Below are 57,671 nucleotides of genomic sequence, written 5' to 3'. Positions count from 1 at the left end.
TTGTGGTCAGCGAAGAGCCCGCCAAGGTATTGTTTACCGTAGTGTTGCTGTTCAACAGGCTCGGAAGGTTGACCGATGAGGTCACACCGTTTACGTTAGATGTCAGTTGACCGGAGGCTACGCTCAAAGTGTTGGTCGTAGCGGCAGCAAGCGCAGGCGCAAGGTCCAAAGATGCAGAGGTAACTCCGTTGATCGTTGTGGTCAACGAAGAGCCCGACAAGGTATTGTTTACCGTAGTGGCCACAGCATTGCCATTTATCTGTTTCAACACACCTGTGCTACCATCAACTACTACAAGCTTGTCAACAGACGAACCCTGTTGAAGACCAGCGATCGCCAATGTATTGTTGGCATCGGTGGTGATCGTTGTAGCGTTTGTTAGTGCACCACCCAATTGTATATTGCCAGCATTTTTAGTTAAACCATTGTTTGCAGTTATTTTACTATTTATTATATAGGGATCTGCTACTGTCCCCGTACCCGTAAGCAACATATCTGTTCCTGCTATGGAAACCCCTCCTTGTCCGGCGGCACCCACCAGGCTTACGCCTGCTGGCCATGTGCCACCAGCTTTAGGGCCATAGATGATATTTGCTGTAGGGTCAATATAGAAATCTCCATCAGTACCTGTTGCGGTCGTTGGCGCACCACTTCCGCTGAGTACCGTTTTTCCGTTGGCACCAGAAGGACCAACCAGGCTTACACCTGCTGGCCATGTACCACTAGCCTTAGGGCCGTAGATAATATTCGCTGTAGGGTCAATGTAAAAATCTCCATTAGTCCCGATTGCCGCTGTAGGCGCTCCGGTACCGTTGAGTATCGTCTTACCATTGGCACCAGCAGCACCAGTCAAGCTTATCCCGGCCGGCCATGTACCGTTAGTTTTGGGTCCATAAACAATACTAACGGTAGGGTCGATATAAAAATCTCCATCATTACCTATAGCTGTTGTTGGCGCTCCGGTACCGTTGAGAATTCCGTTACCTTTACTACCTTTAACAGCAACCCAACCATTTCCATCCCAATAATACAAGCCAGTCCCATCAGGCTGCATTGCTGGATATGCAGTGGAACCAGCGAATCCTGCGGTTGTAGTATTTATATTATATACTACCATACCTGCTACAGGCGTGCTGCCCGTAGCCAAGCCCCAAGTGGTGGTACTGGTAAGATTAACGCGTGGGAACAATAAACCTTTGTTACTACTCTCTAACTCTAGAATAGACGCCTTGTTGATTGTCGTAGGATTATCTCCTATTTTGACTTGAGCCTGTGCAAACTGTACACTGACCCCGAGCACTGAACACAGTGCGATGCGCTTGAAAATTTTCTTCATAAATTTCTGGTGCCAAAACAGACACGTCAGCCACGTAAAGCCAAAAGCTATGCCACCAGAAAAAAATTGGATTTATACGGAAATGCGGCTTTTTTGAACAGGAAGCAATAAAGCTATTTAATTTTCGTTGATGTAGCTTTTCCTCAATCTGAGAAAAACACACCGCTCAACCCACGAAAACAGCAAAAAATCAACTAAAAACACAGAAAATCCGCTACTTAAAATGTCTCTTTAAACAACTTATAGTTTTAAATCTATTTTTTTACCATTTTTTTTTTAACACAAAACTAATAGCTGTTCAAAAAAAATTAAGTAGCAAAGAATTTTTATCCAACTTGAACATATTTGCACGATAGACAGATTAAATTTTATTTCAAAATTGATTTAAACCAAAGATTTCAATCGTATGCAGATTTCACAATCAAAAAGTAAGCAGTTTTACAAACTTACAATCTCAAAGCTTAGATATGCCGTATCCCTAAAAAAACAATTCCATATTGATTTAAACAAAAAAGCTATATAAAAATTTAAGAAAAGTGTGGAAAAATTGGGGAATTTGACCTTGTAAGTCAAGCGATTCACATGATCTCTTTTAAAAGTTTTTAGCTAAGCGGTTATGGTTATTTCAACTAAAACCCACACCTAAACATTGCTTCACATTAATGCTATTAACGCAAGTTATTTGGATAAATTATGATGAATTCCAAAATACAATGTTCTTATTAAACTTAGTGATTTTTAATGCACGTTGGCTATAGCAACTTATTTTTGGTTTATCTCGACAAATAAGTATTCTCTTGAAAGTAAAAAAATTGATCTTATCGAGATTTAAATCGTTACTACTCGTCCAACAAATTCAAGATGGTACTTATTTGGGAATTGAATTTCCAAAGGCTTGAATAAAGGGAAGTGGAAATTGCGAACTTATAATCACCAACACATTAGTAATGCAAAAAAAAGCTGCCTCAAAAGTCCGGTCCTTATTTCATACTTGATATAGATTTTTTTTCTAAATAGCTAAACGCATATTTGTTTAGCTATGAGTATGAAATAAAGGATGACTTTCTAAGACAGCCTTTCTTGTAGGATTAAAAATCCTAAACTCCCAATAGCAGCTTATTGGGGATTATAAAATTTTATCAATAACAATACTGCTAATTAGTCCATTTATTATTAGCCGAGTTACTATCCGGCAATACTTGTTGAGGGTCTAGCACCACTTCAACAATTTCTTCGGTTGTTGGATAGGTTACCGTCCAACTTATGTTTTTCATCCAAACATCCGCAGCAATTTTCACGATATCGGTTTTACCGCTTTTTGTTTTAATTCCTAAAATAATCGGCATCGGCATTTGTTCCAAATTATCCACCTTAATGGTGTAAGCTACCAAGGCTCCATTATTTTTCACCTCTTTCACTTCGGCGATGCCTTGGTCCATTTTCCAATTATTCAAGAACCAACTTTTCCAAAACCAGCTCAAGTCCTCTCCTGCTGCATTTTCCATAGTACGGAAAAAATCGTAAGGCGTTGGATGCTTAAATGCCCAATTATTAATGTACTGCCTAAAAGCAAAATCAAAGCGATCCTGACCTAGGATTTGGTCTCTCAAGATATGCAATGCCCAACTTGGTTTATAATAAAGGTTGATGCCAATATTAGCTTCTGCCATTCCATCAGGCATTAACATCATGTTTTCATATTTAGGATTACCTATTATCGCTTTACCAACTGCATTCATATTCATTTGGCGTGTCTTGTACTCACCTTTATTGAATTCTGCACTTGAAATATCATTGATAAAAGTATTGAAACCTTCATCCATCCATCCAAATTTACGTTCGTTAGATCCTACAATCATAGGAAACCAAATATGGCCAAATTCGTGATCAATTACTCCCCATGCTTCCCCTTTCTTTGAGGTCCATCCGCAAAATACAATTCCAGGATATTCCATCCCTGCAATATTGGTAGCTACGTTAACTGCCATAGGGTAAGGATATTCGTACCACATTTTCGAGTAATGTTCTATGGAGCCTTTAACGTACTCTACCGCCCTTCCATAACTATCATTACCGTTGCTTTCAACAGGATGGGCTGAAACAGCTAGAGACTTTTTACCGCTAGGCAAGTTGATACGAGCGGCATCGAGTACAAATGCCTTTGATGATGACCAAGCTGCATCACGAGTGTTAGTAATTTTAAACTTCCAAGTTAATTTGTCTTTCGCTGGACGCGATTTTGGATCAGTAACTTCAGCCTCCGATCTAACATGAATTGTTTTGTCGCTGCTTTTGGCTTCATTCCAACGCTTCAATTGTTCCGCGGTAAAAACTTCTTGAGGGTTCAGTAATTCTCCGGACCCCATTACAATATGATTTCCTGGCACGGTTACATCGAATGTGATATCACCGTATTCGCAATAAAACTCGCCAGCACCCCAGTATGGCAAGGTATTCCATCCCAATACATCATCATAAACACACATACGAGGAAACCATTGTGCAACGGCAAAGATTTCGCCATTCTTAGTAGTTAAATGTCCGGTTCTATCAGAACCTAAAACTGGAATCTCATATACATAATCCATTTTAATCACCACCACGTCGCCATTGGCAGCCATTGGCTGATCAAGCCTAATCTGCATACGTGTATCTTCAACAATGGAACTAAATTTTACAGGTTTAGCTTTTTGAGATACCGACAAATTTGAAATGGCATAGCCGCCGTTAAACTTTTCGCCCTGTGCACCATATCTACTTACGGGTGGTGTAATAGCCAATCCACGAGAGTTTTGCTTGAACGAGTTTTGATCGAGCTGCAGCCAAAGGTAAGGCAGTTTTTCAGGACTATTGTTTTTGTAGGTGATGGTCACCGTTGCTTTTACAGTACTGGTTTTTTCATCCAAGCTTGCGCTGATATTATAATCTACCCTATTTTGCCAGTACTTATGTCCTGGAGCACCACTAGCAGACCGATACTCATTGCCATTTTGAGTGTAAAACAAAGGACCAAAAGCTTCTTCTGGAACATATTTACTAACAGGTTTATCTTGAGCATAGCCCAGTTGCCCGCACAAAAAAAGCGCAAAGGCAAAAGTTTTCAATACTATTTTTTGCATGTGTTGTTTTAATTTGAAATCAAAGTAAACCGAAAAAGCACAATTTTCAAAATTGCCGCATGATTATTATTTAGCTAGGGTTTAGCTTTTAGTTTTGGCAGGGAGGGAAGTTTGCGTTCGTTTTCAGGAAGTTTACGCCATTCGGTAAATGTGGTAGCAATATAATAGGTATAGTCGAAATCTTTATCTGCCCTGACTTGCGCCACCGTTGGCCGATAAAGACCGATGTAATCATCCAAATCTTTTGCTTTGTAGTTGACCAACTTTTGTATCACCTCTCGATTAAAATTTTTCGAAATTTCTTCGTTGATATCTGCAGCTTCTTCTAATTCCTGCTCTTTTGCTTGTTGTCTGCGATATTTCCCATAACCAAGATTAAGACGTAAGCCTCCCCTATTTTTTGAGTAATCTACTTGTTTTGCAGGCCGAGCTTCTGGATCCTTCGTATCTAAGAAAGGCGAGACTTTAGTAGTGGTTACGTTTACCGGATTTAACGTATTCACTGCTGCTCGCAGGTAACTATTTTTAGGAAATAAATTCACAAGGTAAACGGTATCTGTTTGGTAGCCCATCAATGCGTAAACAATAAGATCACCATTTTTTGCGGGAATTGCATAATGTCCATCCTTATCCGTTACTACAACTGCTTTTGTACTTAGGTTACGTACCGACACTCCCTGTAAAGCCAGATTTCGTTGTTCGTTATCAAAAACGTTTCCAGTCATATAGCTTTGTGCATAACCTAAAAAAGGCAGGCATAATAACACTGATAACAACAGCTTTTTTAACATATTCAAAAGTAAAATAGTTTTCAGCTTAATTTAAGCTTTTAACAAAGTTTAACAACACTTCTTACCTGCGGTGCAGTATTTCCAAATATTCATCTTCCTTAAAGCCTAATAACACAGCTTTTCCATCTACCTCGACAACAGGACGCTTAATAGCACTGGTATTTTCAAGTAGATAGCTAATCACTTTTTCTGGCGAGTTAATTTCCTGTTGCTGATCTTTGGTCAGTTTTTTAAAAGTTAACCCATTTTTATTAATAACCTTCTCCCAACCAAATGCTTCAAACCATTCACCTAGTTTTTCGGTCGTTATCCCTTTCTTTTTGAAATCATGGAATTCAAAGTTATGTCCATGTTGTGTTAGCCAATCCTGTGCCTTTTTTACTGTATTACAATTTGGGATACCGTATAGTTTCATTTTTATATTTTAAGTTCACAAAGTTAACAAAAACAAGTTTTTACAATTACGCCTCTAATGTATTAAATTTCTATAGATACAATTATTCCTATATTAGCTATCTTAGCCCAGTTTTCAACCTTAAATAGCGTTTCTATATGCTCAAACTTTCTTTTAAGCAACAGCTACTTACGGGCTTTACCGCGTCATTAATTTTTGTATTGATTTCGGCTGTGGCTTCTTATCTAAGTATTCATTCACTTAACGATAGTTACAAATGGGTGGCGCACACGCAAACAGTTGCTAAAACAGCAGAGCGACTGGAGATTAAATTACTGCATAGCGAAGCATCATTGAGAGGTTTTCTATTGAGCGAAAAGAACGATTATCGAGGACCTTACGACGAAAACATAAATACGATACTACCATTGGCAGAAGAACTTAGCCAATTGGTAAGCGATAATGCGATACAGCAAAAAAAGGCGGACAGTATCAAGTTTTACGCAGTTTGGAAAGTTTCAGACATGAAACAAATTGCCGCCAAAGCCAACATTGGTGACTTTGATGGAGCCAAAAAGCAATTTTTGAATGAAAAAGGCCGCATCAATAAAATTAGGTTTTTAGCATTTGCTGATGAGCTCATTGCGCTTGAATATAAGTTATTAAAAGAAAGACAAGAGGTTTCGGCAGATAGAAGTACAAGAACCATTGTTGTAATTATCATCAGTTCGCTAATTATTTTCGGATTGATTTTATTCATGCTCAAATATATACGTGCAACCTTCGACCAACAGAAAGATACCGAAAGAGAGATTTTGCGCACAAATAAAGAATTGGCAGATTTATCAGCCAAGAACGAGCACCATAATTGGCTACTAAGTAGTGAAGCAAAGATTAATGAAGTGATGCGAGGTGAATACACCATGGATCAATTGGCCGATAATATCATCTCTGCGGTTTGCAATTTGCTTAATTTCCCGATAGGCGTTTTTTATCTTATCAATCGTTCCCAAAAAACAATGAGAGTGAGAGGAACTTTTGCAATTCACGAAAACCTTAGCGACAGGGCGTTTCATTTTGGTGAGGGTTTAGCAGGTCAAGCGGCATTAGAGAAAAAAACGAAAGTTTTTAGTCCTGTGCCGGCCGGATACCTAAAAATAAGTTCAGCTTTAGGCAATGCCAGTCCAAACTATATCATTTGTGTGCCTGTATTATTTGAAGATACTGCCATCTCGGTATTAGAAATTGGATTAACCAGCGAGCCTCAGCCTAACGATATTGCGTTTTTAGAGCTAGTAGCTAAAGATATCGGCATTGCCGTAAATAGCATGGTAGCTAAAGTAAAATTGCAGGAGTTATTTGAAAAAACCCAGCAGCAAGCAGAAGAGTTGATTAGTCAGCAAGAAGAACTGCGGGTAACTAATGAAGATTTAATGCACAAAACCGAAGAGCTACAAGCTTCGGAAGAGGAATTAAGAGTACAACAAGAAGAACTACAACAGGCAAACGCAGAACTCGAAGAAAAAGCGCAATTGCTGGAAGAGAGAAATGCTTCTATCAATCAAGCGAAGGAAGCAATCAGCTTAAAAGCCGAAGAATTGTCGTTAAGCAGCAGGTATAAATCGGAATTTTTGGCCAATATGAGCCACGAGCTACGAACGCCACTAAATAGCATATTGATACTTGCTCGCATTCTAAAAGAGAATAAACTTAACAACCTTTCAGAGGAACAAATTAAATATGCTGGAGTGATTCACAACGCGGGCTCGGATTTACTTGCTCTTATAAATGACATCCTAGATTTATCAAAAATAGAATCGGGAAAAGTGGATTTAATAATTGAGGAAGTAAAACCATTGGCTATAAAATCTCAGATAGACTCACTCTTTTCCGAACTTACTAAGCAAAAGGAAATCAACTATCAATTTAGCCTAAAAAGTGATCTTCCGTCTTCTATTACTACCGATCAGGCTAGAATTGAACAGATCCTTAAAAACCTCCTTTCTAATGCGATAAAATTTACTCGAAAAGGCGGGGCGGTTACTGTAGAAGTAGGCGTTGCCAACCAACAACAGGCAAAGTACAATCCAACCTTAAAACAACAAGAAAAACTGATTTATTTCGCCGTTAACGATACTGGTATTGGCATTCCGCAAGATAAACAGCAAATTATTTTTGAAGCTTTCCAGCAGGAAGATGGATCTACAAGTAGGAAATACGGAGGAACAGGTTTGGGTCTATCTATCAGCAGAGAGTTAGCTAATTTGTTAGGCGGTGAAATACAACTTAGCAGCGAAGTTGGCGTAGGCAGCACCTTCACTTTGATCATTCCGCAAAGCTTGGTTACTAGTGTAGAACCTTCAGAAAACACCCTCCATAGAGTTGTAGAAACAATACAACCACAAATTGTTGAATCTCCGTTGAACATAATTCCAAGTGCTACTAAAAAATCAGCAGGGAACAAACTGCTAATTGTGGAAGACGACGAAAACTTCGCAGAAATATTAAAAGCTTATGCCATTGAAAAAGGCTTTGAGCCTATCTTGGCTCACAGTGGCGACGAAGGCTTGGCTTTAGCGATAGAAGAGCTTCCAGACGCCATTGTGCTTGACGTAATGCTGCCCGTTATGGACGGCTGGACTATCCTAAAAAAACTAAAAGCTAACCCGGCTACACAACATATCCCAATCCACATGATGTCGGCTGGAGATGAAAAAACTAGCAAAGCAAAGAAAGAAGGCGCAATTGGCTTCCTTAAAAAACCTGTAGATAAAGAAAAACTAGATCAAGCTTTTGAACTGTTATCTAATCAATACACTTATCACTTTAACAACGTATTAGTAATTGAAGATCAAATTCTGCAGAGCAACGATTTAAATGAGCAACTGATAAAGAAAGGAGCAAAAGTATCACAAGCTTATACGGGAAAAGAAGCCTTACAAATGCTTGAAGAAAGCACTTTCGACTGCATTATCTTAGACTTGAAGCTTCCTGATATTTCTGGATTTGATCTATTAGATGAGATAAAATCAAACCCCGACACCAAACAAATACCAGTTATTATCAATACGGCCATGGAGCTGGACCGCGATAAAATGGCCCAAATTATGCGCTATTCGCAGGCCATGGTGTTGAAAAGCAACAAGTCAAATGATAGGCTGCTAGATGAAGTGAGCCTATTCATGAATAAATTACAAGGAGACACACCTAAAGAAGAAAATATAAAGACAGTTGCGGCTCCGAAAAACTACGCCACTACCATTGAAAAGGCGCTGGAAAATAAAACAATTTTAATTACCGATGACGATATGCGGAATATCTTTGCTTTATCTTCGGCCCTGCAAGATTATAAAATAAAGGTGGTAATTGCCAATAATGGCGTAGAAGCATTGGAAAAATTAACAGCACACCCTGAAATTGATTTGGTTCTAATGGATATTATGATGCCTGAAATGGATGGTTACGAAGCCATGAGAAAAATAAGAGCGCAGCGGCACTTGGCTAATTTACCGGTTATTGCACTAACTGCCAAAGCCATGAAAAACGATAGAGAAAAATGTATTGAAGCAGGTGCAAGCGATTACATTTCAAAACCAGTTGATGTGGATAAGCTCTTATCAATGTTGAGGGTTTGGTTAAGCTAGTGATAAGATAACATGACACACGAGGTGATTACAGACGAACAAGTAGAAGATATTATAGTTGTAGCCAAAAATATTTATGGGTTTGATTTCGGAGGATACTCCAGGGCATCACTAAAACGGAGACTTAATCGGATTATGGTTTTAAAAAGACTCGATTATTTTGATTTAAGGAATACACTGATTAACAACGAGCATTTTTTTCACGATTTTCTGAATGAAATAACGGTAAATGTAACCGAGATGTTTCGCGACCCGAAGTTCTTTAAATCGATAAAGGATAATGTCTTGCCTTACCTCAGTTCTTACCAACATTTAAAAGTTTGGAACGCAGGTTGTTCTACTGGAGAAGAACTATACTCCTTTGCAATACTTTTTGAAGAATACGGCCTTTACAACAGAAGTTTTTTTTATGGTACAGATATTAACCATAAAGTGCTCGAAACAGCAAAGGAGGGCATATACGACCTGCAGAAAATGAAACAATACTCAGAGAACTACCTCGCTGTTGACGGAGGAAAATCACTGGCAAACCACTATGTGGCGCAATATGATGCTGCCTCTATTTCTAGGCAATTGAAAAAAAATGTGCTATTTTCCATGCATAATCTAGTTTCAGATGGCCCTTTCAACGAATTTCAGGTGATTTCTTGTAGAAATGTACTGATTTATTTTAATCCACAGTTACAAAACATAGTAATTAACCTGTTCTATGAAAGCTTAGCCAACTTTGGTTTTTTATGCCTAGGAGGAAAGGAAACCATTAGGGACCAAAAACTGGCGAAGAAATTTAAAGCAATAGACAAGAAAAATAACATTTATCAAAAAATTAACTAAATCTGCCTCAATGAATAAAATTAACCTACTAATAGTGGATGACAAGCAGGAGAACATTATTGCTTTAGAGGCCCTTTTAAATAGAAACGACATCAATATTATCTCTACCACCTCCCCTAACGAAGCGTTAAGAATTTGTTGGGAAAAGGATATTGCTATTGCACTTGTTGATGTACAAATGCCAGAAATGAATGGATTTGAGCTGGTAGAAATTTTGAAAAATAACGCCCGTACGCAGGATATCCTTATCATATTTGTTACAGCTATATCCACTGAAGCGAAATACGCTATCAAAGGACTAAGCGCTGGGGCTGTAGACTACCTGTATAAACCGCTAGACCCTTATATCACTTCTGCAAAAGTTGACTCTTTCATTCAATTGGTGCGAACTCAGCGAGAAATCAAAAGCAAAAACTCACAGTTAGAACAAGTACAAGGTGACTTGATCAAAGCTAAGGAAGATGCTGAACAAGGCAAGAGAGCTAAAGAAAATTTTATGGCCAACATGAGCCATGAAATACGTACACCAATAAATGGCATTATCGGACTAGTACATTTGCTTAAACAAGAGGACCTCAAGGAAGAAGTGAAAGAAATTATTAATCTTTTAGATGTTTCCTCCAACTCGCTATTAGGTGTAATCAATGATATTTTAGATTTATCGAAAATAGAAGCAGGTAAATACAAAATAAACTTTGCCGAAACTGACATTAAAGACCTAGCTAAAACAGCTGCTAACTTACTCAATGTAAAAGCTTTAGAAAAAGGAATATCGCTCAAGTTAGCTATTGACAAGAATGTACCAACATACATTATGGCTGATTCGCTCCGTTTGAATCAAATTTTCATGAATTTACTGAGCAATGCTGTTAAATTCACTAACGAGGGCGAAGTAATTTTTAAAATAGAAGCACTGGAAGAAAGAGCAAACACCAAACTGCTTAAATTCTCGGTAACTGACACAGGCATTGGTATTTCAAAAGATAATATACAAACCATATTCCAATCCTTTGAGCAGGTAGAAAATGTACACACTAGAGTATATGGTGGTACAGGACTAGGATTATCTATTGTGAAAAAGTTGGCCGAGCTAAAAGGTGGCGAGTTAGACGTGCAAAGCGAACTTGGCAAAGGAAGTACATTTTCATTTACTAAATGGTATAAAACAGTGGAAAAAAACAACGAAGAACCTGTAAAAAGACCTATTGAACAACTACCTACCTTAGACGGCATTAAGATTTTAGTAGCCGAAGACAACTCTATCAATGTATTTCTTATTGTTAAAATCCTTAACGATTGGAAAGTACAAACTACTGTTGTAACCAACGGTGCCGCCGCACTGGAAGCGTTGGAAAAAGATCACTTCGATTTAGTTTTGATGGACACTTACATGCCAGTGATGAATGGCTTGGAAGCGATCAAAAAAATTAGAGAAGGCCATATTCCTGGCAAGGAAAACATTCCAATTATCTCTTTTTCGGCGGGAGTATTGGATCAAGATAAAGCTACAGCCAAGGAAGTTGGTGCAGACGACATTATAGGAAAACCTTTTAAAATTGGTGTACTGCACGAAAAAATTAGCGCATTACTAAATAGGTAAACAGTTTCGGAATGCCTTGAGCACTTCTCTAGCTTGCTTGCCCGCCAGTTATTTGTTAAATAAGGTCATGGTTTGTGCTGCGCCAATAGTAGCAAAACTTTTGATCATGCTAACGGCTCTGTTGATTAGCACCGGTAGCTCTTTCTTCTCGTTCTTATCAAACTGGCCAAGTACAAAGTCAACTTGTCTACCTTTCGGGAAATCATCTCCTATGCCGAAACGTAGACGAGCGTAATTTTGTCCACCGCAAACTTCTTCAATACTTTTCAAACCATTGTGACCGGCACTGCTTCCTTGCAATTTCATACGTAGCTTCCCTAGGGGCAAAGCCAAATCATCCACCAAAACCAATACATTTTCCGGAGAAATTTTCAGTTCCTTCATCCAATAATTCACCGCTTTACCGCTTAAGTTCATGTAAGTAGTTGGTTTAATTACATGCAGTTTTTTACCCTTGTGAGACACCTCTGCATGATAGGCCAATCTGCCATGTTCAAAACTACCTTCCAAACCAGCAACCAACTCATCGGCAATATCAAAACCAATATTGTGCCTAGTGCCAACATACTCGGCGCCAATATTACCCAAGCCTACTATAAGAAATTTCATGTGGCAAATGTAAGGAGTTAAGTGTAAAATTGGAAAGCTAAGCAATAAAAGTACAACATCGAAAAGCGAGATGACAGTTCTCGTGAGTGATGAATTTTTCTATTGATAGTCAGTTTATCATTGCTGGATTGATTAAAACTGTCCGTTAATACGAGACAATCTTAAAAGGTAGTTTTGTACCCCAATGACGTTATAGGATTGCTTCGTGCCTCGCAATAATTGAAAAAAGCCTCATTATTGACACTATTTAGAAAAGCAAGGCAAGTTTATAATCGTACTCGAAAGTCCTTTTATCCGCTATAGTCCAGAGTTAAACTCTGGAGCTACCGCTACTATAAGGTTTAGCTTACAAAAGCCTATGCCTTGAAACTAGTATAACAAAAAGCGTCCCGATTTACATCGGGACGCTTTATCTTTAATCAAGAAGCTTGATTATTTTTTACCTTTAGCTTCGTTCTCAGCTTGCTTCAATGCTCTTGACATTGCTACTGAAACGATAGTATCTTCAGGAGTGTTAGTTACTTGGTACTCCCCTTTTTCTAGGTCACGTACACGGAACAAGTTACCAACTTCTAATTTTGCGATGCTTACTTCAACTACTTGAGGCATGTTTTTAGGGAATGCTTTAACACGTAGTTTACGTAATTTCTGCACCAATTTACCACCCATTTTCACACCTGGAGAAGTACCTGTTAATTTTACTGGAATTTCCATGTTGATTGCTTTATCATCAAATAATTGAAGAAAATCAACGTGTAACAACAAATCAGTTAACGGGTGGAATTGAGTATCCTTGATGATAGCTTTTACTTTTTTGCCATCTAAATCAATCTCAACAAAGTTAGCTTCTGGAGAGTAGATAGCTTCGTTTAAATCAGTTCTAGAAACAGCAAAGTGCACTTGCTCTTTACCTCCGTACAATACTGCGGGAACCTTACCTTCGTAGCGAAGCTCTTTGGCATCGCGTTTCCCTACGTTCTCTCTTGGAGAACCGCTAATAGCGATAGTTTTCATTTTATTTATTTAATTATTAGTATCCAGTATTTAGTATTTAGACCTAAGTCTCTACACTTCCTACCTTTAATTACACTTTAAATAGCTCACTAATTGAGCCGTACTCGTTTACACTAGCAATAGCCTTAGCAAATAATTTTGCTGTGCTCAGTTGTCTAATTTTCGAGCTTTGCTGCTTCAACGGAATAGTATCTGTTACAATCAATTCCTCTAAAGCAGAGTTTTCAACAGTTTCATAAGCTTTACCCGATAAAACTGGGTGCGTACATACCGCCCTTACACTCTTAGCACCGTTTTCCATAATCAATGCTGCAGCTTTAGCCAAGGTTCCGGCAGTGTCGCAAATATCATCAATCAATACAATATCCTGTCCGGTAACATCACCAATGATGGACATTGACTCAATCTCGTTAGCACGCTTACGACGTTTGTCGCAAATTACCACTTCAGCGTTGAAGAACTTTGCAAAGGTTCTAGCTCTATATGAGCCACCCATATCTGGAGAAGCAATGGTTAAATTTTCAAGGCCTAAGCTTTTGATGTAAGGCACAAATATCACCGAAGCATCTAAGTGGTCTACCGGAATATCAAAAAAACCTTGAATTTGCGCTGCGTGTAAATCCATTGTCATGATGCGGTGAATACCTGCTGCTTTTAACAAGTTGGCTACCAACTTCGCTCCAATGGCCACACGTGGTTTATCCTTTCTATCCTGACGAGCCAAACCATAATACGGAACAACCGCAGTAATGTAATGCGCAGAGGCTCTACGAGCTGCATCTACCATTAACAAAAGTTCCATTAAATTATCGCTTGGTTGGTAAGTAGACTGTACTAAAAATACATCTGATCCTCTTACCGATTCATCGAATGAAGGCTGGAATTCGCCATCGCTAAATTTACTTAGGGTTACATCACCGAGAGGTTTACCGTATTCTTGGGCTATTTTGCTGGCTAGATCTTTCGTTCCACTTCCGGCAAAAATTTTAACAGGGTTAAATTGCAATGGCATGATTTGCGGATATCAATGCTTGTTAATAAAAAACGGGTTGCGGTTTTATACACAACCCGAAGTGATTCTGTTGTCCGACCTGGATTCGAACCAAGACAAACGGTACCAAAAACCGTCGTACTACCTTTATACTATCGGACAATCAATTTCAAAACCTACGTTCCGAAATGGAATGCAAATGTACGCAGTTTTTTGAAACCTGCAAACATATCCATCAAAAAAAATAAAAAAAATTTCAGCCTCATTGATTATCAGGCATATTTAGTTATTTTTTGTTAAATAAGGTTAACGCTTAACACCTATATCAATCTATTTTTTTATTTTCGGCAGCATTTTAATGCACCAAACGCAGGTTTAAAATCTCATATCATTATTATATGAACTATACAAAAACGAACAATATTATTGGCTGGATTTGCTTCTTAATTGCAACAACCACTTACGTACTTACGCTAGAGCCCACTGCAAGTTTTTGGGACTGCGGCGAGTTTATCGCATCAGCTTATAAGATGCAGGTAGTACACCAGCCAGGTGCTCCTCTATTTTTGATGATTGAGCGTTTCTTCTCCCTACTTGCTATGGGCGATAAAACTAAAATTGCCTACTTCATGAACTTTGGATCAGCGGTAGCTAGTGGCGCAACGATATTGTTTTTATTTTGGACCATCACAGCTTTAGCTAAAAAAGTGCTGGTTAAAAAAGGCGAAGAAATTAGCAAAGCAACCTTGATTACTATTATGGGAGCTGGCGCTGTTGGTGCTTTAGCTTACACTTATTCCGATAGCTTCTGGTTTTCGGCTGTAGAAGCAGAGGTTTACGCTCTGTCTTCTTTATTTACCGCCATTGTATTTTGGGGTATCTTGAAATGGGAAGCAGTGGCTGATGAGCCCAAAGCAGATAGATGGCTGTTGTTTATTGCCTACATCATGGGATTATCTATTGGTATTCACTTGTTAAACCTTTTAACAATACCAGCTATTGCCTTTGTTTATTATTTCAAAAAGACAGAAAAACCAACTACCTCAGGTATTTTTAAAACTTTGGGGGTTGGCATTTTGATTCTAGCATTTGTTCAGTACGGTATCATTCAGTACTTGGTTTCATTCGGTGCTTACTTCGATTTGTTTTTTGTAAACACTTTAGGGTTAGGCTTCGGCACAGGCGTTTTATTTTTCGCCATCCTACTCATTGGCGGCTTAGTTTGGGGAATTAAATATTCAATCAAACACCAAAAGAAAATCTTAAACCTTGCTTTGTTATCCACAACGTTAATTATTTTCGGTTATGGTTCATTTGCGATGATTTTAATTAGAGCGCAAGCGAAACCTAATTTAAATAACAGTGATCCTGATAATGCTTTCTCTTTTCTAGGCTACTTAAATCGTGAGCAATACGGCGAAAGACCGTTGTTAGTGGGTCCTAATTATAACTCGATTCCTAAATACAAGGAAGATGGTTCGGCGCCAATTTATGTGGAAACAGGCAAAACTTACCGCAAAGGCGATACGAAATATGAAGTATCGGGTGTGAAAAGAAAAACTACTTACGGCGAGAATGAAAATTTCCCTGATAGTATTCGCAGGTTACAACACGAGGTACTTTTTCCGAGAATGTACAGTGATGACGAAAGACATATTGATTATTACAAGGATATGATGGGCTTTAGCGACGATCATTTCCCAAGCTTTTTCGATAATGTTGGTTTCTTCATGCGCCACCAAGTTGGTTTCATGTACATGCGCTATTTCTTATGGAATTTTGCTGGCAGGCAAAACGAGGAACAAGGACAGGGCAGTTTATATGAAGGGCAATGGATTAGTGGCGTAAAACCAATTGATGCCATGCTCTACGGAGATCAAACCAACCTCCCTCCTTCTATCAAAGAAAGTAATTCTTACAACCGCTTCTTCTTTTTACCATTGATTTTAGGTTTAATTGGTGCGGTTTGGCATTTCGGTCGCCATCCAAAAGATGCTGGAATTATTGGCTTGCTTTTCTTCTTTACAGGCTTGGCAATTGTGTTATATCTCAACCAAAAACCAATGGAACCAAGGGAAAGGGATTATGCTTACGTAGGCTCCTTTTATGCCTTTGCCATTTGGATAGGTTTGGGCGTAATTGCGCTAAGAGAATGGGTTTTCAAAAAAATTGATCCAAAAATGGGCGCTATTGCCGCAGTAGCCATTGGCCTACTAATTGCACCTGTGTTAATGGCAAAAGAAGGTTGGAATGATCACGATAGGTCTACCAAAACCTTATCAAGAGATATTGCCATTAGCTACATGGAATCATGTGCACCTAACGCAATCCTGTTTACTTACGGAGATAATGACACGTATCCACTATGGTACGCTCAAGAAGTGGAAGGAATTAGACCTGACATTAGGCTGGTTAACTTGAGCTTATTTGATACCGATTGGTACATCAACGGTATGAAACGTAAGGTGCATGAATCAGAGCCATTACCTATTTCAATGACTGAAAAGCAATATGTTTCGGGCGTTAGAGATGTGATGTACTATAAGGATATGGCCATAGCAGAACCTATCGAAATTAAACAGATTGTAGACTTGTTATTATCTGATGATGATAATGATAAACTTCCGTTGAATGATGGTACTAAAACCAATTTCATTCCTAGTAAGAACTTTAAGTTAACGGTTAACCCGCAGGACATCATCAGCACCAAAACTTTGCCCGACAGCATGCGCAACCAAATTGTACCTAGCTTGAACTGGACATTCAACAAGGGCTACGTAACAAAAGGCACGCTTGCCATGTTTGACATATTAGCACACAATAACTGGAAACGTCCAATTTATTTTGCAAGCACAGTACCTTCAGAGCAATTCAATGGTTTAGATAAATATTTGTACAGCGAAGGCTTGGCATTGAGATTACTTCCTCTTGATCCTTCGAAAAGGGATGACTCGGAAGAACAACCAATTAATTTGGAACCTATGTACGAACATGTAATGAACAAGTTCAAATGGGGCAACATTAAAAATGCTAGTTATTTGGATAGTCAATCTGCAGATGACATCTCTATCTTCAATAACATTTTTAACAGCTTAACTACTGGCTTAATTAAAGCTGGAAGACTGGAAGATGCTAAGAAAGTGATGAGAAAATATGATGAAGTGATGCCTACCAAAATTTACAATATTAGGGCTGTAATGGGAGTAGCTACAATGGCTCAAAACCTTTACATTTTAGGGGAAACCGAAAAAGCAAATCAGCTGATTAAAAAATACGCCGATTATGTGGGTAAAGAGGTTACCTATTTAGGCGACGTAAGCAACAGTAAAAAACAGTTGATTGGTCAACGCTCTATTCAAATTGGACTGTTTTACGGGTTAATGCCTATGGCGAAGGTTGCGGCGCAACATGGGCAAGCTAAATTGGCTAAAGACTTGGAAAACCAGCTTAAATCACTTTATAATTATGGTGGTTTTGAGAGATACTTTGGGGAGCTGCCTCCTGATTTCATGAATATGCAATAAGTATTTTGATTCGTTAAAAAAGCCGCTTGATTTGATTAGTCAAGCGGCTTTTTTTTTGTTTCAATATCTAATTTGAGTTCTGGTTAGGCAGTATTACAATTCTTGAAAATTTGCATCATATTTATTTTTTGCTCGCCCCCGTAGGGCTCTTACTTTTCCATGGTTGTTTATTTTTTTGCCTTCAAGCTTTCGCTATGGCCAGATTTGATCGCAAAATTAACATAACCAGAGTTTCTTGAGCTCAACAGCTTTGCTGATAACCCCAGTTCGATTGTTAATTCTTTGATAATTAGATTCAAAACTGATACTGATCCCGAACATTCGGGACAGTATGACGAAACGCCGATTTGCCGTCACCCCGTCCCGAATGTTCGGGGTCAGGGTCAGTTAGCTATAAAATATTGTATTTTATCGTAAATCAAATAAATATCAATCGAACTCAGGCTATAAAAATTGCTTTTCGAGCTATCGGCTAAGGTAATGGTTAGCAATGCCAAAAAAACATAAAAAAAGCACGACTTTATGGTCGTGCTTTCATTATTCAATTTTTTGCTAGTTGAAAAACTCTATCCTTCATTTACCACGCCCATTGCACAGAATTTGTCAATTCTTTTTGCAATCAGCTTGTCAGCGTCTACTTTCTTAAGGACTTTTAAATCTTCTAAAATTTGAGCCTTCAAAGTAGTGGCCATTTCTACAGCATTTTGATGTGCTCCACCTAGTGGCTCTTTCACTACTCCGTCGATCAGCTGGTTCTTGAACATATCTTCCGAAGTAAGTTTCAAGCATTCCGCAGCTTTTTCTTTGAAATCCCAGCTTCTCCATAAAATAGAAGAGCAAGACTCCGGAGAAATTACCGAATACCATGTATGCTCCAGCATGTAAACCTTATCACCGATACCGATACCTAAAGCGCCACCTGAAGCTCCTTCGCCAACGATAAAGCAAAGAATTGGCACTTTTAATACCGACATTTCCAATAAGTTACGAGCAATAGCTTCACCTTGTCCACGTTCTTCGGCCTCTAAACCTGGGTAAGCGCCCATGGTATCGATAAAAGAAATTACTGGCTTATTGAATTTTTCTGCTAAACGCATCAAACGCAATGCTTTTCTGTAACCTTCAGGATTAGCCATACCAAAATTGCGGAATTGACGCTCTTTGGTATTTTTCCCTTTTTGATGACCAATTACCATAACGGTTTGTCCATCGATAGTTGCAAAACCGCCGATAATAGCTTTATCGTCTTTCACCGTTCTATCACCGTGAAGCTCAATAAAGTCTTCGCAAATAAGGTTAATGTAATCTAAAGTTTGTGGACGCTCAGCGTGACGCGACATTTGAACTTTTTGCCATCCTGTTAGGTTAGCATACAAGCTTTTACTCGTCTCATCTGCTTTCTCTTCAAGCTCTGCAAGCGTAGCCGACATATCTACCTTAGTTTTATCAGCTATTTGCTTTACCTTTTCAATTTGTTGATACAAATCTGCCAAAGGCTTTTCAAAATCAAAAGATGTTTTCAATTGTTCCATAGTGGGGCTGTAAAATTAAGCATTTATCTGGAAACAAAAGACAATAAAATTAAAGCCTTTTTTACGAAGCAGCGAACTCACCGAAAGGTAAGATAAACCGACCGCTAAAACAAGACAACAGATACCGAAAAAAATGAACTCATTTGAACCTCGCTTTATAAACTCGATACCCTTAACTACCAAGTAGATAGAAAGAATAAGACTTAAAAAAGTAGCGACAACTTTCATCTGCGATTTGCTTTTACATTAAGTTAGGAAATTATGATATACTTTCAAACTTTAACTGCCGTAGTTTCTTTGTAAATAGCGATTGCCATTAAGAGTAGGACTTTGATTAATAGCCGAGATTGAAGTGGATCCCGATTTTTCATCGGGAGAAACGCAAAGCGGGACTACCTTTGCATAGTAGCCCTGCCCTTGCGCTTCAAAATATTTTAAAATTTAGCTGACTGGCCGTTTTTTGTTGTGGATTTTTTGATGAAATCGCGGATGTGATTGTTGCCAGCCTCTAAATCTACCTTGCGGAGATACATCATGTGCCCGCTTTCGTAACCCTCCCAACTCATGCGGCTTTTTAGTTTGCCGCTTGGATCCATTTGCCACATGTTATATTTGGCGTTAAAGTAATCGCAGGCGCCGTCGTAATATCCCGACTGCACTAGGACATGTAAATAAGGATTTTGCGCCATTGCTGCCCTTAAGTTCTCACCTGTATTGTCGCCAGTTCTGTCCCAAGGATTTACAGGGCCAAACATGTTATATTTCAAATCGGTTTTATAGTTAAGCTCGTTGCGTAAATACATGTTGATGGCAGGCGTGAATGAATGTAACCAAGAGGTTAGTTCAGCGTTATAATCAGGACGTTCGCCACCATCAGACCTATCAATACCTTTATACCTCGAATCTAATCGACCAACGGTGAATCCTTTGTCTCGCAATAGCTCCTTCCAAAACAAATTGGTTGAAATATCAAGGTTATTTTGTATAATTACTTTTTCCGGCAATCCGGAGAAGCGAGCGATTTTAGCGGCAATTCTCTTTTTATCTTCAGCAGGTAAAAATCCTCCTTTAGCCATTGCTGGAATTAATTCATTAATGGTAAAATTTTCCACCTCGGGCAGCATATCCGTTAATTTCTTCGACTGTAAATCGGCCGGTAACATTTTATGATACCAAGCGGTTGCTGCAAAATAAGGTAATCTTAAGGCGGCGCCCATTGCGCTTCCACGTTCGATACCTAGCTCGGTAGGCGATACCAAGATTACGCCGTTAAGATACATCCAGTGGTTACTCTGTAGTTCTAATGCCAAACCAGATACACGGGTGGTGCCGTAGCTTTCGCCAATGAGATATTTAGGTGATGCCCATCGGTTAGTGCGGGTAACAAAGGTATTGATCCACTCGGCGAGGTACTTTATATCCGCCCTTACTCCGAAAAATTTATTGGTTGGTACATCTTTACTTACAGCTCTAGAGTATCCTGTGTTAACTGGATCGATGTAAACAATATCCGCTATATCCAAAATTGACGTGCTATTGTCCTTATAACCGTAAGGCTGCACTGGATATCCTTCATCATCGATATTAAGTACTACTGGGCCAGTATAGGCAATGTGCATCCACACTGAAGCAGAACCTGGGCCTCCGTTAAAAGAAATTACCAACGGGCGAGTGTCTTTATTGCCGACATCCGTACGTTCGTAATAGGTATAAAACAAGCCTGCAATCGGTTTTCCGTCCTCATCCCAAACTGGCAAAGTGCCGGCCGTAGCTTTATATGGCACTGCTTTACCATTGATGTTTACGGTATGATTGGTTACTACAGCACTTTCTGGAACGATGTTACGGGAGGCGATGTTGTTATTAACTTTTATCGGAGCTTCCTCTTTTGGGGCAGCATTACCTGGTGGCGTGGCACTTGCTCGTTGCTGGCCGCCCTGTGCTTGTGGACGCTGAGCATAAACGGCACCGAATAACATCAGCGCTAAACAGGTAATTGTAAAGGTTTTCTTCATTTTTATATGTTTAGTTGTTGCATATAAATATCAGCATTGACGTTGGTTTCTCCTAACTCAAACTAAAATGTTACGCTAACCGAAATCGAAAGCAATTATTTCAACACAGGCGCCAAAACCTTCAACTTGCCATCAATTTGATGCGAATATTGTAATCCCAAAATTTTAGCCAATAGTGGATAAACATGTACATTTTCAAACGAATTGATGGTAAGTCCTTCTTTGAACGCAGGGCCCCAAGCGTAAAACACGGCTTGCATATCTGGCATTGCATTATCAAAGCCATGCTTCCCAATGTTGGTTGGCCGACCGGTAAGGTTAAAAATTTTAGGTAAACGGGGAATCAAAATAATGTCCCCTATTCTACCATCTTTATTGTCTTTCGCACGGTAGTGCCATCGTTTTGGCATCTTGGTGGTTAAATAAGCATCATAATCTACTGCCGCTGCCTTAAGTTTGGAATAAAGTGGCTTAATGTCCCGTTGATCTTTAGCATAAATTTGCAGCAAAGCGTCTCCATTAGGCACTACAAACTTTGCCGTATCTATTAAACTTGGCAGTGGCATTGTATTTTTATTATCCGATTCAGTCATCCCATGATCCGATACAAAAACAAAGTTTACGTCCAGACCTGCGCTTTTAGTTAATTCAACCATCTTACCAACGCAATCATCAACCAATTTCACAGCCTCTCCAGTTTCTTTGGCGTTTGAACCGAAATCGTGCCCAGCGACATCAACTTCAGGGAAATAAAACGCAATTAAGTGAGGGCGCTTTTCCGCCGGAAGCAGCAACCAATTTTTAACGGCTTCCAATCTAGCATCCATCGAAATTTTATTGTTGAAATTATACCAGTAAGTTGGCCTGATACCTTGTACGGCAGTTTCCGAGCCTAACCAGTAAAAAGCAGCCGTTAACATCTTTTGCTGTTCGGCTAACGCCCAAATGGGTAGTCCGCCGTACCAAGTACTATCCTTAATGGCGCTTGCATCTTTCTTTAAATAAATCTGCTTTCTATTGGGATCGTAAAACGAATTGTTAACAATGCCGTGGTGCGAAGGATACATTCCAGTAGCCAACGTGTAATGATTAGAAAAAGTAACCGATGGATAAGACGGCTTCATTGATACTGCTTGTACTCCTTTTGCCTTTAGCGCTAATAAGTTTTTCGCTTGATATTTCTCTGCATAATCATGCCTGAAACCATCGGCAGAAATATAGATGATGTAAGGTTTTTGCATTTGGGCAGGTGAGTTTTCACGACCTGCAACAATTTGCTGCGACAGTTCTTGTGCTGAAAGATGAGCACAAGCAAATAGCAATAACAGCACTAAAAAAATGTTCTTGGTAGAAATCATGCGCAAAAATAAACTAAATTTCAATAGTGCTGAGTTAATTTAAAGCAATAATAAGCAGGAACTACCTGAAAAAGAAATAGGTGGAAAAACTCCCACCTATTTTTGATTATAATTATTACCGATAACCGATTTATTGCGCCAATGCCTGTTTGCTGAAAATATGATACTCTCCAGGAGCTAAAGATTGGCTGTACGTAGTTGTATTTAAGGAAATGTTATTACCTATGGCATCGTACCACGTACCTGTGCTACCAAAATCAACAGTGGCACTTTGCGGAACGATATCGAAATTACCCACCACAACAACCGTATTGTTCGCATCAGTAAGTTTAATTGACTTAATAGCGCCGGAAAAATTGTAAGTGAAACTAGTGCTTTTAAAAATGCTGTTCTTTTGTTTCATTTTAATGAACTTAGCAAATGCATTGTAAAGTGCTCGTCTATTTGGATCAGTATAGTATTCCCATCTAATTGGCTTATCACCGGTACGACCGTTGAAATCAATATTTACATCATAGCCTACTTCACCAAATTGCCATAGCATTTTAGGGCCAGGCATGGCAAACAAAAATGCTGCCGCCATTTCATTTCTTTTTAATGATGTAGCAACATTACCTTTAATGACGTAATTGGTGTTCAGATTTCCGTAGGTAATATTTTTGTACATTAAACGCTCCTCGTCGTGACTTTCGCCGTAGCTGATCAAGCCTTCCGCAGATGAAAACCCGTGGGTTCCAAACATTCCTCTCGAAAAATCAGAAGAACCTAGCCAGCCCATTGTGGCTTCATTCATTGAATGGTTTAAGTTGTTCCACATCATCAACCCCTTATTGGCGTAAACTACCTCTTCACTATCATTGGCGAAAAGTTCTAAAATGATATAGAAATTAGGATCAACGCTTTTCATTGTCGCTACATAATCGTCCCAAATGGCAACCCTTCCAGCATCAAAAGCAGAAAAACTAGCATCATCATTACTTGATCTTTGCGTAAATCCCTTCGCTAAATCGAACCTAAAACCGTCCAGCTTATACTCTTGCATCCAAAACTTCATCACATCTTTAGAGAATTTTCTAGTCGCTCCACTTTCGTGATTAAAATCAAAGCCAACATTATACGGATGTTTGGCGTCTACATTAAACCAAGGGTTGCTTGTAGTTGGTTTATTTCCATCAAAATACAGTTGTACCATTGGTGATTGACTAAAAGAATGATTCAACACCATATCCAAAATTACAGCGATACCTCTTCCGTGGCACTCATCAATAAACTTCTTCAAATCGTTTTTAGGACCGTAGTATTTATCTGGAGCAAAATAAAATGATGGATTGTAGCCCCAACTTAAATTCCCTTCAAATTCATTTACCGGCATCAATTCAATGGCATTAATTCCCAAGCCTACCAAATAATCGAGTTTTTGTAGGGTAGAATTGTAGGTATGCTCCGCGGTAAAATCCCTAATCAGCAACTCATAAATTACCAAATCATTTTTAGCAGGACGGGCAAAAGCTGTATTTCTCCACGTGTAGCTGGGCTGGTTACCTTGCACTACACTCACAATTCCAGTGGTTTTCCCCGTTGGATAAGCTTTTAAATTAGGATAAGTTGCCGCTGCGATGTACTGATCATTCACTGGATCTAATATTTTTTCGCAATAGGGATCTGCAACCCTTAAGTTATCATCTACCAAAAATTGATAAGCATATTCCGTGTCAGGATTAAGGTTATCTAGCTTGATCCAAAAATAATTTCCATCGGGTGTTTTAGTCATTTTGGAAGCCGTTGCCGACCAGCTATTGAAATCGCCCATTAAGCTCACGGTATTTTTGCCCGGTGCGTACAAGGTGAAAATAGCGGAAGTTCCATTATTAGTAAAAACAACCCCATCTTTAGCTCCGGCAGGAAGCTCTGTAGAATTTGGCGTTACGGGATTAACTGGCGTAGGCTGTGTAGGTTGTTCTCCAACGTTTTTTTTGCAGGATAACGTAAAACAAGCGCCAAGGGCAAGGGCTAAAAACAATCTTTTCATTTCAAATTAATTTCCATCAGCTGATGGTGAAGTAAATATTTTAAACACTTTTATGTTCTTCTACGGCGAGTTGGGCAGCCAATGTTTCGTTCGTTTTGCGTTCATCTTTAATTAACACATAGCAAATGATTGCCGCCAATATCATTAAACCACCGCCCAACTGCACCGCAAGTAATCTGTCATTATTTAGTACATTACGCATTAACCAGCCAAAACCAAGGGATGCGATAATTTCGGGCAATACGATGAAGAAGTTGAAAATACCCATGTAAATCCCAATTTTAGCTTTTGGAAGATGGCCACTTAACATAGCATAAGGCATAGAAAGTATACTCGCCCAAGCAATACCAATGCCCGTCATACACAGATAAAGCATGTTTTTATCATGTACCCAAGCTACGCTGATTAGGCCAAGGGCACCACAAAGCAAGCAAAGGGAATGTGTTGTTTTCCGACCTAAAGTATCAGCTATTTTTGGTAAGATGAGTGCAAACAAAAAAGTAACCACGCTATAAAAAGCTAGGGTTAAACTACCAAAATCGGCACCGGCAGCATATACAGGATCGCTAGCATCTTTACCACCGAAAACATTTACAGCTACTGCCGTAGTGTAATAAAACCACATTAAAAACAAGCCCGGCCAGGTAAAAAACTGCACTAAAGAAATGACTTTCATTTGCTTGGGCATGTTTTTAACTGCAGACACCATCTCATAAATTCCAGCGAAGAAACCTGCACTTTTATTGTTTTCGGCTAGTTCATCATCAGTTGGTGGATATTCCTTACTTGTTAAAACGGTATAAAGCACCGCCGAAAAAAAGAAAAAAGCACCCAAGTAAAAGGAATATTTCACGTTTTGTGGGATTCCACCAAAAGCGGCCACATTGCTAACTTTAAACCAATTGTTAAAAATCCAAGGCAAAGCCGATGCAATACTTCCGCCCAAACCAATCATCATACTCTGCATTACAAAACCGCGGTTGATTTGACTTTCAGGCAATTTGTCAGCTACAAATGCCCTGAACGGCTCCATAGAAACGTTACCAAAGACATCTAAAATCCATAACAAACTGGCAGCCATCCATAAGGCACTGCTGTGCGGCATTAAAATTAGCGCAACAGAACTAATCAGCGCACCGATGAAAAAGTATGGGCGGCGACGGCCCCAGGTAGGGTGCCAAGTGCGATCACTCAAATAACCAATAATGGGCTGCACAATTAAGCCAGTCAAAGGCGCCGCTAAAAACAGTAATGGCACATCGTCGGCATTAGCGCCCAAATTTTCGTAAATGCGCCCCATGTTGGCACGCTGCAAATCCCAGCCAAACTGTATCCCAAAAAAACCAACACTCATGTTGATGATTTGAGAAATACTGAGTACTGGTTTAATTTGTTGTTTAATGTTCATATTTGGTTGTAGGTTGATTTGGTTAGAATTGAATGATTTGCGACGATGAAGGTTCGACTTTCAAATTCACCGTAGAATTACTGAAAGAAACATCCTTATCGGTCAGCAAATCTTTCGCAGTTGAAATTTTACTTCCCGCTAAAACATTAGTTGGAATATTAATGGTAGCGGCTAAACTTTTCGAGCGATCAAAATTAGCGACCACTAATAAACGTTGATTTTTGGTGTATCGCACATAAGCATAGGCCTTTGCAAAGCCTGTTAAAGGCACCTCTAACATGGCACCGTTGGTGATTGCGTCGCTACCGGCTCTAACAGAAGTTAGTTTCTTATAAAAATCTCGAGTTTGTTTTTCGGCTGGCGTTAGTTTTGCCCCATCAAAGGCACCACTATTCACCCAACGTTGGTGGCTTGGTACGCCCCAATAATCAAAAATAGTGGTTCGGTTATCATCGCCACCAAAGCCCTCTTTACCTGCTCCCGGCTCACCAACTTCTTGTCCAAAATATAACATCAACGGACCTTTACCCAAAGTTGCTGATATCACCATTGCAGGGAAAGCCAATTTTGCATCTCCTGCAAAACCTTTCGACGCAATACGTTCTTCATCGTGGTTCTCCAAAAAGCGTAGCATGTGTTCATCAAAACCAGCGCTTTCTTTTCGCCAAACGTGCTGAATATCCGAAACTTTAGCAGCTGGCTCATCCTTGATAAAGCGTTTTAAGCCATCATACAAACCTACCTTATCGTACAAATAATCAAATTTACCTTGGGTTACATATTGTTGATATACGGTTGGATTATAAGCCTCGCCAATGAAAATCAATTTCGGGTTTACCTTTTTCACTTCTGGAATTACCCAGCTCCAAAACTCTACAGGAACCATTTCCGCTACATCACACCTAAAACCATCTACTCCCTTTTCTGCCCAGTGCACTAAAATATCTTTCATTTTAAGCCAAACTGGTGGCATAGGCGTTAAATGTTTAACTTCTTTCCCGTCCTTAAATTCAATTCCGTAGTTGAGTTTTACGGTTTCGTACCAATCATTAACCGAAGGTTGCGCAGCAAATACATTGTTGCCAGTAGCTTTAGCCGGATTTTCAGCGAATTTTCCATCCTGTAAAGCAGCTAAGGGGCCATCGCTTTTTGAATTTGCAGGTACTTTAAAATCTTGGCCTGGAATATAATAAAAGTCGTTTGTAGCTTTGTAGGCGACTGTTTTATCATCAGTAGCGCCAAAATCTATCACATTTTTCGGCTTTGCGAAAGATTGATAACTTCTAGCTACGTGGTTAGGCACAAAGTCAATTAAAACCTTTAAACCTTTATTGTGAGTGCGCTGTACCAAAGCTTCAAACTCAGCGATACGCTTGTTAACGTCCACTGCCAAATCCGGATCCACATCATAATAATCTCTGATGGCATAGGGCGAACCAGCTCTACCTTTCACTACGTCGGCATCTCCGGTAGGTATGCCATTTTTACTGTAGTCGGTTAAGCTAGCATGGGCAATCACACCAGTGTACCAAACGTAATCCACATTTAGCTCTTTCAAGCCATCTAGCGCCTTATCGTTGATATCGTTAAATTTACCACAGCCATTTTCTGCAATGGTACCGAAAGGTTTATTGCTTGTATTGGTATTACCGAACAAACGAGGTAACAACTGATAAATAATGATGTTATCTTTCTTATCGACTGTATTTGTTTGTTGATTTTCCTTGCACGACATCATCATCAAAACTAATAAACCTGTAGCAAAGCTGAAATTAGCGCTAAATTTCTTCATCATTTTATGTTATGCTAATACCGCATTGGAAATTTTCAATTCTTCCGCAGCAGCTAGTTCGTACTCCTTATCGTGGATTTGCAACGACAAACCTTTTTGAGCTAAGTTAACAATATGGATTTCTTCTTTACTGATACTCAACTTGATATTGGCACCCCTGAAACCTACAGTAAACGAAAACGATTTCCACTTTTGTGGCAAGAAAGGATTGAAAATCAACTTATCGTTGCGCACCCTCATTCCAGCAAAACCTTCCACTACGCTCATCCATGTACCAGCCATCGAAGTAATGTGCAGTCCATCTTCAGTATCGTTATTATAATCGTCCAAATCTAATCGAGAAGTACGTAAATAAAACTCGTAAGCCCTGGCCTCATCGTGCAGTTTAGCAGCTAAAATACTGTGTACGCAAGGCGATAAAGAACTTTCATGCACTGTACGTGGTTCATAGAAATCGAAATTGCGTTTATGTGTATCGAAATCGAAGTCGTCTTCAAAGAAGTAGAAACCTTGCAACACATCAGCCTGTTTGATAAAGCAAGAGCGTAAAATCCTGTCCCAGCTCCATTTTTGATTCAACGGACGTTCGGCCGCAGGTAAATCTTTTACCAAAATTTGCTCTTTATCCAAATAGCCATCCTGCTGTAAATACACGCCAAACTCCTCGCTATATGGATAATACATATGCTCTACAATGTGCTGCCATTGCGCAAATTCATCGGTAGAAAAATTAAGTTTCGACTTTAATTCCTGATAACGTTGAGGTGCATTTTGTTGAACCCAAGCGGCTGCCTCTTGTGCATATTTTAAGCACCAAACCGCTAAATAATTAGTATACCAATTGTTGTTGATGTTGTTTTCGTACTCGTTAGGTCCGGTAACCCCTAACATCACATATTGCGATTTGGCCTGACTCCAATTTACACGCTGTTTCCAAAAACGAGCGATACCGAACAATACTTCCAAGCCATATTCTGCTAGGTAATTAGCATCACCAGTGTAGCGGATGTAATTGAAAATAGCATAAGCGATGGCACCATTTCTGTGGATTTCCTCGAAAGTAATTTCCCATTCATTATGGCATTCTTCTCCGTTAATGGTGACCATTGGATATAAGGCCGCACCATTAGTAAAGCCTAACTTTTGTGCATTTTCGATAGCTTTATCCAGTTGTTTGTAACGATAAATCAGTAGGTTTTTACTTACTTGCTGTGGTGCAGTTGCCAAGTAAAAAGGCACACAATACGCTTCTGTATCCCAATAAGTTGAACCGCCATATTTCTCCCCAGTAAAACCTTTAGGGCCAATATTCAAACGGTCATCAGCACCAGTGTAGGTTTGAAATAGTTGATAGATGTTGAAACGAATGGCTTGCTGTGCTGCCACATCACCTTCAATAATGATATCGCTTTCTTGCCATTTTTTTGCCCAAGCTTGTTGCTGTTCAGCAAATAGCTGCTCGAAACCTTTTGCCACTGCATTGTTCAAAGCAGTTTTTGCAGCTTGAAGCAATTGCTGAGGCTCATAATTTTGGGACGACAAGTTGACTGCTGTTTTGTAAAACGTTATTTCATCGCCTTTGGCTACTGCAACCGTAAATTGTTGCGCAATGTATTTTTCCTGGCGGATAGTTTGCATTGCCAACTCTTGCTTTTGTCCATTTTTTTGCACCGAAATATGAGCTCCAGTACAAACTTCAAAAGCGCTTTTCTTGGTCCTCAGTGTTAAAAAACAGGAATTATCAGCCTCATCATCAGCTACAAAATCCCAAAATTTTTCATCGTAATTGCTATCCTGATTTTTAACATCACCATCGATGTACGATTTAATGTTAAGCTCACCATCAAAGTTTAACGCTTTAATTTGATATTTAATGGCGCCAACCTCATCATCAGCTATGCTGCAAAAACGGATGGCTTTAACCTGCACTTGATAACCATTGGACAAAGTAGCTTTAAAGTTCCTTTCCAAGTAGCCTTCTTTCATGTGCAATACCCTTGAAAAATCCTCCACTTTCGCTTGAGCCAAATCCAATGCAACACCATCAATTTCAATGGAAATACCTATCCAGTTGGCGGCATTTAGCACCTTTGCAAAATATTCAGGATAGCCGTTTTTCCACCAACCTACGCGTGTTTTATCAGGGTAATACACCCCGGCAACGTAATTTCCTTGCAGTGTTTCACCAGAATAGGACTCTTCAAAATTGGCACGTTGCCCCACGCGTCCATTGCCTAAACTGAAAATACTTTCGGATATCTTATTCAAATGCGGATCAAAACCCTCTTCAATAATGTTCCACTCGTGTGCTTTGATGTAATTCTTCATTTCTTTAACTGATACAATGTCTTATAATTCGTCCATTTGGTGCAAGTGCGCAACTGAGAGCCTACTTAAATCTTTCACTACAATGGTAGCTTCGGTTAAAACCTCTGGTGAGCCAATTCCTACGCTCCTCATTCCCGCCCTATTGGCCGCTTCGATACCGGCAATGGCATCTTCAAAAACCAAACACTCCTGCGCTTGCATGCCTAAAAGCTCAGCCCCTTTTAAAAATACTTCGGGATCTGGCTTAGATTTATTAACCAAATTACCGTCAACAATAGCGTCAAAAAAATGCGCTAAGTTGGTACGTTGTAATATGATAGCTGAGTTTTTACTGGCAGAACCCAGTGCAATTCGGTAACCTGCATTTTTGATGGAAGTGAGAAAATCTACTGTGCCATTGAGCACTTCGGTGGGTGTCATTTGCTCAATCATGGCTACGTACCATTCATTTTTTTGTGTGGCCAAAGCAACTTTTTCCTCGTCCGACTTTTGTAGGTTGCCCCAATTCAAAATCCTATCCAAACTCTCCATCCTACTAATGCCTTTTAGCTGCTCATTTTGTTCTTCAGTAAAATCAAAACCTAAGCTGTTGGCCAATTGCTTCCACGCTTTAAAATGATAGATTGCCGTATCTACCAAAACTCCATCTAAATCAAAAAGGCAAGCCTTAATTTTCATCTATAATCTTTTTTATCTTATTGTAACTCTAATACCAATGTGGTTTTCGCAGGTATTTTCAATTGACTGATATCGCTTAACAACTCATCGCTCACCACGTTTTTTGCGGCTTTTCTACCCAAAATCATTTCACTAAACCTATCTGTGCCTAGCGTTTTGGCTTCTGCATTTCCGTTCATCACCATCATTACAGTTTTTTGATTGTTGTACCTGAAATACACATAAATACCATCTTCAGGGATAAACTGCATCATTTTTCCAGTTTGCAACACTTCGTTGTTTTTGCGATAGTTGGCTAGCTTTTTCACATAATTGAAAGCCTCGTTTTCCTTTTCAGTACGACCTGCGGACGAGAACTTGTTCACTTTATCGGTAGCCCAACCTCCTGGGAAATCATTGCGAACCAAACCATCTGGATTAGCGTAATTTTTCATCAGAATTTCGGTGCCGTAATAAAACTGAGGTATGCCACGGGTAGTGAGCAACCAAGCAATTCCTGACTTATACTTATCGAAATCTTCGCCAACTACCGAGTAAAAACGGCTGATATCGTGGTTATCCAGAAAAACGACGTTGCGAGTAGGATCCTCATACATGTAATCGTTAGTGAGCGTGTTATACAAACGTACTACACCGTCAGTCCAACCGAATTTACCGTTTAGTGCTTCATTGATTCCCCATAAAGCCTGAAAATCCGTTACGCCTTGCAACTCCGTATCAATGCCCTGATTTATTTTATTTCCTTTGGTAAAGAATGCTTGATTAGGAACTCCATGTACCCAAGTTTCGCCAAAAAAGGTAAATTTTGGATACTCCTCCATGATACGTTTACCCCATTCCGCCATAAACTTGGCATCGTTATAAGCATAGGTATCCAATCTAAAGCCATCCAAATCCGCATATTCTATCCACCAAATATGGCTTTGCGTGAGATAGTTTTTCACGAACTCATTGTTTTGATTCAAATCTGGCATGTGCCTATCGAACCATCCATTTAGCATTAAATCCTTGTCTTTTTTTGAAACATAGGGATCAAAATGTACTTGCTCACGATAGGTGGTTTTGGTGTAGGTTGGCCATTGGTGTACCCAATCCTTAGTTGGCATATCTTTAATGGTGAAATGCTCCGTTCCGAAATGGTTGTGCACCAAATCTTTGATCATTTTCATCCCACGCTGATGGCAATCTGCCACGAGTTGACGGTAATCTTCATTAGTACCAAAACGTGGATCAACTTTATAATTTTCTGTATTGGCGTAACCGTGATAAGAAGTTTTGGGCTGGTTGTTTTCTAACACTGGATTTAACCACAGTGCAGTTACACCTAACTCTTGCAGATAATCCAGATGAGCTGCAATACCTTTCAAATCTCCACCGTGCCTGTAAAACAAGCTATCGCGATTTAAGGCAGTCTCATTCATTCCTTTCACCACATCATTTTTTGTATCGCCGTTGGCAAACCTATCTGGCATAATGAGGTAAATGAAATCTTTATTTGTTACGCCTTGAAATTTTTGCTGATTAGCATTTCGCGTCTTTAATTCGTAAGTATATTTTGCTTGCTGTTTTCCATTTTGTTTAAAAACGATATCGAACTTTCCAGCTGCGGCATCAGCTGAAATCAATAGATCCAAGAACAGATAATTAGGATTATCTACCTGATTTACTTTTATCAATTTTACTCCTGCGTAATTGATGCTTACTTCATTTTTGCTGATATCTTTTCCATGCACTAATAATTGCAGGTTAGGATTTTTCATTCCTACCCACCAAAACGAAGGTTCTATTCGCTCCAACTTTGGAAGTTGAGCTACCAATGCTAACGGAACAGCTAAAAACAGCAATAACAAAGTTCTTCTCATGATCTAATATTTGATTTCGAATTGATTTTTATCGTTGGAGATGGTCACGCTTTTAACATTACAACCAATGGTTGGGTTAGCGTTACCCTGTGGATCAAACCTAGAAATTGGTGCAATAAACGACACAAAATCATTTTGCACTTTACTACTAGTTTGAATTTTATCTTGATCGCCAAAGCCGTGAAAAACTAATTTCAGCTGGCTAAACTTCGATTTAAAATTACCTTCCACCTTATCGAAAACAATTTTGCGCTGTTTGGCATCGTAAGTAATTTGTCTTTTGTAGAAGTCGCCTTTTTCATAATTGTAACTTTCGCCATCATCCTCATAATAAACGAAACTGTTATTTTCGGACCCTTTGTAGATATGCAACACCAATGTATCGCTTGGTTTTTCGGCAGTGCTTTGTATTAGAGATTGCATGGGTACAATACTGCTTCCCTTTACGAAAACAGGCAATTGTTGTAAGCTTAGGCGTAAAATTTTCTCGGTATCCCCTTGCAAAGGTTCATTATTGTATAAATTGTACCAATTCCCTTTTGGAAAAAATACAGCGCCATATTCTTTAGTGCTTTCAAACGGCGCTACCAAAAAAGATTGTCCGAACATGAACTGATTTTGGAATTTACCATCGTAAACTCGTGGTTCATGGGTGTTTGTAAACGCTAAGCTTCTTACTACCGGCATACCTGTAGTGGCTGCTTCGTTAAAAGTGGAATACAAATAAGGCAGTAATTTGTAGCGTAGGTTAATAAAGTTTCTGGAAATTTCGGTTACTTCTTCTCCATAAGCCCAAGGCTCCGAAGATTTGGTATTAACGGCAGTATGGTTACGGAAATAAGGGTTAAAGGCTCCAATTTGAATCCAGCGGGCATACAAACTTACGGAAGGATTACCCGTAAAACCACCGATATCCATACCCGTGAAAGCCACGCCGCTTAACCCTAAACTGTTCAATAAACGAACACCTGCCATCATGTGATCCTCCTCTGAACGGTTATCGCCAGTCCAAATAGCGGTATAGCGTTGTAAGCCAGCATAACCAGCTCTGGTTAAATTGAAAGGACGTTTGTTGGTGGCCTGCACCATTCCTTCAAAACTTGAACGAGCCATCTGCATACCATAAACATTGTGCGCCTGCTTGTGGCTTGCCAATGCACCGTCGTAGTTAAATAATATGTTGGACGGCATTTTTTGTCCCCAACTGGCAATCTCGTTCATGTCGTTCCAAATCCCATCAACTCCAGTATTTGCAAAGAACTTAATTTTCTCATGCCACCAATTTCTGCCCAAAGGCGACGTAAAATCAGGAAAGTGGCACCATCCTGGCCACACCTGAGCGGTGAAGTTGGTACTATCAGGATATTTGACGAAGATGTTTTTTTTAACCCCATCTTCGTAAGCGGCATAACCTTCTTCCACTTTGATTCCTGGATCTACAATTACGGTGGTTTTAAAACCCATTTCTTTGAGTTTTTTGTTCATCGCCAAGGGATCACCGAAACGTTGTTTATCCCAAGTGAACAACTTGTACTGATCCATGTAGTGGATATCCAAGGTAATTCCATCAGCAGGAATTTTCTTTTCACGCAATGTTTGTGCAATACGCATTACTTCCGTTTCCGGATAATAACTGTAGCGGTTTTGTTGGTAGCCTAAGCTCCACAACGGTGGCATTTTCATTCTGCCAGTTAAAGCCGTGTACGACTTTACGATATCCGACAGTTGAGTATGATAGATGAAGTAGTAGTTCAACTCTCCACCTTGTGCAGAAAAAGATGAAAAACGGTTGTTACTAGCTCCAAAATTAAAGTCAGTTTGATAGGTATTATCTAAGAAAATACCATAATTTAAATTGTGATGTATTCCAATGTAAAAAGGAATAGAGGAATAAAGCGGATCTTGTCCGGTAGAATAGCCGAAAGCGTCGTAGTTCCAATTGGTGTAGCCATTGCCTTTCCTATCTAAGTTTCCGTTTTTTTCTCCCAAGCCTACAAAGCGTTCGCCGGCTTGCATTTGTTTGTATGCAGTTACCTCATCGGCAACCCATGAGTTTTGCAGACCTTTTTCATCCTGATTGATTAATTTACCGTCAAGGGTATAAAAAGCTACTGCGAATGGTTTTTTCGAAATTACTGCTTTCAAAGAGTCTGTTAGCAGTACAATTTCGCTATCGCTTTGCGAAATTTTAACAGTTGTTTTTTGCGGCTGCATTACTACCGCATAAGAAAAATCTTTGGCGAGTTGTTTTTTGTCCAGCCTTACCCTAACAATGTTAGGCGAGTAAACCTGTACCTCGCCAAATGCATTAGTGGTTTTAAAAGTTACCTTTTGTGTTTCAATATTGGTGCTAGTTACATTACCAGCTGAAAGTACAGGGCTTTGTTGGGCAAAAATATTTGAAACGACGGCTAATAATAAGAAGGGAACAATAGATAATTTGTACATAGTTGAAGATGATTTTTATAGGAAAATGAGGTAAAGTCATCCCGAGCGCTATAGCAGCGCTAAGGACGACTTTATTTGATGATTTGTTTTAATTTTTAACTACACTATACGCTTTTGTGAATTCATTAAGTGTAATGGTATAGTTTCCTGAAGTGGCTACGCTTAAGTTTCCACCGCCATCTACTACAACACCAGCAGTGGTTCCAGTGCCATAACTGTAATCCCAAGTACCTTTTTGTAACAAGAATTTAAACTCTCCAGCGGTTAAGTTGGCAGTTACCCTCCATACACCATTTCCTTGGTAAGTCATTGCTGGAAGTGCAGCGTTGTTATTATCCCAACCACCTGCAGTAGCAGCACCAATTAAGTAAAGGGTACCTGTAGTGATTTGATACTTTAAATTTTTGATGTTAGTACCATCCCAAATCACACGGTATAAACCTGTAGCTCCTGGAACGGTCATGTTATCTGCATCACCTTGGGTAATTGAACCATCAGTTTTGCCTTTCACTTTACCGAAATCTTTTGATCCATTTGCTGTACCATCTCCCCAAGCTGCACCATCAATAAATTTCCATTCTTGTCCAGCGGTTAGCGTTACAAAGCCCATAAATTTATTGGTACCTACTAAGGTTAAACCTTGGCCAGGGAATACTGAACCTGGATTCCAACCTGCAGCAGTAGCTGCTCCAACCGCTGCCATTCTACCTTGTTGGATGTAGTACTTGTTATTTTTCAAATCGGCACTTACACGATAGTAACCCGCAACAGGAATGTCAATGTTTCCACTGCCTCCGCTTTGAAGCAATATACCATCAGCGGAACCTTTACCGTAAATTTTCTGCGAAGGTGTGCTCCAGTCGGTGTTTTCACTTAAGAACTTCATACCATCCTGTGTTAAATAAACGTAAGAATAGAACGTTCCTGGCAAGTTTTTATCTGGAATCATTTGAATAGCTTGTGGAGGATTCCAACCAATTGGCGTCGCACCACCTACCATAAATAACTTCACTTCCCTTACGATACTCAAGTTGTTTACATAATCAGAAGTTTTAGTGTAAGTACCCGATTTTGCCTCAACGGTCCATTGCAATTTAGCTGCAGTCGACTGATCTGTGAAACCTTTAGCGCTTAACATTTGATCCATTGCTTGGTAGCTGATGGTAAATGTAGAATCAGAACCTGAATTGTTTGAAGCCGCTTCAAATATTGGTGCATCAAAGCTACCACCTTCGGCTACGAACTTAATTTTGTAAGTTACCGGACTAGTAGATTTACCCGGGAAAGCTTTCTGCCATTTGAAGGTTAGTAAATCAGTTGTTGAGTTAGGGTTAATTTCAATGTTATTAGCAGAAGAAACTGGCCCATACAGTAAGAAATTGCTGATGCCATCTCCAAAACGGGTGATCGAAATGTTGTAGCTCACGCTTGCCATTTCTTTTTTGGTACCGTTATCTGCTCTTACGTTCCAAATCAAATCAGATTTCACACCATCAGCAATGCCTTTAGCTTTTAACAAATCGTCCAATTGCTTTTGAGTAACCGTAAGTTTAGCACTTTTTCCGTTATCGTCTGATGGGATTTCTAACAATGGCTGACTTAATGAACCTGTTTTAAGCGCTGCAATGAAAGTATAGGTTGGCGCAATGGAAACGCCAGGTTTAGCTGCCGACCAAGTAATTTGCACTTGAGCATTTGGCGTAGCGCTGTTTAAAACCAACATGGCATTATTTTGAGGAGCCGTTAAACTAAACGTACCCAAGGCCTCCCCTTTCGATGCTTCATCGAAATCTATTTTTTTACAACCAAAAATTATTACTGATACTGACAGTAATAAATAAAACAGTTTATTCTTCATATCAATAATTAATTAAAGGTTAAATATGCTACCTCTACTACCGGGCCGTTGTACGGTACGTTGGCGCCGTTAGCATCTTTCAAGTTACCAGAAAACTGGTAGCTGAACTTAGAAAGTGTGGTACCTGCAGGGAGCGTAATCAATTTTTCAGGAATGAAAGAGTAAGAATATAACTTATCTGATTCTTTTTTAGCTACTATATTAGCTCTTTGAGCAAATTGATTCCCAGCACCATCGTAAAAGGTAATGGTTACTTTGATATCGAACAAACGCTGTAAACTTTGATCGGTTGCTAAATCCTGGTGGAAGTACACCGTAGCCATATCGGTTTGGTCTAACTTTGCCGGAAAAATCCTGAACTGCGATGGAGAGAACACCAAAGGATCGAACTTGTAAGGCTTATAATCTGGTGTTTGCTTAGAACCATCTTTTGTTTTAGCCAAAAAACCGAAATTGATTAGCTCTGCCGGACTTTGACCAAATAGCGTAGTACCGGTGAACTTGTAAGTAAACTTATTGGTGGCAATTTTGGTGAATTTGGCAGATTCAGAAGAATTAGTCCACTGACCGTTTACCAAACCATCTTTCCCGCCACCAACACCATCGTTGGAGAAAATCCAGATGTAAATATCATTTAAACCAGCTAAAGGCGTATTGGAAACGTCTAAAGTAATGGTCACCTCGTCTTCAGCTGTAAAAGTTGCCGGACTAAAGGTTACTTGAGAAAATGCCCACAGTGAACATAAACTGAATAGCATCGAGAATAAAAACTTTTTCATCATGTTACTTTTTAGTGAACTCGTATTTGTAAGAGATAATCACCTTACCGTTAATTGACTTATTTTTAGTTAGATAAAACTTACCGCTACTTAACCCGGCGTAAGAACCTAATTTTAACAAATTGGTAGTAGTACCATTTTTCAATGTAATGGTAGTTGGTGCCATTGCGTCATCTGCCGTCCACGTACCAGAGGTTAAATCGGCAATTTTTGGAGAGTTACCGTTAGTGATAGTGAACGTAGTAGGGTTACCAGACGCATCACCTAACAAAGCAATAGTTAAATCTTTGTACGGATACACATTGGTAATATCCAACTCTTTGTACGGGAAGCCTTTAGTAGCGGCATCTTGATCTACCTGTGTTACTTTGGTTAATCCCCAAGTTCCCTGTATTTGTTTCACCACATTTACCTCCGAAGTAATTGGGCCAAATTTTTCTGGCTTACATGCAAAAACAAAGAGGATGCAAGCCAATAATGAGAAATATTTTAACGTTTTCATCTGTTTATATTTTAATTACAACCACCTTCTGGATTACGAACAAAACTTGAATTGGTAGCCATTTCACCTTGTGGAAATTGTAATACTAAACCATTGCAATTCCAACTAGCGCCGCGTCTATCGATATTTTCGCCTTTAGCACCAATCCTTTTTATTTCCGAAATTCGATTACCTTCACCAGCCATCTCAATACTACGCTCAAATCTTGCGTTAGTTCTGATTAAACTGGCTGATGACCCAACTGGGATTGACTTGGTACCCCCGTAAGCTCTACTTAGGATTTCATTAATATCCTGAATCGCAACGTTTAAATTCGTGTTAGTTTCAGCAGCCGACTCAGCCCTGATTAACTTCATGTCAGTTAGGTACAATACTGGAATCTCAAACCTATCACTATTGTATTTTTTAGTAGCAACAAAGCCAGGATATTTTACTGTTTCGTACAAAGCTTTTCTAGTGTCGGTGGCGGTATTAACCGTAGCCCAAAAAGCGCTGTTAAAACGCAAAGTAGGCAGGTTAAAATCAGATCTAAACTGTCCTCTTAATTCACCTCCCGGTTCATACGTACCTCTGTTATTAGTAATTTTAAAGATACTTTCTTTACATCCGGTTTCCGAAAATCTAGAAGCATAAGTATCCAAAGTAAATTTGTTCGATGCAATTACCTGATTAGCATAAAGGTAAGCGTTCGCAAAATCATTCATCTGAAAATACACCTTCGCAAGCAAAGCTTTAGCAGCCCATTTAGTTGCATAACCATTATTTTCATCGGGCAACTTCACTTCAGCAATTTTCAAATCAGCAATAATTTGATCGTAAACTTGCTTTACAGTGGCTCGTTGTTGTGTACCGATGCTTGCCGCGGTTCTTAAAGGCACACCGAGGTGACTGTTATCAGAAGAATAACCGTAAGGCTGTGCCCATAATTTTACCGCTTCGAAATGTCCTAACGCTCTTACAAATAAAGCTTGCCCTTCTAGGTTGTCTCTAAGTGAACTGGTAACGCCAAGGTTTTCTAATACGACATTTGAACGATAGATCGCCTGATAAATGTCTTTATACATGTCGTTTTTGTAGGCGCCAAAAACTGATGTTTTTCTGCCGTAGATCTCGCCAAAGTCTCCGTTTAACTGAGAACCATCAAGCTGATCGGCAAGCAATTCGCCCATTATCTGAATTTTACCACCAAACATATTGGTTCCTCCAACAATTTGGTAAGCGCCGTTCATCTCTTGCACTACGCCCTGCTCATTAGCCAACGCCACTGATTTATTGATAGATTCAACCGGGGTTGCTTCTAAAAATTTCTTACATCCAGTACCAAAACCTGCCACCACAGAAAGTACAAGGAATGATTTCCATATATTGTTATACTTAATTTTCATCTCTTTTTCTTTTTATCTTGGTTAAAATGATGTTGTTAAACCAAAGGTGATCGACTTTTGTTGTGGAGTGGTTAAGTAAGTCACATTAGGACTCATATTTCTGTCCTGAGGATTTTCGAAATCACGAGCAATCTCTGGATCGCCACCTGGATATTTGCTGAACGTTAACAAGTTCATACCAGTAGCAAATAACCTTAAGCTTTGCAATTTCAGTCTACTCACTGCTTTTGCAGGAAGTGTATAAGAAAGTGTAACTTCTCTCAATCGAACGAAAGTTGCATCATATAAAAACATGGTAGAATTGTATTGCCATTCACTTGACAAACCTGGATAGTTGCCAGCATTCATCGTTAAACGAGGGAATTTAGCTACATCACCTGGTTTTCTCCAACGATCAGCAATATCTTCCCTGATATTCCAATCAGTTACTACACCTAATTGGCGCTTAGCTGAGGCATCATACAAATTGCCACCGATAGCAAAAGTGAACATCGTGTTTAATTCAAATCCTTTGAAATTGAAAGTGTTGGTTAAACCGCCAACATAATCTGGCAATATCTTACCAACCGGCACTCGATTATCTAGCGAGAACGTTTTAGTTTCAAAGCCATCTTTGTCTAACCAAATGGGCAAACCATCGTTTGGATCAACGCCTTTATATCTTACCAAGAAGTTAGTCCCAATTGGATATCCTTCAGCAATACGGGTATCGTTAGTACCACCACCTACTGCATCTGGACTAAAACCACCTAAACTTATTACTTCATTAAAGTTTTTTGAAGCATTTAACCTGGTTGTCCACTTGAAGTTTTTACCTTGGATATTGATGGTGTTTAATGAAAGCTCGTAACCTTCGTTTAAAATTTCACCAACGTTCAACCAACCTTTATCAAAACCTGTTGACGGAGGAATAGCACTATTGATTAGGGCATCAGTTGTATTTTTCCTGTAGTATCCTAATTCACCGCTGATACGTCCGTTAAACAATCCGAAATCCAAGCCTACGTCTAAGTTCCTTCCTTCTTCCCATTTCAAGTTAGGGTTTTCAGCATTAACTGGGAATAAAACCGGACGACCGTTATACGAACCGCTGAACTCAAATTTTTGATAGTATTCGCCACTTGGGAAGTTTGAACTACCTACCAAACCATAACTAGCTCTTAATTTTAAGTTGCTGATTACTTTGCTGCTTTTCAAGAAATCTTCTTGATTGATGTACCACGATCCAGAAATTGATGGAAAGTAACCGTATTTGTTATTCGGCCCAAATTTCGATGAGCCATCTCTACGAACAACACCTTGCAAATAGTACTTATCTTTATAAGAGTAATTAACACGTGCAAAAAGCGAAGAAAAAGTCTCTTTGCTGAAACCTGTGTAAAAGTTTAGACCACCTGCATTAGCACCTAAACGCATCGCCTCATAATAGCTGGCTAAGTCCTTGTTAAATGGACCATCTGCTTCTCCTCCAATGCCGTTCCTGTATAAAGTTCTGTCCGAAAATTGCGACTCCACACCCGCTAAAAAGGTCAATTTATTATTCGAGTTGATTGCTAAATCATAAGTTGCCGTTCCAGTTACGGTACGGTTAAAGATGCTCGTTGGATATGCGTTTGCATAACCTCTACTAGCATTTCTTAATGAAGCAGGGGTAAATACATTATCGTCAACATCTAGATTATCCATGTTACCGATAGCTTTCAAGCTTAGGTTTTTAACTGGTTTCAATTCCAGTGTAATACCACCAATTAAACGTTGGTTAATTGTTTTCCAATCTAATAAACCAAGATTTCTTGACGGGTTAGCGCCATTTGCAAAGAATGAACCATCAGCGTTATAAACTGGAAAAATTGGCAAAGCGGTAGACATCGCATCACCTAAACCGCCAGCCCAAGCTGCATTTACACGATTATTTGTTCCTTTATCATAACCAATATTGATGTTAGTAGTAAAGTAAGAAGTAGGTTTTACATCTAAGTTTACACGGAAACCGTAACGTTCATAAGAGTTACCTTTCAAATAGCTATGATTATCACCGTAACTAGCGGAAATGTAGGTGTTAATCTTTTCTGTTCCTTGGCTATAGGAAACGGATTGATCGTTGGACTTGCCAGTTTCAGTAACAACACCCCACCAATCAGTGTCATTTTGACGAGCCTGTGCCCATGTTAAACCACCTGGCAATGGAGCCAAACCTGTATTGCCATCATTTGTCCAGGCCTCTTGGCGCAAGGCTAACCATTCAGAACCGTTAGCAAATTTTGGCTTATTAGCATAAGTACTTAATCCGTACCTACTAGACAATGTAATAGTAGGTTTCTTCCCTGCTTTACCGCGTTTTGTCGTCACCAAGATCACACCATTTGCACCACGCGAACCATAAATACCCGCTGCAGCAGCATCTTTTAAAATCTCAATAGACTCGATATCATTTGGATTGATGGTTGCCAAAGGGTTTTGGTTCATTGCACCGCGGTTACCAGCGATAAAAGGGTCGGAAGTGATTGGAATACCATCTACTACGTATAGCGGATCGCCACCTGCACTGATAGAACCGATACCACGGATACGAATTACCGAACCACTACCTGCCAAGCCACTACCTTGAGTAACTTGTACGCCAGGGGCCTGTCCTTGTAAACTTGCTTCAAAACTTGGTGTAGGTAAAGCTGTCAACTTATCGCCGCTTACTTTAGAAATGGCACCAGTAACTTGTCGCTTGGTTTGCGAACCGTAACCTAATACCACAACATCGTCTAGCATTTGACTGTCAGATTGCAAGTTTAAGGTTACTTCGGTTTTACCAGAAACTTTAACTGTACGCAGTAAAGTTTTGTAAGCGATGGAACGCACTTCGAGAACTACATCACCGTTGGCGATTCCTGGAAATTGGAACATACCGTTATTGTCTGTTGACGCGGCTTTGTTAGTTCCTTTGATAAAAACAGAGGCACCTGGCAATGGAAGCCCGGTTTCATCTAGCACCTTTCCGGAGATAGATCCAGTTTGCGCCTGAACCTTCAATACCATAAAGATAAACAGTAAAGAAAGCCCCCGTTTTAGTAAGTAAAATATTTTCATACTTAGGCTAAATTTGATTAATGAATTTGGTTAGAATTTTAGTTAAAATACACGAAGGACTAATTTACAAGTAGAAACTAGTAATCAAAATTTATTTGAAAATTAATTTTTTGCGCTAAAATCACTGATTTTTCCAACGTAATAAATCACACTTAGTAGCGTAAAAAATTCAATAAACGAATAAAAAATAACCAATAATAAAATATTGATAATCAAATATTTAAAAATAAATTAAAACTTAAGAAAGTGTAAGCAAAACACTAAGCTTAATGATACACTAAATAACGGGAACGTTCCCGTTATTTGCGGTGCATTTTGAAACAAATTTTCGGGAACGTTCCCGAAAATTTGTTAAAATTCTTCCTAAAATACACTAAGTGATAAAAATTTTTGAAAAAACAGCCTTGAAAAACCGCTAGAAAAAATGAGCTTATTTAGCGGTGGATTTACGACCGTAAAGCTTTGATTTTAGTACCACTTCCTGAATGGTTTCTACTGACTCCTGACCTTCTAAAATATTAAATAAGAGCTGTGCTGCCTGAGCTCCTATCTCGGTAGCAGGCTGTGTCATTGTGGTTAATGAGGGATTAAGTAATGGAGCAATTTCGAGACTAGAAAAACCGATAACTTTCAAATCATCAGGGATACGTAAATTCAAATCAAAGCATGCGTAGTAAGTGGCGAAAGCTAAACGTTCTACAGAAGCAAATACGCCGTCAGGCTTTAAATCTTGCAGTGCATTTTTGATGATCAATGCGTTTTCTTCATAGCTGTTACTACAATCTACAATAAGCTTTTCGTTAAAAGGAATTTCGTACTTTGCCAAAGCATCCTGATAGCCCCGCATACGCGTTTTACCAATACTTAGGTTTTTATTTACCACGAGGTAGCAAATGCGCTTGCAACCTTGCTGAATCAAATGTTCTGTAGCTTTAAAACTGCTGTCGTAATCATTTGTAATCACTCTGGGTGCTTCTATGTCGTCATAGATACGGTCGAAAAACACTAAAGGTAATCGCTTTGCGCCTAAATTATTTAAATAGGCATGATCATCGGCCTCTCCTGAAGCAGACATAATGATACCATCAGCACGGCCGTTATGCAAATGCCTAATGAAATCTACTTCTTTTTGATAGTCATCATCCGTTACGTAAATTAAAATATGGTACTGGTGCTGACGAGCAATACGCTCAATACCGTGAATGGCCTGCGAAAAGTAGTTATTAGCCAACTCAGGCACAATGATAGCAATAGTACGGCTCTTTTGTTCCCTTAAGTTGCTAGCGTAGTGATTGGGCTCATAGTTAAGTTCACGAGCCTTTGCCAATATCTTTTCTTTGGTATCTGGTTTAATATCACTATTATCCCGAAAAGCCCTAGATACCGTTGATTTAGAGAGGTTAAGTGCTTCGGCTAATTTTTTGATATTAATGCGCTCCATTAAATTTAGCGGTTAAGAAAATGATATTGCTAGTTTGTTTGAGTTCGGTTACGACCGGTGTAAAAGTTATGAGCAAATATAAGTGATAAATTTTCACATAAAAAAACCAAGGCTACAATAGCGACCTTGGTTTAATTCAAAAAACTGTACAAAACTATCCCCTCATCACGCCAATTTTCTTTCCATCAAAATCTGGGAATAAGATCTTATCATTATTGATGCCCAAATGCACATCAGCAACCTCACTAAATACACTTCTAAAATCGGTGGTTACGGCTAAATCTCGTCCGTCCTCCAAATTTTCTTTCGAAAGTGGGTTTACTACACCATGCACTAATCCGCCGTTTACGCTATTGCCTAAAATGAAATTACATGAACCTCGGCCATGATCTGTACCACCAGTTCCATTTTGAGCCACCGTACGGCCAAATTCTGTCATTGTCATTACCGTCAGATCATCTTGGTAACGAGCTAAATCATTCCAGAAAGCCATCATGCAAGTACTTAAATCTTCCACATTTCTAGCAAAAACACCGGTATCTTTACCTTGGTTAAAATGTGTATCCCAACCTCCAGATTCAGCAAAGGCAACTTCTAATCCCACATCCATTTTAATCAATTGTGCGATTTGTTTCAAAGAATTTCCAAGTGCAGTTCCCGGATAAACAACGTTATTTTCAGGTTTGTAGGCTTTTACATCGGTTTTTTGCAGCATCTTAATCGCCTCAAAACTTTCTTTACCTGTATTTTTCAATAAACCAGAGGAAGTTTGATCATACAAATCCTCAAAACTTTGCGAAGCCATTTTAGCACCATTGACGTTACCACGCATTTGGATATTAAAATCAGCGAGGTTCTTGATAGCTACAGCTGGATTTTCGCCATAAAATGAACGAGGTAAAGATGAGGTTAAGCTTACGCCTTGGAATGGAGTTGCACCATCGTGGCCCAATAATCCAACGGCCCTGTTCAGCCATCCGCTGGTTGTGCCCTTTTTAAATGGCGTACCTGATTCCATGAAATCTTGTGCATCAAAGTGTGAACGGGTATTATTTGGCGAACCGATGCCGTGAACTATCCCCAATCTCTTCTCCCGAAACATTGGCTCAAAAGCACCCAGAGACGGATGCAGACCAAATCTTCCGTCTAAATCAATAAGCGGTTTTTGGTTAGGCGCACCTTTAGCCGCGGTCATAAACAACGAAGGGCGAGCTGCCTTTAAAAAGTTATCAGTGAATGGTGTTACGGCCATTAAACCATCCATCGCACCGCGTTGGAAAATACAAACTAATATCTTCTTTCTTTTAAATAGCCCCGGTGCAACAGTGCCCGCTACGGCATCAGCTAAAAATCCAGGAATACCACCTAAGCCGATGCCAAATAATGCTAAACCGCCAGCTTTTAAAAATCCTCTTCTAGAAACCATAACTTTAAAATTTATTTACGTTGAAACTCTGGCGAACCAATAATTACCCCTACAACTTGCGCCAACATGGTATTGGTTCCAGCTTTTTGTTTAATTACCGGATCTTGGTTAATTTTTCGTCCATCACCTAATGTCGCTTTCCCATTCCTACCGGCTTTCATATCCATATCCATAGTTGTATCGGCAGGTTTTGGTGCCGCAGCATTATTTTTCTCAGCAGCAGTTGCTACCTTATGCTGCAGATTTGGATCGTTCAGCATTGGTTTTAATCGAGCTACCGTTTCAGTAAGTTCACGCTCAGGCATGATAATTTTACTGTAAGTTACCAAAGCGGCTTCGGCACTTTCTGGTTCTTTATTGTTGTTCAACGCTGCCAAATTTAAGCTTACACCCGGGATGCGCTGTGTAGCCAAAGCCAAGCCAAAATTCATACGGTTAAGCAGCGAGCCAGTGTTGATCCAGTATTGACCATTATCAGGGAAACCTGTAGGCGCTTGATAATAGTACATTTGTTGCCCCATTTTATTGATCCAAGTATAGAGCTCATAAGGTCTATCTATTTTAGCATCCAAACCACGAACCGCACTCATCGCTAACTCAAACGGTGATTTAGTTTTTTCTCTTAAGGCATCTTTAGACCAAAATTCCGGTGAGTTTACCATGGTAATCAGCACGCTTTTAATATCTCCATTGGTAGCACTGAAAGTTTTCGCCATTTTATCAACTAGCGATGTTGGAGGCGTATCGTTAACAAAACGTACCGCTAATTTTTTAGAGATGAACTTCGCAGTAGATGAGTGATGAGCTAACATTTTTAACAGCTCAACACCTTCATCATAACCACCACCAGCAGGAAATTTATGTCCTAAAACCACTTTCTCGCCATTATCGTGTCTGTTCATATTGAACATAAAATCTCCATCAAAAACAAAACCTTTCTGCTGCAAATTACTTTCACCAAAGCGGTCAATCATTTTCTTAACTGCGCCTCCGTAACCAATTTTACCCATTGGCGCTATCGTCCAACCAGTAAGCACCCTAGCGGCCTGCGTTACATCGCTTTGCGTATAGCCACCGTCAACACCCATGGTATGCAGTTCCATTACTTCCCTAGCGTAGTTTTCATTTAAACCACCTTGTCCTTTTTTCTGCTGCGCTTGTTGTTTAACTTTTTCCATGCGCTCCTTCGCTCTTTTCTTTTGAGCCGGTGTGGCGTTTGCGCCCATCATCATGTCCATGCTTTGGTCTTGCGCAGCTACGTTATTTCCGGAACTGGTAAAGTTATCTAAGTAGAGTAGCATTGCTGGCGATTTCGCTGTTTTCACCAACAGGTTTTGAAAATCTCCGAATACATTTGGACGAATGATGTCTCTTTCGTAAGCGGGAACGTAGGCGGCACATTGTGGTTTATTTAGTGCCACGTTGAAGTGGTTAAACCAAAAATCGGTCATGATTTCTCTTAACTGATTCTCAGAATAAGCTGCTCTTAAAATTTTCTGACTAAAAAATTGACGGAAAAGTTCTTGTTGAGGACGATATCCTTTGGCTTTCATATAAGCTTCCAATCCCTCACGTTCATTTTTTCTATCGCCTTTAGCTAAGGAATCTTTGTTGATATAACCCTCATCTATCGCAAATCGTCTGATACTGGGGGCACGCGGAAAAGTATCTTCCACTTCTGTATTAGTCATGTTAATCGCATCAAATTTGGTTAACATTTCCCCTAAGGTTTTATCATTTTCGTCGCCTTTTAACTGCTCAGATAACCATTTTTCAAGTCCCATTTTGGCAACTTCCTGCACTTGCCCGGGTTTTGCTCCGTAGGTAAAGCGACTTAACAGATGTGCGGCCGCCTGTTCGGTAGTTAATCCCGCCTTTTTGTACGGCATTGCAATCTTATTAGCGGAGCCTGCAAAACGAACGAATGAAGACAATAAAATTGCAGCACAAAATAAGATGATACTCCAATAAAAATTACGAACACTACTTTTCATATCTTTTGGTTTAGTTCTGTTAGTATGACCTTTAGAAAATGCAAAAGGATTAATCGAACAAATAAAAAATATGCGAAAAAGCTCTAAAATGCATCTCTAATTAAAATAAACAACGTTTTAAACACTTGGTTTAGTGAATCAATTTACCAAATAAGTTTAAGAGAAATTAATTGTAACCTAAAATTAGATAAGATGCTATAACATTAGTGGGCAAAATAATATAATTGCTATAGCCCAACTTTAAACTGAATACACTGATAAAAATTAAGGCGAATAAATACTCGCCTTTTGCCATCATCAACATTTGTTTAATGATTAGCTATAATTTAAAAGTTTTGAGAAACCTAAGATTTAAGTGCTGACCAATCTACTTTCTTTAAATTTCTGACTGGCGGACCGGTGATCACTTTTCCATCAATATCATATCTTCCGCCGTGACAAGGACAATCCCAACTTTGCTCCAACTTGTTAAATTTCACTATGCATCCTGCATGCGTACAAACCGCACTAATGGCTTTAATATGTCCATTTGCTGATTTACTAACCGCCACTTTTCCAGAAGTACTGTCTACAACCACACCTTCGTTTGGGGCCAATGCATCAACAGTATTAAGCTGCTCGGCAGTAAACCTATCTGCAACAAAATGCCAAGCCACATTTGCATTTTCCGTTACAAACTCCTTAAAACCAGCTATAGGTTTAATTCTAGAGGGACTGAGTAAATCTTCATAATCATTAGGTTGGCCAGTAATCAAATCGCTGATCATTTTGGCACTTATTGTTCCCCAAATCATTCCGTTTCCATTGAAACCGGTTGCCACCCAAGTATTTTCATCAGCCATTGGCATTTTTCCAATGTACGGCAGCCCATCAACAGGAATATAATATTGTGAAGACCATTCGAAACTAAACTGATCTACTTCAACATATTGACCGACATAATCTCTTAAATTCTGTAAAGCTTCAGCCGGACTTCCCTGTCCAGTTTTATGATCTTCGCCGCCAACTAACAAGATCTTTTTTCCGTCAATTAAATGCGTTCGCCAATAATGATAAGGCTCCTGCATATCATACCAGAGACTATCAGGATATTTGTCCGTTTTTAGCTCAGCTCCTACTACATAACTGCGGTAAGGTGCGCAGGAAAAATTGAATAAATTAATGCCAGGCGGAATATGTGTTGCGTATACTAAATGTTCGGCGAAGATTTCCAAATCACCTAACTGCACCAAGTGGCATTCATTTTCCATTTTGCTAGATTTAAACGCCGTATATTCCAATACATCGCCACCTTTTTGCAAAAACTCTTTTAATAAGCCACTGATATATTTTATCGGATGAAATTGTGCTTGTCCATCAAACATTAAAGCACTTAAAAAAGCCATCGGCAGCGGCGCATCTTTGCCTACCTGTGTTACGCTTACGTTGGCCCGTTTTGAGGCTTCATAAATCTCATTAAGCTGTTTTTGCTGCTTTTCATCTTCGGCATACAGGTAAGCCTTTTTTTCTTCGAAATCGGCATCAATTTTTAAGTCGCTGATATGATTTTTGATGATTAAAATGGCTTCCTTTGTAGCTTTTGCCACTAAGCTAGCTGCGTCTTCGCTAAAATCACGTTCGATTTCTGGATAGGTTGCATCCAAAAAAGTGTTGATGTGCGCACTGGTGCCACCTGTAGTTCCTGCACCTACATTACTGGTGTCAATTAGTAAGCAATCCAATCCTTGGTTTTGGAGCATCAATGCAGTAGTTACACCGGTAATGCCAGCTCCAACGATTAAAACATTATATTTCTTGGGTAATTCAGCCTCTTTTTCCTCTACAAATGGTACTGCCTTTTCCCATGGTGATTTGCTTTTACCATCTCTTGTGTTCATATTCATATCATTTAGTTTCAATTAAACCTTTAACTAGTGCTTTCCATTGCGGGTAAGAAAAACCCATCATTGCTGCCCAACCCACAAACATGTTGCGTAAGTTATCCAACGTTCTTGTGGTGTATGTGTTAGCCTGTTCGTTTCTGCCATGCTCCTCGGCATAAATATGCTTCCCAATGCGTTTAATTTGAAAAGTTGAAGTAGCTTGTTCCGTTAAAAAATGTGCTGTTTCGTTATTAGTTCCCGAAAGGGGATTGCTTGCTGGCCTCGCCCTTAAACTGATCATATCCATCCCGGCTTCGCTTTCTTCTGCTATTTCTTCAATTTTGACCCAATCGTAACCCTTTCCCAGGGTAGTACCCGGCCCAGGGATATCAATACGCAGATAATCCCCTACCTCGGCATCTCTTTCCACAATATTCCCGAAGCCATTGGTAAGCTTAAAGGTTGATAAGGCAGTACCTGCCAGTTCAGCCCAATGATTTACATCAAGCAATCGTTTTCTTGCTATAAAGAAGAAATCCACGGCTTCTGCTTCGGTGGCAAATGTTCTTTCTTCTTTTACGTCTAAATATTCGCCCAACCTTTGTTTGGGGATATATTGTTTTCCAAAATCATCTGCTGTATTCATGAATTGTATTTATTGCTAATGTTAAATCGTATAGCAACCGAAAAAGTTCGACCGTAAAACAAAACAGGTAGTTTACATCGGGGGACGAGTAATTAAGTCGATGAAAGGGTAAACAATACCCGTTTTTAAAAACCCAACAACCTAGTGCCTCGCTGGCCTGTTTCCATTACAGTAAATTTTAATCAGATGAGACTTTTAATCGCATGTATTTGCTTAGTTGGAGCATTGAGTTCCTGCCAACGCAACCAAGACACTTGTAGTCAAAATGATTTGACGCAGATAGCTAAAACACCAAAAGACAAAGCTTTAACCACTGGCACCCGCAATGCATTTGCTATAGAAGCTGCCATGGGTACCATGATGGAAATAGAAAGCAGTGCACACATGATTAAGCACACTGAAAATAGAGACATTCAGAACTTGGCTACCATTATGCTGAAAGATCATTTAATGGCCGAAAGAGAATTAAAAAACATTGCAAAACAAGCCAAGCTTTATGTGCCACAAGAGTTATCGAAGGAAAAACTTGCAACGCTTAATCATTTAGATGGACTGGATGAATTTGAGCGAAACCTTTTTTATGCGCAGCTAATGGTGAAGGAGCATGAAACCGCAGTTAAACTTTTCTCGCAGGGACGAGCCGATAGCAATACCAAACTAGCAGAATTTGCTGCGAACAAATTACCGCATTTGGAACATCATTTAGCCGAAGCAAGGTTGGCGTTGGACATTATGCGAAAAATAAGTGGTGATAAAGGCGAGTATCCTTTAAAAATTAGTCAATCCAGAAATCACGAACATACAGATTAACTTAAGAAACGATGAACAACTTTTTACCTGATTTAACGCAGCTTGCCCAAAAAAGAGCATTAATTACTGGCGGAACCAGTGGCATAGGTTTAGCAACCGCCCAACTTTTAGCCAAACACGGATTAAGGCTGTACATTATTGGCAGAGATGAAGATAAGCTAGAACATGCCCTAGAGCAGATTAAAGGAGAAAACGAAGATTTGGAAGTTTACGGAATGAGTGTAGACGTAACGCAATCGGCAGCCCTCGATAAGCTGTTTGACAGTATTCACAAAAATTGGGGCGGATTAGATATTTTGATCAACAATGCAGCCTTAGGATTCGGAAGCATTTTAGAAGGTAACTTTCAAGATTGGGATTATCTGGTAAAAACAAATATTACGGCCTACTTAGCTTGCTGTAATTACGCTGCAAAATTAATGCAGCAACAAAATGATGGGCATATCATTAATATTGGTTCAATGAGTGCAGAAGCTAGGCAAGAAGGAAGTTCAGTTTATGTAGCTAGTAAATCAGCACTTCAAGGATTTTCTGAAGCATTTAGAAAAGAAATTAATGACGATGGCATTTGCGTTACGCTGATAGAGCCTGGCGCAGTGGATACACCAATGCAAGAAAGCTCACAGGAGGAAAAAGACGAAAAAATACAAAAATTAGAGATGTTGTTAAGTGAGGATGTGGCCAGAAGTGTGCTGTACGTACTAAGCCAGCCTAAAAGATGTGCCATAGTTGATTTAAAGATTAGACCTTTGAAACAGTTGATTTAATGGAACCCTATACCGCATTAACGCTACAAACGGCCACAGACTTAGCAAAGCTAAATCCCATTGAAAGTATAAAAAACCACAACATTGTTCTGGATATTTATGCTAACGATAACTCATTATGGTTAATAAAAACTTGGAAAAACGGGATAAAAACAGGCTTTAGAGCAGTTTATGATGAAGGCAATGCTTTAGCTTTAGCAAAGCTCGATCACAAGGACGACAAAACAACGGTAACTCTTAAAACAGCAGCTGGCACCTACATCACTAGCATTAAAATCATTGAAGACTCCCTATTTCGGTACAGCACAACATTTACCCCAACAGCAGATTTGCTATTTGCTTATTCTCCAAAGGATATACTCAACTTCACCAACGATTGGAAACTTTTATCCACGGGTAAAGTACATACGCAACAGGTGGGCAATAGATCTGGAATTTTATACTTTTCGCTAAATAAACCCAACACTGGCGGCATCTTTTATTTTCAGAACCTTACTTCATTAAATGCGTATTTTGAGCAAACTAAAACTTCCGGAGCAAGTTTAATTGGTGCCGAATGGCCAGAAATTGGATTTTCTATCCCGATTTCCCCCGACCAACCGCTGAAAAAAAACCAAACTTACGTGCTAAGTGATGCATTTGTTTTGACCGAGGATCAAGTACCTAAAAATCAACTTTCCATCTGCAAAAATTACCTTGTAAACTTAGCTGCAATTTACCAGCATCTACCTAAACCCGAAACCATTAGTCATGACTGGCTTACGATTGGTGAAAATGGCATCAAGGATATGGAATTGCATCCAGGTTGTTGGAGTTATCAGGGTGGCCATCATTATTTAACCGCTTATTTAAGTGATTATGCAACCCCACCAGAAATTATGGTACAGTTAGCTGTGCTGCTGCCGGTAATGGAGTATCTTGATTGGAAGGGCGAGGCATCGCATCCAATTGTGGACAGACTGAAAGATGGATTGGAAGCGTTTTACAAGCCTGAGTTAGGGACCATCGTACGCTGGTTGCCTGACGCAGAGTCTAACTTGGACTATTCCGAGGAACAGAAGAAACCTAATGTAATGGATGCTTGGTACCTGCATCACCCGTTGATGAATTTAGCCAGATTAACCGCAAGAGGCGGTGAAAAAATTGCCTCGAAGTTACTGATGGACTCCATCGAGTATGCCATGAAAGTAGCCAGGACTTTTAATTACCAGTGGCCAGTTTTTTATGAGATGGACACGTTGAATATCCTCAAAGCGGAAACCGCAGAGGGTGCAGGCGGCGAAAAAGATGTACCTGGAACTTATGCGGATTTGATGTTAAAACTCTGGGAAATTACTGGAGAAAGGAAATACTTCACCGAAGCAAAACGTAGCGTAGAAAGATTAGAAGACGAAGGCTTCGATGTTTTCTACCAAGCTAACAACACCACTTTTTCTGCGATAGCATTACTTAAACTTTACAAGCTTACCAAAAAAGAAAAATACCTAGACTTGAGCTACATGTGCTTGGCAAGCATTTTCAACAACGTACAACTTTGGGACAGTAACTACGGCTATGGAAAAAATTTCCCTTCATTCTTTGCTATTTTTCCGCTAAAGGATGCGCCTTACACCGCAGCGTACGAAGAGCAGGAAGTTTATGCTGCGCTGTATAATTATTATCAGGAAGCCAAAGATATTGAGTTATTACCCGCGGTGAGAATGCTGATTGCCGAATTTATGAAGTATGCCATCAATAGAGTTCCCTACTATTTTGCGACGATGTTGCCTAAAGAAATGTTGTCTACAGAAGTTAAAACTGGAGAAATTGATCCGAACTTGTGGATTGCGCTTGAAGATTTAAGAGATGGCTGGGAACAAGCCGGACAAGTAGGACAAGAAGTGTACGGTGCGGGAATATCCTTTGGGATTATTCCAAGGCAATACTACAAAGTAAAAAGCGAAGACTTCATGGTTTTTATAGATTACCCCTTAGAGCGTTTTACAAAAAGAAATAACAAAATTTATGTAGCAATCGGAGGAGATGGAAATGGTGAATGTAAGCTCCAAATTATTGATTCGACAAAGAACGCCTACATTTTCGAACTATATTTAAAAGAAGGTAGAGAACAGCTACTGTTAACACCTGACAGCAAGCAAAAAGAGATCATTAGCTATAAACTGAAGGCCAAATCGGAAGCTATTTTAACTTGGAAGAAAAAGTAACAGTAGGACTTTGATGATCCTACTGTTACCTAATTTACTTATAGCACAGAGCTATCGCCAGAACGTCGACCATCTAAATCTTCTTCTTCTGCATTGCTACGCTCATCATCGCTTAAACCTTCTTCTCTAGTCCAACCCGTACGATTAGTTTCTCCTTCTTCATCAATTTGTGGCTGCGAATCCATTTGCGAATCATCTTGCATTCTTGATTGCGCATCTTCACTTATTCCATTTTCATTGCTTTGCTCCCAGTTTTGCCCACTACCTTGAAGCTCCTGGTTTTGCCAGTCGTGTTGGTTTTGTTGGCCTTGCTGAGATTGCTGCCCACCTTGGTTTTCGTAATCGGGATTACCACCTGCTGAAGTCGGCATTTGATCATTACCTTGTTGTTGGCCTTGGTTTTCTCTTTGTTGAAACGTGCCCTGCTCGTTTCTTTCTTGTTCATTTTGATTTTGATAGTCCATGATATTTAGTTTTAAGTTTTTAAAAAGAATACTGTGGTTACAGCTTTAAATACATAACAAACTAAAAGCAAAAAAATCTCCGAGATTCGACCGAAAAAGTATTTAGAGCATCTTTTTAGGTACATATACTTATTTCGCTGAATGTAGTACCCAATCGGCCTTTATGGCAAAGCAATAGCACGCTAGCGCTGTTTTATTAAAACGTACAAATCATATGGATATAAAACTCATCATAGGTATAGGTGCCGGGGCACTTACGGCAATATCGGCAATGCCACAAATATTTAAAGCGCTTAAAACAAAAAAGGTAGCACATGTTTCGCCATTTATGTTTATCATTTTAGCCTTGGGCAATAGCGCTTGGATATGGTATGGTATCTTACTTAAAGATTTGCCAATCATCATAACCAACTCCTTCTCGTTAGTTATGGATATTACTATGCTGATTTTAAAACTACTTTACCACGAAAAAGAAGAAGCAGAAGATAATTAATCGATCTTTAGCATAGCTGCAAGCATCATTTTTAACAGGCATTGACGTTTCGATTTTACAGATTTTATCTTCTGATCTTACTTTCATTTTCTCTTCACCATACTAACATGAATAGCGTCGCATTATTTTATCATTGACTTACAAAATCTTGATTTCCGCTTCGTTAAGCCGTTTGATCAAACCTATCATCAGCTCACTTTTAAACATTGGCTCTGCATAAATATTTTCAACCCAAGCCAACAATTTAATTTCGATGGCACCGGCAGCAATGGTATTCACCAGCATTTCGGGAGGTAAGTGATCCATGCGATGTTGCGTTTTTGCAATTTGTTCTTCTATCAACTGCTTTAACTGATCCAAGTTGGTTTCAACAGGCACCTTAAAAAGCAATTCCGTTTTAACATAGTCATGGCTTAATGTCCAATTCACCAACCTTCCTGATAACAGATCACCATTGGGAATAATTACTTCTGAGCCTTGTTGGGTAAGTAGTTTGCTGGACCGAATACCGATATCCTTCACCCGTCCTTTTTTATCGGCAAGTTCCACAAAATCGCCAATGCGAAATGGGCGTTCAAAAATTAAAATCACCCCTGAAACAAAGTTGTTAACGATATTTTGCATACCTAAGCCAATTCCCACGCCCAACGCTCCTAATACAACAGTAACTCTATCCATAGGTAAGCCTGAAGCAGTTAATGCCAAAAGCAGTGCAACAATTATTATCACCAACCTGATTAGTGCTACTTTTGAACTTTTTTGCTCTACTTGTCCCTCGTAGCTCAAAGTACCCTCGCCGAAAACAATAGGCACACTCTTTTGTATTTTATTTGCGATGTAGATGATGAAGATGAAGAACAAAATATTCCCGAAGGAGAAGTGAACGGCTCCAAATGCTCGGGGTTTACTTAGCGCATTTTGCAAGCTGTTAAAAAGTACATCCATTAAGTTGAGGTGATTTAAGAACACGACGCTCCAAACCACAATAGCTAACCACCATAAGATTTTTTTAACAGACTCCCGAGTTTTGCCGTGGTTAATTCTTGAAAATATTCCTTTGCTGCAAGCGCTGATTCTAATTTGGAGCTCAAGCGCATCTAATAATATTTGGATAAAAGTTGCCAACGCTAGTAGCTGTATCCAACCAACAACGCCCGCCAATGCTAAAACTTTCGACAAACTTAACCTGCCAAATACATTCAACAGGATGGCTAATCCATTAAGGAAAATTCCTACTGCAAATACTGCCTTAACATACTTTTTGGGAAACTGCTGCAATCGTAATTTTGAAAAAAACCGTAACCCCAGGTAAATAAAAAATAGATGTAGGCCAATAAGCAACAAACGAAATGCAATGCCTTGATTACTGACGGTAGCTACACTGATTAGAATGAAATATGCCACGATGAATTGTATCCAAACTCGCCATTGCGTTGCTGAAAGTCCAGAAAGATGTTTGGTAATTGCCAAAAGGAGTACCATTTGGATAATTTCGATGTAAATTGATGGCGCATCATTCTCCAAAAGCGGCAAAAAATTTAAAGCAACTATTAAAGTGGCTAAAAAAGGGAAAGGATGCAGATCGGTAAACTTCAGTTCTCCTATTTTTCGTTTCACCGCTGGCCTGTTTGCAAGCCTAGCATTACGATGCACCCAAACGAAAAAGACAAGCGCCATCAACCATAATAATATCCGTTTATCCCAAGTTGAAGAAAAGAAATATTGGATAATTTGCTTTTGGCCGAGGTAAGAATTTTCTATCTGTTCCCAAATACTAGACTTTTCATTTGCCAACCAGGTTGATTCCCATAAAACAGGCACCTCCCTACCCAACGCAACTTTACCCTGCTGCTGCATTCGGTCGGCAACTGCTGTTTTTAGGTCGTTAATTAAAATATCTATTGCCGAAACTTGCGCCAATAATTTTCCAGAACGTTCCAAATTGGCGCCAGTAATTTCTCCCGTATTTTGCAACCTCAGTTTTATCACCTGAAGTTGATTCCGGTAAAGTGCTTTATCTATATCCTGAGATTGATCGGCTACCAACACTGTATCGTTGCTGAGCGCCAATACTTTCTCCATCATTTTTTGAAGGTTGTCGTTGCTCTTCATCAATGCATTCTTCACCTTTTCCAGCTTGTTTCCTGCATCTTTCAAAATCAGCTCATAACTTTGTAATGCCTTCGTATCAATGTCCCGGGCTTTTAAACCTTGTTTAAGCGCAGCCACATCCGTATTAATTTTTGCAACAGCCGCCGCAATCACTTCGAAATTATAGCCTTGCTTGTTGCTTGAGTTCACTTCGGTAACAGTAGATTGTGCCTGCTTAATCTTAAACAGTAAAGTATCAGGTATTTTTGACGTAGAATCCGCTACTTGAGCATAACTAAACAAGCTCGAAATGGTAAGTAAAAGTAGTAAGGGAAGTTTTGCTAAAGGATATTTCATTTTATACTAACTAAAAAAACCACCCCTTGGAAGAGGTGGCTTACACACAAACACATAAAATTTATAAATTATTCGCTAGACCATTCGTCTTTCCAAGCGGTAGTTCCAGCGGATGGCACGTTAATTTTCGCAGTATCTTTTCGTCTTTTCACGGGACCTTTTAACGCTTCGGCTTTTTGCAGATCTTGTTCCCAATCGGCATTCT

At 39.4% G+C, this 57,671-nt stretch carries 38 protein-coding genes (2 of these 38 only partly in view); 8 read left to right on the top strand and 30 right to left on the bottom strand.

Annotation, left to right across the window (positions count from 1 at the left end):
* From ACY2A0_RS11980 to ACY2A0_RS11965, 4 genes are all read right to left on the bottom strand, one after another.
* Window positions 1–1,336: the 5' portion of a beta strand repeat-containing protein gene (locus ACY2A0_RS11980; protein WP_461791527.1), read on the bottom strand. 10,817 nt of this gene lie to the left of the window's left edge; only the first 1,336 of its 12,153 coding nucleotides appear in the window; the start codon lies at window positions 1,334–1,336; the stop codon falls past the left edge of the window.
* Window positions 1,337–2,490: 1,154 nt separating this feature from the next.
* A complete protein-coding gene (locus ACY2A0_RS11975) occupies window positions 2,491–4,455 on the bottom strand; it encodes a M1 family metallopeptidase (protein ID WP_461789769.1) in 1,965 nt (654 codons plus the stop codon).
* Window positions 4,456–4,529: 74 nt separating this feature from the next.
* The gene (locus ACY2A0_RS11970; RefSeq protein WP_461789768.1) at window positions 4,530–5,246 is read right to left on the bottom strand and encodes a peptidase associated/transthyretin-like domain-containing protein; all 717 of its coding nucleotides are present in this window, start codon (window positions 5,244–5,246) and stop codon (window positions 4,530–4,532) included.
* Between the two features lie 61 nt (window positions 5,247–5,307).
* Complete coding sequence (locus ACY2A0_RS11965; protein ID WP_461789767.1) at window positions 5,308–5,661, bottom strand: Spx/MgsR family RNA polymerase-binding regulatory protein; 354 nt, start codon at window positions 5,659–5,661, stop codon at window positions 5,308–5,310.
* A 137-nt stretch (window positions 5,662–5,798) separates the two neighbouring features.
* Here ACY2A0_RS11965 and ACY2A0_RS11960 point away from each other — a divergent pair, with 137 nt between their 5' ends.
* The 3 genes from ACY2A0_RS11960 to ACY2A0_RS11950 are packed head-to-tail and all read left to right on the top strand — an operon-like array spanning window position 5,799 to window position 11,718.
* Window positions 5,799–9,284 (top strand): hybrid sensor histidine kinase/response regulator, encoded by a 3,486-nt coding sequence (locus ACY2A0_RS11960; RefSeq protein ID WP_461789766.1) that lies wholly within the window; start codon window positions 5,799–5,801, stop codon window positions 9,282–9,284.
* A gap of 12 nt (window positions 9,285–9,296) precedes the next feature.
* Window positions 9,297–10,118 carry a CheR family methyltransferase gene (locus ACY2A0_RS11955; protein ID WP_461789765.1) on the top strand — a complete coding sequence of 274 codons (822 nt, stop codon included), beginning with the start codon at window positions 9,297–9,299 and terminating at the stop codon, window positions 10,116–10,118.
* A 10-nt stretch (window positions 10,119–10,128) separates the two neighbouring features.
* The gene (locus ACY2A0_RS11950; protein WP_461789764.1) at window positions 10,129–11,718 is read left to right on the top strand and encodes a response regulator; all 1,590 of its coding nucleotides are present in this window, start codon (window positions 10,129–10,131) and stop codon (window positions 11,716–11,718) included.
* A gap of 48 nt (window positions 11,719–11,766) precedes the next feature.
* On the opposite strand, the gene pth is transcribed toward ACY2A0_RS11950, so the two are convergent.
* The 3 genes from pth to ACY2A0_RS11935 form a co-directional block, all read right to left on the bottom strand.
* Window positions 11,767–12,327 carry an aminoacyl-tRNA hydrolase gene (pth, locus tag ACY2A0_RS11945; protein ID WP_461789763.1) on the bottom strand — a complete coding sequence of 187 codons (561 nt, stop codon included), beginning with the start codon at window positions 12,325–12,327 and terminating at the stop codon, window positions 11,767–11,769.
* A 432-nt stretch (window positions 12,328–12,759) separates the two neighbouring features.
* Window positions 12,760–13,341 (bottom strand): 50S ribosomal protein L25/general stress protein Ctc, encoded by a 582-nt coding sequence (locus tag ACY2A0_RS11940; protein ID WP_461789762.1) that lies wholly within the window; start codon window positions 13,339–13,341, stop codon window positions 12,760–12,762.
* 70 nt (window positions 13,342–13,411) lie between these two features.
* On the bottom strand, window positions 13,412–14,353 hold the full coding sequence (locus ACY2A0_RS11935) for a ribose-phosphate pyrophosphokinase (protein WP_461789761.1): 942 nt from the start codon (window positions 14,351–14,353) through the stop codon (window positions 13,412–13,414).
* Window positions 14,354–14,730: 377 nt separating this feature from the next.
* Between ACY2A0_RS11935 and ACY2A0_RS11930 the strand changes: the two genes are divergently transcribed.
* Entirely contained in the window at window positions 14,731–17,856 is a 3,126-nt protein-coding gene (locus ACY2A0_RS11930) for a glycosyltransferase family 117 protein (RefSeq protein ID WP_461789760.1), read from the top strand.
* A 566-nt stretch (window positions 17,857–18,422) separates the two neighbouring features.
* Here the strand turns inward: ACY2A0_RS11930 and ACY2A0_RS11925 are convergent.
* From ACY2A0_RS11925 to ACY2A0_RS11830, 20 genes are all read right to left on the bottom strand, one after another.
* The gene (locus tag ACY2A0_RS11925; RefSeq protein ID WP_461789759.1) at window positions 18,423–19,388 is read right to left on the bottom strand and encodes an acetyl-CoA carboxylase carboxyltransferase subunit alpha; all 966 of its coding nucleotides are present in this window, start codon (window positions 19,386–19,388) and stop codon (window positions 18,423–18,425) included.
* 434 nt (window positions 19,389–19,822) lie between these two features.
* Window positions 19,823–21,403: a S10 family peptidase gene (locus tag ACY2A0_RS11920; RefSeq protein ID WP_461789758.1), complete on the bottom strand. Its 1,581-nt coding sequence runs from the start codon at window positions 21,401–21,403 to the stop codon at window positions 19,823–19,825.
* A 95-nt stretch (window positions 21,404–21,498) separates the two neighbouring features.
* Window positions 21,499–22,785, bottom strand: coding sequence for an alkaline phosphatase family protein (locus ACY2A0_RS11915; protein WP_461791526.1), 1,287 nt, complete (start codon window positions 22,783–22,785; stop codon window positions 21,499–21,501).
* A 106-nt stretch (window positions 22,786–22,891) separates the two neighbouring features.
* Window positions 22,892–24,790: an alpha-amylase family glycosyl hydrolase gene (locus ACY2A0_RS11910; RefSeq protein ID WP_461789756.1), complete on the bottom strand. Its 1,899-nt coding sequence runs from the start codon at window positions 24,788–24,790 to the stop codon at window positions 22,892–22,894.
* 40 nt (window positions 24,791–24,830) lie between these two features.
* Window positions 24,831–26,198: an MFS transporter gene (locus tag ACY2A0_RS11905; RefSeq protein WP_461789755.1), complete on the bottom strand. Its 1,368-nt coding sequence runs from the start codon at window positions 26,196–26,198 to the stop codon at window positions 24,831–24,833.
* Between the two features lie 22 nt (window positions 26,199–26,220).
* Window positions 26,221–27,993: an alpha-amylase family glycosyl hydrolase gene (locus ACY2A0_RS11900; protein WP_461789754.1), complete on the bottom strand. Its 1,773-nt coding sequence runs from the start codon at window positions 27,991–27,993 to the stop codon at window positions 26,221–26,223.
* A 6-nt stretch (window positions 27,994–27,999) separates the two neighbouring features.
* Window positions 28,000–30,318, bottom strand: a complete 2,319-nt coding sequence (locus ACY2A0_RS11895; RefSeq protein ID WP_461789753.1) for a glycoside hydrolase family 65 protein — start codon at window positions 30,316–30,318, stop codon at window positions 28,000–28,002.
* 21 nt (window positions 30,319–30,339) lie between these two features.
* A complete protein-coding gene (gene pgmB, locus ACY2A0_RS11890) occupies window positions 30,340–30,996 on the bottom strand; it encodes a beta-phosphoglucomutase (protein WP_461789752.1) in 657 nt (218 codons plus the stop codon).
* 17 nt (window positions 30,997–31,013) lie between these two features.
* Entirely contained in the window at window positions 31,014–32,858 is a 1,845-nt protein-coding gene (locus ACY2A0_RS11885) for a glycoside hydrolase family 13 protein (RefSeq protein WP_461789751.1), read from the bottom strand.
* Window positions 32,859–32,861: 3 nt separating this feature from the next.
* A complete protein-coding gene (locus ACY2A0_RS11880) occupies window positions 32,862–35,306 on the bottom strand; it encodes a glycoside hydrolase family 31 protein (protein WP_461789750.1) in 2,445 nt (814 codons plus the stop codon).
* Window positions 35,307–35,394: 88 nt separating this feature from the next.
* Window positions 35,395–37,164, bottom strand: a complete 1,770-nt coding sequence (locus ACY2A0_RS11875; RefSeq protein WP_461789749.1) for a SusF/SusE family outer membrane protein — start codon at window positions 37,162–37,164, stop codon at window positions 35,395–35,397.
* An 8-nt stretch (window positions 37,165–37,172) separates the two neighbouring features.
* A complete protein-coding gene (locus tag ACY2A0_RS11870; RefSeq protein ID WP_461791525.1) occupies window positions 37,173–37,946 on the bottom strand; it encodes a hypothetical protein in 774 nt (257 codons plus the stop codon).
* 1 nt (window position 37,947) lies between these two features.
* On the bottom strand, window positions 37,948–38,445 hold the full coding sequence (locus ACY2A0_RS11865) for a DUF5004 domain-containing protein (protein ID WP_461789747.1): 498 nt from the start codon (window positions 38,443–38,445) through the stop codon (window positions 37,948–37,950).
* Between the two features lie 11 nt (window positions 38,446–38,456).
* Window positions 38,457–39,830 carry a RagB/SusD family nutrient uptake outer membrane protein gene (locus tag ACY2A0_RS11860; protein WP_461791524.1) on the bottom strand — a complete coding sequence of 458 codons (1,374 nt, stop codon included), beginning with the start codon at window positions 39,828–39,830 and terminating at the stop codon, window positions 38,457–38,459.
* A gap of 21 nt (window positions 39,831–39,851) precedes the next feature.
* Window positions 39,852–42,911, bottom strand: a complete 3,060-nt coding sequence (locus ACY2A0_RS11855) for a SusC/RagA family TonB-linked outer membrane protein (RefSeq protein ID WP_461789745.1) — start codon at window positions 42,909–42,911, stop codon at window positions 39,852–39,854.
* Between the two features lie 430 nt (window positions 42,912–43,341).
* Window positions 43,342–44,352 carry a LacI family DNA-binding transcriptional regulator gene (locus ACY2A0_RS11850; protein ID WP_461789744.1) on the bottom strand — a complete coding sequence of 337 codons (1,011 nt, stop codon included), beginning with the start codon at window positions 44,350–44,352 and terminating at the stop codon, window positions 43,342–43,344.
* A gap of 154 nt (window positions 44,353–44,506) precedes the next feature.
* The gene (locus tag ACY2A0_RS11845) at window positions 44,507–45,778 is read right to left on the bottom strand and encodes a DUF1501 domain-containing protein (protein WP_461789743.1); all 1,272 of its coding nucleotides are present in this window, start codon (window positions 45,776–45,778) and stop codon (window positions 44,507–44,509) included.
* 11 nt (window positions 45,779–45,789) lie between these two features.
* Window positions 45,790–47,772, bottom strand: a complete 1,983-nt coding sequence (locus ACY2A0_RS11840) for a DUF1800 domain-containing protein (protein ID WP_461789742.1) — start codon at window positions 47,770–47,772, stop codon at window positions 45,790–45,792.
* 344 nt (window positions 47,773–48,116) lie between these two features.
* On the bottom strand, window positions 48,117–49,649 hold the full coding sequence (locus tag ACY2A0_RS11835) for an FAD-dependent oxidoreductase (RefSeq protein WP_461791523.1): 1,533 nt from the start codon (window positions 49,647–49,649) through the stop codon (window positions 48,117–48,119).
* Between the two features lie 7 nt (window positions 49,650–49,656).
* A complete protein-coding gene (locus tag ACY2A0_RS11830) occupies window positions 49,657–50,280 on the bottom strand; it encodes a hypothetical protein (protein WP_461789740.1) in 624 nt (207 codons plus the stop codon).
* 186 nt (window positions 50,281–50,466) lie between these two features.
* Here ACY2A0_RS11830 and ACY2A0_RS11825 point away from each other — a divergent pair, with 186 nt between their 5' ends.
* The 3 genes from ACY2A0_RS11825 to ACY2A0_RS11815 are packed head-to-tail and all read left to right on the top strand — an operon-like array spanning window position 50,467 to window position 54,061.
* Window positions 50,467–51,090 carry a DUF4142 domain-containing protein gene (locus ACY2A0_RS11825; protein WP_461789739.1) on the top strand — a complete coding sequence of 208 codons (624 nt, stop codon included), beginning with the start codon at window positions 50,467–50,469 and terminating at the stop codon, window positions 51,088–51,090.
* 11 nt (window positions 51,091–51,101) lie between these two features.
* A complete protein-coding gene (locus ACY2A0_RS11820) occupies window positions 51,102–51,857 on the top strand; it encodes an SDR family oxidoreductase (protein ID WP_461789738.1) in 756 nt (251 codons plus the stop codon).
* On the top strand, window positions 51,857–54,061 hold the full coding sequence (locus tag ACY2A0_RS11815; protein WP_461789737.1) for a hypothetical protein: 2,205 nt from the start codon (window positions 51,857–51,859) through the stop codon (window positions 54,059–54,061). Before ACY2A0_RS11820 ends, ACY2A0_RS11815 begins: the two co-directional genes overlap by 1 nt.
* A 38-nt stretch (window positions 54,062–54,099) precedes the next feature.
* Here the strand turns inward: ACY2A0_RS11815 and ACY2A0_RS11810 are convergent, their stop codons facing one another.
* On the bottom strand, window positions 54,100–54,525 hold the full coding sequence (locus tag ACY2A0_RS11810) for a hypothetical protein (RefSeq protein ID WP_461789736.1): 426 nt from the start codon (window positions 54,523–54,525) through the stop codon (window positions 54,100–54,102).
* 214 nt (window positions 54,526–54,739) lie between these two features.
* Here ACY2A0_RS11810 and ACY2A0_RS11805 point away from each other — a divergent pair, with 214 nt between their 5' ends.
* The gene (locus tag ACY2A0_RS11805) at window positions 54,740–55,018 is read left to right on the top strand and encodes a SemiSWEET family sugar transporter (protein ID WP_461789735.1); all 279 of its coding nucleotides are present in this window, start codon (window positions 54,740–54,742) and stop codon (window positions 55,016–55,018) included.
* Between the two features lie 138 nt (window positions 55,019–55,156).
* On the opposite strand, the gene ACY2A0_RS11800 is transcribed toward ACY2A0_RS11805, so the two are convergent.
* A complete protein-coding gene (locus ACY2A0_RS11800) occupies window positions 55,157–57,466 on the bottom strand; it encodes a mechanosensitive ion channel family protein (RefSeq protein WP_461789734.1) in 2,310 nt (769 codons plus the stop codon).
* Between the two features lie 68 nt (window positions 57,467–57,534).
* Window positions 57,535–57,671 carry the end of a hypothetical protein gene (locus ACY2A0_RS11795; protein ID WP_461789733.1) on the bottom strand. Its footprint extends 175 nt past the window's final position, so only the last 137 of its 312 coding nucleotides appear in the window; its start codon lies off the right edge, out of view; its stop codon occupies window positions 57,535–57,537.

The sequence above is a fragment of the Pedobacter sp. genome (assembly GCF_965249885.1).
Taxonomy (GTDB): domain Bacteria; phylum Bacteroidota; class Bacteroidia; order Sphingobacteriales; family Sphingobacteriaceae; genus Pedobacter.
Note: the sequence above shows the minus strand (reverse complement) of the source record. Positions and strands in the feature narration are given on the sequence as shown.

Coding starts and splice junctions, on each gene's coding strand:
- ACY2A0_RS11975 (WP_461789769.1), bottom strand. CDS start 4,455: ATGCAAAAAATAGTATTGAAAACTTTTGCCTTTGCGCTTTTTTTGTGC.
- ACY2A0_RS11970 (WP_461789768.1), bottom strand. CDS start 5,246: ATGTTAAAAAAGCTGTTGTTATCAGTGTTATTATGCCTGCCTTTTTTA.
- ACY2A0_RS11965 (WP_461789767.1), bottom strand. CDS start 5,661: ATGAAACTATACGGTATCCCAAATTGTAATACAGTAAAAAAGGCACAG.
- ACY2A0_RS11960 (WP_461789766.1), top strand. CDS start 5,799: ATGCTCAAACTTTCTTTTAAGCAACAGCTACTTACGGGCTTTACCGCG.
- ACY2A0_RS11955 (WP_461789765.1), top strand. CDS start 9,297: ATGACACACGAGGTGATTACAGACGAACAAGTAGAAGATATTATAGTT.
- ACY2A0_RS11950 (WP_461789764.1), top strand. CDS start 10,129: ATGAATAAAATTAACCTACTAATAGTGGATGACAAGCAGGAGAACATT.
- pth (WP_461789763.1), bottom strand. CDS start 12,327: ATGAAATTTCTTATAGTAGGCTTGGGTAATATTGGCGCCGAGTATGTT.
- ACY2A0_RS11940 (WP_461789762.1), bottom strand. CDS start 13,341: ATGAAAACTATCGCTATTAGCGGTTCTCCAAGAGAGAACGTAGGGAAA.
- ACY2A0_RS11935 (WP_461789761.1), bottom strand. CDS start 14,353: ATGCCATTGCAATTTAACCCTGTTAAAATTTTTGCCGGAAGTGGAACG.
- ACY2A0_RS11930 (WP_461789760.1), top strand. CDS start 14,731: ATGAACTATACAAAAACGAACAATATTATTGGCTGGATTTGCTTCTTA.
- ACY2A0_RS11925 (WP_461789759.1), bottom strand. CDS start 19,388: ATGGAACAATTGAAAACATCTTTTGATTTTGAAAAGCCTTTGGCAGAT.
- ACY2A0_RS11920 (WP_461789758.1), bottom strand. CDS start 21,403: ATGAAGAAAACCTTTACAATTACCTGTTTAGCGCTGATGTTATTCGGT.
- ACY2A0_RS11910 (WP_461789756.1), bottom strand. CDS start 24,790: ATGAAAAGATTGTTTTTAGCCCTTGCCCTTGGCGCTTGTTTTACGTTA.
- ACY2A0_RS11905 (WP_461789755.1), bottom strand. CDS start 26,198: ATGAACATTAAACAACAAATTAAACCAGTACTCAGTATTTCTCAAATC.
- ACY2A0_RS11900 (WP_461789754.1), bottom strand. CDS start 27,993: ATGATGAAGAAATTTAGCGCTAATTTCAGCTTTGCTACAGGTTTATTA.
- ACY2A0_RS11895 (WP_461789753.1), bottom strand. CDS start 30,318: ATGAAGAATTACATCAAAGCACACGAGTGGAACATTATTGAAGAGGGT.
- pgmB (WP_461789752.1), bottom strand. CDS start 30,996: ATGAAAATTAAGGCTTGCCTTTTTGATTTAGATGGAGTTTTGGTAGAT.
- ACY2A0_RS11885 (WP_461789751.1), bottom strand. CDS start 32,858: ATGAGAAGAACTTTGTTATTGCTGTTTTTAGCTGTTCCGTTAGCATTG.
- ACY2A0_RS11880 (WP_461789750.1), bottom strand. CDS start 35,306: ATGTACAAATTATCTATTGTTCCCTTCTTATTATTAGCCGTCGTTTCA.
- ACY2A0_RS11875 (WP_461789749.1), bottom strand. CDS start 37,164: ATGAAGAATAAACTGTTTTATTTATTACTGTCAGTATCAGTAATAATT.
- ACY2A0_RS11870 (WP_461791525.1), bottom strand. CDS start 37,946: ATGATGAAAAAGTTTTTATTCTCGATGCTATTCAGTTTATGTTCACTG.
- ACY2A0_RS11865 (WP_461789747.1), bottom strand. CDS start 38,445: ATGAAAACGTTAAAATATTTCTCATTATTGGCTTGCATCCTCTTTGTT.
- ACY2A0_RS11860 (WP_461791524.1), bottom strand. CDS start 39,830: ATGAAAATTAAGTATAACAATATATGGAAATCATTCCTTGTACTTTCT.
- ACY2A0_RS11855 (WP_461789745.1), bottom strand. CDS start 42,911: ATGAAAATATTTTACTTACTAAAACGGGGGCTTTCTTTACTGTTTATC.
- ACY2A0_RS11850 (WP_461789744.1), bottom strand. CDS start 44,352: ATGGAGCGCATTAATATCAAAAAATTAGCCGAAGCACTTAACCTCTCT.
- ACY2A0_RS11845 (WP_461789743.1), bottom strand. CDS start 45,778: ATGGTTTCTAGAAGAGGATTTTTAAAAGCTGGCGGTTTAGCATTATTT.
- ACY2A0_RS11840 (WP_461789742.1), bottom strand. CDS start 47,772: ATGAAAAGTAGTGTTCGTAATTTTTATTGGAGTATCATCTTATTTTGT.
- ACY2A0_RS11835 (WP_461791523.1), bottom strand. CDS start 49,649: ATGAACACAAGAGATGGTAAAAGCAAATCACCATGGGAAAAGGCAGTA.
- ACY2A0_RS11830 (WP_461789740.1), bottom strand. CDS start 50,280: ATGAATACAGCAGATGATTTTGGAAAACAATATATCCCCAAACAAAGG.
- ACY2A0_RS11825 (WP_461789739.1), top strand. CDS start 50,467: ATGAGACTTTTAATCGCATGTATTTGCTTAGTTGGAGCATTGAGTTCC.
- ACY2A0_RS11820 (WP_461789738.1), top strand. CDS start 51,102: ATGAACAACTTTTTACCTGATTTAACGCAGCTTGCCCAAAAAAGAGCA.
- ACY2A0_RS11815 (WP_461789737.1), top strand. CDS start 51,857: ATGGAACCCTATACCGCATTAACGCTACAAACGGCCACAGACTTAGCA.
- ACY2A0_RS11810 (WP_461789736.1), bottom strand. CDS start 54,525: ATGGACTATCAAAATCAAAATGAACAAGAAAGAAACGAGCAGGGCACG.
- ACY2A0_RS11805 (WP_461789735.1), top strand. CDS start 54,740: ATGGATATAAAACTCATCATAGGTATAGGTGCCGGGGCACTTACGGCA.
- ACY2A0_RS11800 (WP_461789734.1), bottom strand. CDS start 57,466: ATGAAATATCCTTTAGCAAAACTTCCCTTACTACTTTTACTTACCATT.